The following is a 57671-nucleotide window of genomic DNA, read 5'->3' as shown; positions in this document are numbered from 1 at the left end:
TATGCTTAGTAGTATAGTCTTATTGATAATTAATAATACCATTTAGAATAAAATAATGTGAAAAAATAAATAGGGAGTAGCTTTGAACATGTTAAAAAGAAATGATAAGTGTTACTGTGGAAGTGGTAAGAAATACAAGAAATGCTGTATGGAGACAGATTCCATAAAAATGAAAAAAGAAAGAGTTTTTGAGCAGTTATTGGCAAAGAAGAATTTGATTGATAAAAAGTATTCAAATGCAGTATTAAAGCTAGGCGAATATCTAGAGAATTTAATAGATAGGGAGGATGCTTTTTCAAAGCTGGAAGAAGAAATCAGAGCCACTTTCTTTGACGATATGGTTATAAAAAATATAGCTGCAAACAGATTCTTTTCTTCATATTTTTCATATGATTGCTATATTAATACTAACAATATTACTCCAGCAGCTTACGTTATAAACACTGAAAAATTTTCAAAGCAAGAAAAGAATGTTATTGAAAATTGTATAAATTCATATCCGAGTCTTTTTGAAATTTCAAAAATCGATAGGACAGTAGTTGTAATAAAGGATGTATTTACTGAAAAAGAATATTATACACTGGATTCCAGAATTTTAGAAGGTTTCTCAATTGGAGATCATATCTTGGGAAGACCAGTGAGAATTGATGATGTATACGTGCTAATTGATTTAACAATTAGAATACAATCAGATATGGTTGATATGATAAAGACTACTTTTATTGATGCATATAACGAAAATAAGGATAAATTGCCTAGCATGGAATATTTTGTATCAATAAATACGTTGTTCTTCTACAAGTATATGCTACAATTATTGCAGATAAGTGACTATAAGGATTCAGAATTAGAGGATTCTTTAAATGAAATAGAGGAAGAAGATGATAAGGAAAGCATTGAAAATGAAATAAAGCCGCTGATAGAAGCTGCTGTGGAGGATCTTGCTGTGTTGGACAAATCGTTGGAAATACTGAGTGATGTTTCAGGAAAGATAAAAGTGAACGGATATGAAAGTGGATGGGCAGCAGGTATCGTTTACTATTCAAGCAAATCTTTGGGAGAAAATGTAACACAAAGCTCAGTGGCAAAGCTGTTTGGTGTTAGTGTTAGTACATTATCGAAGAGAAGCAAAGAAATTTCTGGAATGATTTCTGAAAGTTAACGAGGTGAAATATGAGTTTAAGAGCTGGAGAAAGTATACCTGTATCTACAAATTATATTAAATCTAATCCTGCTGTACCTGTTTACAGAGGTAATGAAATATTAGAAAATCTATTCGCGGTTATCTATCATATTGAAATTGGATACAATAAGGATGGTGCTCAAGAGGTTAAACAATATATAATAGTTGATTACAAAGAATATTCACTTTCTGAAAATGACAAGGAAGAAATAATGAATATTGCAAGAGGTTATTGCGTTCAAAAAGGTATAGATAACAGTGAAGATGTTGAAATTAAATTACTTGATAATGAAGTCGCAGAAGGCTTTATTGAGAGAATTTTTAATAATATGAAAGTTGTTAGAGGTTTGATTACAAACTAGTTTTGGTAAACCATAGTTTTGAATTAAGACAAGATAGCACCACGTTCTAAATCCATAAAATGAACGATGGTGTTTTTTATTATATAAATATGTGGAATGTGAGGCGTTATGTTAAGAGTTTCAAACATAAAGATTGATATTGATGAGGAGATATCTCTCGTTAGAAAAAAGGTATGTAAAAAGTTAAATATAAATGATGATGAAATAACGGAGTACAGTATTTACAAGGAATCAATTGATGCACGAAAAAAGGATAAAATTACTTTAGTGTACACAGTCGATATAAGCTTAAAAAATGAAAAAAAGTATATGAAATTAAAAAAGTCAGATGTTGCTTTCATTTCTACAAATAAGTATGATGATGTAAGTATGGGAAATGAGCTTTTGAAAAATAGACCATTAGTTATTGGAGCAGGTCCAGCAGGATTATTTGCAGCTTTGTTATTGGCACAAAGAGGCTATAAGCCTATATTGATCGAAAGAGGAGAAGATGTCGATACACGAGCAGATGATATAGAAAATTTTTGGAATAATGGTGTGTTAAAATCAAATTCTAATGTTCAATTTGGTGAGGGTGGTGCAGGAACTTTTTCTGATGGCAAATTGACGACAAGATTAAAAGACATTAGATCAGAAAAAGTACTGAGAGAATTCGTGAATTTTGGAGCACCAGAAGAGATAATATATTCTCACAAACCACATATTGGAACGGATATACTGAAGAATGTTATTAAAAAATTAAGAGAAGAGATAATAAGATGTGGAGGAGATGTAAGGTTTAGAGCTTGTATGACTGGAATAGAAATTGTAAATGGAAGGGCGATTTCTATTGAGGTCAACAATTCCGAAAGAATAGAAAGTGATAGTATAATACTTGCAATTGGGCACAGTGCCAGGGATACATATAGAATATTAAATCAAAATGGGGTTTTTATGGAGCAAAAGCCGTTTGCAATGGGAGCGAGAATAGAACATCCTCAAAAGATGATAAATGAGGTTCAATATGGAATTTTTTCAAATCATAAAAAGCTGGGTGCTGCGGATTACAAATTAATAGCACACACTACGAATGGAAGAAGTGTATATTCGTTTTGCATGTGTCCTGGGGGTACTGTAATTGCATCGGCTAGCTGTGAAGGAATGTTGGTTACAAATGGAATGAGTGAGCATGCGAGAGATAAAGAAAATGCTAACAGTGGATTACTGGTCAACATTGAAACATCAGATTTTGGCTCAGAGCATCCATTGGCTGGAGTTGAATTTCAAGAGAAATACGAGAAGCTGGCTTTTGAAGTTGGTGGAAGAAATTATAAAGCGCCCTGCCAATTGGTCGGTGATTTTTTAGCTGGTGTAAAATCTGAAAGAATCGGAACTGTGAAACCATCTTACAGGCCTGGTGTTACTATGACTGATTTATCTCTATGTCTGCCTTCCTTTGTGGTAGCTGCGATGAGAGAAGCGATTCAAATACTGGATAAAAAATTAATAGGCTTTGGAATGAGAGATGCAGTTTTAACAGGTGTGGAAACTAGGTCTTCGTCACCGGTTAGAATAAAGAGAAATCTTGACACTCTACAATCTATGAATGTAGAGAACTTATTTCCATGTGGAGAAGGAGCTGGCTATGCAGGTGGAATTGTGACAGCGGCGGTCGATGGAATAAAGTGTGCAGAGAAAATAATCCAAAAATATAGTAGCTTGGAGTAGGTCTTTACAGGAAGTCGAAAATAGGACCTTAATGCTGTAATATTTGAAAGCATAAATGAAAAAAATATGTCACTATAAAGTAAGTATGGGTTAGTGTAAAATAAGTATGGAGTTTTTGACATTCAGTGTTGAATATATGGTATAATAAAAAACTGAATAGAGAAGTGATTAATTTGTGAAATTATTTGGAAAAGGAGAAGAAATATGGGTAGTTTGAAACTAGATTTAACAAAGGCAGAGCTTTTTATAGAAAAGAGAGAAATTGAAGCAATGCAACCATTCGTAAGTGTTGCTCACGAATTGCTGCACGATAAAAAGGTGTTGGGAAATGATTATCTTGGTTGGATGGAGCTTCCAAGGAGCTATGACAAGGAAGAATTTGACAGAATCAAAAAGGCAGCTGATAGGATCAAATCAGATTCAGAGGTATTAATAATAATAGGCATTGGTGGTTCATATTTGGGTGCAAAGGCTGCAATAGAAATGTTTGGGAATACATTTAAAAATAGCTTATCTAAGGAAGATAGGAATGCACCGGAAGTCTATTTTGCAGGGAATAGTATTAGTTCCTCATATATATTGGATTTGCTTGATTTGGTTAAGGACAAAGATTATTCAGTAAATGTAATTTCAAAATCAGGTACTACTACGGAGCCAGCTTTGGCATTTAGAATATTCAAGGAGGATCTGGAAAATAGATACGGAAAAGAGGGAGCATCAAAGAGAATTTATGCGACAACTGATGCAAAAAGAGGGGCTTTAAGAGCTCTTGCAGAAGCTGAAGGCTATGAAACATTTGTAATTCCTGATGATGTCGGTGGTAGATTTTCCGTTTTGACAGCAGTCGGACTTCTTCCTATAGCTGCTGCTGGATTTGATGTGGATCAAATAATGAAGGGGGCTAAGGATGCGATGGATGAATTTTCAACTGATGATTTGAGCAAAAATATTGCCTATCAGTATGCTGTTGCAAGGACAGTTCTTCAAAGAAAGGGAAAAGAAGCTGAGTTGCTAGTAAGCTACGAGCCTCAGCTACAGTATTTCGCTGAATGGTGGAAGCAATTATTTGGTGAAAGTGAAGGTAAGGATAATAGAGGTATTTTCCCCGCTTCAGTTAGCTTTTCGACAGATCTTCACTCAATGGGGCAATATATACAGGATGGAAGAAGATTCTTGTTTGAAACAATAATCAATGTTGAAAAACCAAGGAGAGATGTTGAAATTAAATTAGATAGCGAGAATCTTGACGGATTGAATTATCTAGCAGGAAAAACTGTCGATTATGTGAATCATAAAGCATTTGAAGGAACTTTATTGGCACATACTGATGGTCAGGTGCCTAACTTGGTGTTAAATGTTGAAAGGCTTGATGAGTATAATTTTGGTCAGCTGGTATTTTTCTTTGAAAAAGCCTGTGGACTTAGTGGATGCCTGCTAGGAGTCAATCCATTTAACCAGCCAGGCGTTGAAGCATACAAGAAAAATATGTTTGCACTACTTGGAAAGCCAGGCTACGAAGAAGAAAAGAAGGCTCTTGAATTGAGACTGAAATAAAAAAATAATTTCCTTTAAGTATATTTTAAGATAAGTATTTTATACTCTACTCATATAAGAATTGAAAGGAAGTGTGATAATGAAGTTTAAGTCATTAATTATGGTAGTGCTTGTTGCATTTTTTTCATCGATTTGTGGTGGAGTGTTCGCTTTAAAATATTTGAATAATTATTCGGCTGATAACTCTAACAGCTCAACTAGTAGTATAAAGGTTGTTGAAACTGGAAGTACAAAAACTCAAAATGTATATCAAGCTGTTGCTGAAAAGGCATCGCCATCTGTTGTTGGGATTGTTTCTGAAACGGTAAATCAAGAGAGTATTTTTAGTAGCTCTCAAATAGTACAGGGAAGTGGTACTGGGTTTGTTGTTGATAAAAGAGGATATATTCTCACAAACTCGCATGTGGTGTCAGATGGGCAGGCTAAGAATGTAAAGGTCATTATCGATAAAAATAAAACAGTAAATGGTAATGTGATTTGGAACGACACTAGCTTGGATTTGGCTATTGTAAAGGTTAATACTTCTGGCTTGACAGTTGCCGAATTGGGAGATAGCGACAGCGTAAAAGTTGGCGATATTGCTATTGCGATAGGAAATCCGCTTGGAACAGAGCTGATGTCATCTGTTACACAAGGGATTGTCAGTGGATTAAACAGGGATGTTTCAACATCTAGCTCCAATATGTCTGGGTTGATTCAAACAGATGCAAGTATTAATCCTGGGAATAGTGGTGGTCCTCTTCTAAATCAACAGGGGCAAGTTATTGGTATCAATACTGTTAAGGTAAATGCAGAAAATCTAGGCTTTTCCATTCCGATTAATATTGCAAAAAATATACTACAGAGAGTAATTGAGGATAATAACTATGAAAAGCCTCTGCTTGGAGTAATAGCTATAGATATTGCAACATATAAGAGTTATACAGGCAAAGATTTGGGCGTTGATTATGGTGTTATAGTGAGAGAAACTGCCAGCGGCTCAATTGCTAGAAATGCTGGGATTGAGCCCGGAGACATAATTGTAAAAATTGGTGATCAAGAGATAAAAAATAAAGGGGATATCAGTAAAAAGCTTTACTCATATTCTAAGGGATCCAAGGATAAAGTCACGATAATAAGAAATGGAAAAGAAAAAATATTGGATATAAAGCTTTAAAACATGATTGGAGAAAAGTAGGATGATAAATTTTAACGATTTTCATCCTACTTTTCTATTATTTTTTTGATGCTTATGATATAATTATTATCAAATATAGTATATTTAACGATAATGATATCATATATGGGAAAAGGTTTTTTAAAAACTTGATTAAGTCTATAAAAATTTCAAGAGTTAATTGGTTTAATTATCTACATATTTTACAAAAATAATAATGTTAATTTAGAAAGGTAGGGGGATTCTTATGAAAAAAATTTTTAAGGCAGTATTATTCATTTTTGTTGTAGGTTCAATTATTTTGTTTAACTCGAAGTCACATGCATCAACATTAAACGAAAAAGAAAAAACATTTTTCAATGAGAATGAAATTGTAGAGGAATTAGAGGGAACAAATAAAGCTGATATTCTTAAAAAAGCCAAATCTTTATTGTTATTGTTAAATATAAAAAATACTGGTAATGAAGAGAAAGTATATAAAATAACTGATAAGGATAATCATAGTGGTGAGCGTGAATATTATAAAGTCATATATAATGGCGATTCTTATATTTCATTTTCAAAAGAGGGAGAATTAATTGAGGCGGATACATTTTTTTATAAGGTCCCAAAATCTGATGTAAGATTTAGGAGTTTGGATTCACAGAGTAGTATAGATATTCTTTCTGAAAATATCAAAAATAAAGGGTATATTTTGAAAGAAAAAGATGATAATTACTATAATGGCAATACACTATATAGATTTGAGAAAATTATCCATGGAGATTTGACAAACAGATTTGATAATTACACTATTGTATATGATACACAAAATGAAAATATTGTGAGTTTTATGAAGGTGTCTAATCCAGTAGAATATAAAGAGCCTACGATATCTTTAGAGGAGGCTAGAAAAACTGCAATTAATTACTCTAAAACAAATAATATAAAAAATTCTGAATTGGGTGTATACAAAGATGATAATGGTAATGCGAAACTAGGGTATATTATGAATTTTGAAAACGGAGTTACTATAGTTGTCAGCCCATATGAAAATAAAATAGTGTGTAAAGACATTTCTAAAGAAAGAATAGCTATCAATATTTTGAATGAATTTGACCAAACAAATAAATTTATATACGGAGATTTTTTTGGAGCAAAATATATACTAAACGATAAAGCTGTTCAGAAAAAAGTGGGAGAAAAAATCGATTCTTTGAAGGATAGCTATTATACTAGTAAGGATAGAATAAAAACCTATTCATTTATTATTGAAACTGATAATTATGAAATTGGAATTCTTGATAAGCCATATGTAGATGGATATTATTTGTTCTCAATTTCTAGCTTGAAAAATATGCATTCTTTTAATACCTATAGAACAAAAACGAATGTATACGCTGAAGTAATGAATATTTTGAACTCTTCTGAAAATGTTGATGTTCAGGTCTTTGATACTCTTTGCCCAGTGTTTCCGGAAAATAGCTCTGTTGTCAATTCCATAAAAACTTCTCAATATACTCATGCTAGGAGTGAGAATGCTATATTGGTAGGCAAAGATAGTGTACCTGATTCTTTATGCTCAGCTTCGTTGGCGGGCTATTTGAATGCACCTATACTTCTATCAAGTAAAGACAATATTGATGCGGAGGTTCTTTCTGAGCTAGATAGACTTCACGTTAAGAACGTATATATTACATCTGGTAAAAATATGATATCTAGTAAGGCTAGAGATGAATTGAAATCTAAAGGATATAAGCTATTTGATTATTCCGGTATAGACAGATACGATACATCGAATAAAATTGCCAAGTTGATAAATAAGGACAATAAATTTATTTTGGCAAGTGGTGAAAATTTCAATGATGTACCGCCGATTTCTCCATATGCTTGTGAAAATAAAATGCCAGTTATACTTACTGAAAAGAATAGAATACCTAATAGCAATTTTGAGCTATTTAATAAAGCCTCGAATATACTGTCAATTGGTGGATCTAAAACAATTGATAGTAAGGTGTACAATCAGCTGAAGCAAAAGGAAATAAAGGTTAAAAATATTGCCGGTGCTGATAGGTACGATACATCAAAGAAGATAGTAGAGTATCTTTACCCAAATTCTAAGCAATTTATATATAAGGCTGACAGTAGAATAATCGATGGTATTGTTTTGTCGAACCTAAGTGTTAAGTACAAAAAACCAATAATGATACTAAAAGATTCATCTAAAATTTGGCAGTCCGAAAATAATAAAGGCAATATCTTTGTGTATTAGATAAAAAATTAATGTAAACATTTTATTAAGCTAAAAAATATCCACTGAAAGCAGAAGAATAAAGCTTTCGGTGGATAATTTTTTCATATAATGGATTTTTATGTTATACTATATTTCTAGTAAATGAATTTTTAAACGATAATCAAGACTTTTGGTGGAGACTCCAAAAGTCTTCGTGACAACTGATGGTTTGGTTAAAATAAAAGATTGGAGGAGATGTAATGTCGAGCAGTTTTAGATATGCTAAAAAAGAAGATGTATCGCTTATTCTACATTTTATTAAGGAATTGGCAAAATATGAAGGTATGCTAGAAGAAGTAATTGCAGATGAAAAAACACTTTTGGAATGGATATTTGTGAAAGAAAAAGCCGAAGTTATTTTTGTTTTAGATAATGGCAAAGAAGTAGGTTTTGCGTTATTTTTCCATAATTTTTCAACATTCTTAGGAAGAGCAGGTATATATTTAGAAGATTTATATGTAATGCCAGAATATAGAGGTAAAGGATACGGAAAAGCTCTTCTCAAGGAATTGGCGAAAATAGCAGTTCATAGAGGGTGTGGAAGAATGGAGTGGTGGTGCTTGGATTGGAACAAGCCAAGTATAGATTTTTACTTATCGTTAGGTGCTGAGCCTATGGATGACTGGACGGTTTACAGAATAAGTGGAGACACACTAAAACAAATGGGAAAAGAATAAACGTAATAGTTTGGTGATAAGATAAAATGCAACACTCATATTATTATCAGACTTGTATTTGTATAACATAGAATAATATTTACGAAAAAATTATATAAACATAGAAATGTAGGGGCATATTTTGAATGCACCTACATTTTATATGTAATCATTATACATTGCTGATATTAAAACTAATATCCAATTTTTAAGATTTGTTTTTTTAAAAGTGGCTCTGAAAACTTAACTACAATACCGATAAAAACACCGGTTGCCAATGATGCTCCGAGCATCAATGGAAGATATCCCATTATAGAGATGCTTTCTATTATAAAGCTCGCCATAATCAACTGACCGATATTATGTAATATTGCTCCAACAATACTTATTCCAATTGTAGATAGTCCTTTGATTCTAATTGCAATTGCCATTCCTATAAAGCTTAAATAGCCTCCAGCCACACTGAATAAAAATGTGGAGGCAGGTCCTGCAAAAATTGAAGAAATAATTATTCTTACAGTTAATATCTTAAACGTATCTCTTTCGCCAAAGCTTAAAAGGCATAAAAGTGTAATAATATTGCTAAGTCCCAATTTTGCTCCTGGGAACCAAAATAACAATGGATTTGGTATTTGAGTTTCTATCAGGTAAAGAGCCAAGCTGTATGAAGTCATCAGCCCAAGCAGTATTAATTTTCTAGTGTTTGAATTATTTGAATTTGTTTTTTTCATATTAAATCCTCTCTTTTAACTGATAATAATTATTATATCATAAATTCCATAAACATAGTATGAGGAAATGCATATATATGAATAATCTTAAAACAATTATTAATAAAATAATCAAAACCTGGTTTACTATATTGCACATTAGGTATTATAATAATATATATGGTAAAAAATTAATTTTTTAAAGAGCAGATATAGCTCTAAGAGAAAAAATATTTGATTTAAATGGAGGAAGTTATGTTGAAAAATAGGGAAGATATACAGTTAGAATATAAGTGGAATTTAGATGATATGTACAAAGATAGTGAACAGATCAATAAGGATATAGAATTTATTGAAGGCTCTTTTGAGATATTTGAATCGTATAAGGGTAGACTTTCTGAATCAAAGGAAGCATTTTATGAGGTTTTGAAATTGATGGAGGATACATCAAGAGTATTGTCTCATTACTATGTATACACTCATATGAGACATCATGAAGATACAAGAATAAATGAAAATCAGGCAGTTTCAACAAAGAGTGAGATGATGTCGACGGAGCTTGGAAAGGCAACTGCCTATATTGTTCCAGAGATAATATCAATGGATGAAGAGTTGCTAAATGAGTTCCTGAAGGATGAAAAAATATCTCATTATAAAAAAATGATCGATGAGATTTTGAGAGATAAGCCTTATACGTTGAGCGAAAAAGAGGAACAGATTATGGCTGCTGTTTCTGAGCTGACTTCTACTCCGGAGAATACATATGAAATGCTGACATATGCAGATATGGAATTTCCAGAGATAATGGATGAAGAAAATGAAAAAGTGAGATTGACACATTTCAACTACTCTACATTCATCAAAAGTAAGGATAGAAGAGTTAGAAGGGATGCCTTTGAAGCGGAATTTAGCACATATAAAAAATACTCAAATACATTTGCTTCTACATTATTTGGTGGAATAAAGGCTGAGGTATTTAATTCAAGAGTTAGAAAATTTCCATCAGCAATTTTTGCGTCTCTTTATTCAGACAATATTAGTGTAGAGGTGTATAACAATTTGATTGCATCCATTCATGATAGTATACCGGTGCTTGATAGATACAACAATTTGAGAAAAGAATATTTTGGTTTGGAAGAAATGCATATGTATGACTTGTATTTACCAATGGCAAGAGATTTTAAGATAGAAATTTCTTATAAGGAAGCCCAAAGCATTATTTTGGAAGCGTTAAAGCCGATGGGTAAATATTATATTAGTCTGATAAAAAGAGCATTTTCTGAAAGATGGATAGACGTATATGAAAATGAAGGAAAAAGAGGGGGAGCGTACTCATGGGGAAGCTATGATTCACATCCATATATCTTGATGAGCTATAAGGATGATTTGAATTCGCTTTTCACTCTGATTCATGAGCTAGGCCATTCTATACATAGCTATTTATCAAGAGAAGCTCAACCATACATATATTCTGGATACAAGATTTTTGTAGCAGAGGTTGCGTCTACTGTCAATGAAACACTTTTGATAAAATATTTATTAGAAAAATCGAATGACATAGATGAAAAGGTATACTTATTAAATTATTATCTAGAGCAGTACAGAACAACTGTTTTTAGACAGACTCTATTTGCAGAGTTTGAAAAAATTGTCCATGAAAAGGTCGAGGAAGGAAATCCTATGACAGCTGATGATTTTACGAAGGTATATTATGAGCTAAATCAGCTATACTATGGAAATTCATGCGTAGTTGATGAATTAGTTGGAATTGAATGGGCTAGAATACCACATTTTTATTCTAATTTCTATGTATACAAATATGCGACAGGATTTTCCGCAGCGTCTGTACTAAGCAATAAGATTCTTCAAGGCGGAGAGTCAGTTGAAAGGTATATTGAGTTTTTGAAAAGTGGCGGTTCGGAATATCCGCTTGATCAGTTGAGAAAAGCTGGTGTGGATATGGAGAAGAAAGAGGCTGTAGATAGCTCTTTGGCTATTTTTTCAGAATTAGTTGATGAGTTAGAAAAATTAGTAAGAGATTAGTAAAGTATTAATCAATAAAAAATCAAAAAAATTATTAATACAGAAGTAATTAATTATATAAGTAATTAATAAAAAACTCTTAATAAGAGTAATTAAGCTGTGATTCATGAGATAGGTTGGTGATTTTATGGATTTGATTAATTTTAAATTGATAGCTGTTGTGATGCTATTTATTATTCTAATATCAATACACTTGACACTAAATAAAATTCTTTTGGTGTTGAAGGAAATAAGGGATAATATAAAAGCAAGCGGCTTCGATTCTAAATTTAATAGATTTTAGAAGAAAGAAATTTGTGGAGGTATTGTTGTGAGAGATTTGAGAAATGAGTTTGTACAAATGCTAAAGGATGAGGTAAAGCCAGCAGTTGGTTGTACCGAACCAGTGTCATTGGCGCTTGCGTGTGCAAAATGTAAGGAGCTGTTAGGTGAGGAAATCGAAAAAAACAGAATGTTGGTCAGTCCTAGTATTTACAAAAATGGAATGTGCGTTGGAATACCAGGAACTGAACGACTTGGATTGAAGATAGCCTCAGCAATAGGTATAGTAGCTGGAAGATCAGAAAATGGACTTAGCGTACTTGAAGGAACTTCATCAGAAGATATAAAGAAGTCAGAGGCTCTGATGGATCAAGGAGCATTGAGCATTGAACCGGCAGATACCAAGGAAAAAGTGTATATTTTGGTTGAATTTTGGGGGAAAAATAATTATGCCAAGGTAATAATTAGAACAAAGCATGATAATTTTGTATTCTTGCAAAAAAATGAAGATATACTTTTAAACAATATTGAAGATGGTGCACATTCAATAGCAGCTGCACCTAAAAAGACATCAGTTATGGACGATGCCACTTTGGAAGAAATAGTGAAAAATATTGAATCTTTAGATTACGAGGATATAAAATTCTTGTATGATGGAGTTAAAATGAATTTGGAGATGGCAGAAGCTGGATTGGACCACAAGATAGGTATTGGTGTTGGATATGGAATCAAGCAATCAATAGAAGATGGAATTCTTGGCGACGATATAATTAATAATTCAATGATGTTGACAGCTGGTGCATCTGATGCTAGAATGGCTGGACTAGATATGCCTGTAATGAGCTCAAACGGAAGTGGTAATCATGGTTTAACTGCTATTTTGCCGATTGTGGCATACAATCAAAAATTCCCTCAGAGCGATGAAAGGCTTTGTAGAGCGTTGGCTCTTTCACATTTGACTACAGCCTATATCAAAAATTTCACTGGTCGTCTTTCTGCTATGTGTGGCTGTGGCGTAGCTGCTGCAACTGGAGCAACAGCTGGTATTGCATGGCTGATGGACGAAAATATAGAGCAAATAGGTGGAGCGATAAAGAATGCTATTGCTGATTTAAGCGGTATGATTTGTGATGGTGCAAAGCCTGGGTGTGCATTGAAGCTATCTACGGCAGCCTCTGCAGCTGTTAGAAATGCTTTGTTGGCTAAACAAGGAAACTATGCTCAGTCAATAAATGGAATAGTCGGATTAAATGTTGATGAGACTATTAGAAATTTGGGAAGAGTAAGCGATCTTGGTATGAGTGCGACAGATGAGACAATTCTTGATGTTATGAACGAAATGAATAAGGTAAAATAACAAAATATATGGGTTGATTTAAAGGTAAGCTATATACAAAAAGTATCCTACGTTCTGAAAATGAAAATGAATGTTAGGATACTTTTTTTATTGAAAATATGCTTTATGTTTATTTTATGTACGTTCTATATATAATTTACTGTATAATTTTTTTATCTAAGCTCCTCAGTTACATTAAAGATATAAGGAACATTTCTATATCTGTCCTGGAAATCAAATCCATAGCCTACAACGAATTTGTCCTCTATTTCGAAGCCACAATAATCAGGAACGAATTCGACCTCTCTTCTGCTAGGCTTATCAAGTAATACACAAGTTTTTAAGCTTTTTGGATTTTTTTTGCTGATGTGATTTACAACATGTACCATTGTGTTTGCAGTATCAGCGATATCATCAACAATCAAAACATCATAATCTGATATATCAGATAATGTAATGTCTGCTTGAACCTTAACTTTTCCAGACGATTCTTTGGCATCACCATAGCTAGATGTAGTCATAAAATTGACTCTCAGAGTTTTTATATCAATACATCTTACCAAATCTGCACAGAAAATAAAGCTTCCCTTTAAAAGTGAGATAATTAGTAAATTTTTATCTATGTAATCAAATTTTATTTGCTCTCCCAATTCATTAATACGTTCGCCAAGCTTTGTTTCGTCGAACATAATTTCCCATTTTCTCTTCTCGATGTCCATTTATACCTCCAAATAATTTTTACTATTAATTATATATTATATCACATAGGAATTACATGAACAAACAAAAAAATATTTAATTTATTAGACAATGATTGTGTTAATTAAATCAATATACATAAAAGACTTAAAATTAATAAAACGTTATCAATATTTTTAAAAGAATAAAAATTTTCTAAAAATTGTTGACATTATATTTTAAAGTGTGTATAATCATTTCATACAAGAAGATAAGAAAAGCAATGACGAAGACAAAGCTATTTTTGTAGTCTGATACAGCAAGCCTAAATGATGAGAGATGGCACAGATGTAAATAGGTAATGATCACTTCGTAGCTGTTGTACCGAACAATTATTAGTAAGTATAGCCGTATTCCCACGTTATAGGGATAAGATTAAGATAATACTATTATCCGATCTGATGAGAGGTGAATTTATTTCACAAGTAAGGTGGTACCGCGAATATGCTTTCGTCCTTATATGTCCCTTGGATATATTATGGCGAAAGTTTTTTTATTACAAAAAATTGTCCTACACAAATATCCGATGAGAAATATTTCTATCTTCTTAAAAAATTTGAAGTATTTGGAGGTATTAAAATGGAAACAACATTGTATGCGAGATTGACACAAGGTATGGATTCTTTTATGAGAGTGTCGATGACACTTAGAAGAAGAGAGTTTAAGCTGAAAAACATCAGTTTATCCTTAGAAGATAACATGATGCAGATGACGGTAAATGAAGATGAGTCTAGCTCAAAATCAATTCTAAACCACCTGGAAAAAATGTATGATGTGTCAGACGTAACACTTGAAGTTAAACCAGTATTGTCGGCAGTTTATTAGCAAAACTAATGATAAATAAGAACAGAATAAAGTCAGAAAAAGAATTACAGAAATAATAGTGAGAATATTTATAAAAATAAGAAAATATTGATAAAAAATAAAGGAGAGAATAAAAATGGCAAAATTGTTTTATGATAAAGATGTAAGTATTGAAAGTATGTTAAATTTAAAGGTTTGTGTGGTAGGGTATGGAAGTCAGGGTCATGCGCACACACAGAATTTGAGAGATAGTGGAGTGAACGTATGTGTATCATTATATGAGGGAAGCAAATCAAAAGAAAGGGCAGAAAAAGATGGATTCAAAGTATACAGTGTTGCAGATGGGGTTAAAAATAGCGATGTTGTAGTAATGCTGTTACCTGATGAAAAACAAAAGGTGGTATATGACAAGGATGTTGAACCGAATTTGAGAGAAGGTCAGACGTTGGTATTTGCTCATGGATTTAATATCCATTTTGGTCAGATAGTTCCCCCTGATTTTGTAGATGTTGTGATGGTTGCTCCAAAAGGACCAGGACATTTGGTAAGAAGTGTATTTGAATCGGGAAGTGGAGTTCCGGCAGTGTTTGCAATTCATAACAACCATAGTAAAAATGCAGAAAAATTCGTATTGGAGTATGCAAAAGGAATTGGTGCAACAAGAGCTGGAGTACTTGAAACTACATTTAAAGAGGAAACTGAAACCGATTTGTTTGGAGAACAGGCTGTATTATGTGGTGGTGTAAATGCTTTGATGAAAGCTGGCTTTGAAACATTGGTTGCAGCTGGTTATCAGAAAGAAGTGGCATATTTTGAATGTCTTCATGAAATGAAGCTGGTAATAGATTTGTTGTATGCAGGTGGCTTTGAAGGAATGAGATATTCTATAAGTGATACTGCAGAATACGGAGATTATGTATCTGGAGCAAGAGTAATAGATGACCATGTCAAGGCTTCTATGAGAGCAGTACTTGATGATATACAAAGTGGGAAGTTTGCAAGAGAATGGATAGCAGAAAATGAAAATGGTAGGGTGAATTTCAACAGATTTAGAGAAGAAGCAAAGGACTCAGAGGTTACTCAGGTAGGTAAAGAATTACGTAGTATGATGAGTTTTTTAAATAAAAAGTAAGAGGTTTTGAGTATGAAAAGTTCATTGGCGAAGCAAGGATTGACAAAAGCTCCACACAGGTCTTTATTAAAGGCGAGTGGGCTGACAGATGAAGAAATAAATAAGCCCTTTGTGGGGATAGTAAATTCCTTCAATGAGATTGTGCCAGGACACGTAAATCTTAGGGAGATAACTGAGGCAGTAAAACGAGGTGTTCTGATTTCGGGAGGGACACCTCTGGAATTTCCTTCTATTGCAGTTTGCGATGGAATTTCCATGAATCATGAAGGAATGAAATACTCACTTGTCAGCAGGGAGATAATATGTGACAGTATTGAGGTGATGGCTAGAGCGCATAGCCTTGATGCATTAGTACTAATACCTAGTTGTGACAAGGTTGTTCCAGGTATGCTTATGGCAGCAGCGAGAGTCAATATTCCCACTATAGTGATAAGTGGTGGTCCTATGTTGGCGGGTAGATATCAAGACAAAAATGTGGATTTGACTACAGTTTTTGAGGCTGTTGGAAAGGTGACAAATGGACAGATGTGTGAAGAAGATTTACTTGGACTTGAAAATAATGCTTGTCCGACCTGCGGATCATGTTCTGGAATGTTTACTGCAAATTCAATGAATTGTATGACTGAAGCACTTGGAATGGCATTAAATGGCAATGCGAGTATTCCTGCTGTTTATTCAGCGAGAAAAAGACTGGCGAAATTGGCTGGTATGCAGGTAATGGAACTGTTGAAAAATGATATAAAGCCTAGAGATATTATGACAGAGGAAGCTTTTAGAAATTCACTAGCTGTAGATATGGCTTTGGGATGCTCTACCAATACTGTTTTACATTTGCCAGCAATAGCACACGAAGCGAAAGTAGAATTAAACTTAGATATAATAAATGAAGTAAGCAAAAAAACTCCGAATTTGTGTAAGCTAAGTCCAGCTGGAGGTCACTATATGCAGGATCTTGAAGAAGAGGGTGGCGTAAAGGCAGTGATGAATGAATTGAGTAAGCTTGGAGTAATTAATAGAGAGGTTATGACGGTTTATGGGAAATCACTAGGCGAAACATTAGTTGACAAGAAGTCAGATAGAGTAATTAGAGATTATGATAACCCATATTCAAAAGATGGAGGTATAAAGGTATTAAGAGGAAATCTGGCGCCGAATGGTGCAGTAATAAAGAAATCAGCAGTCGATTCTAGTATAAAGAGGTTTGAAGGCCTTGCAAAGGTATTTGACTCTGAGGAAGAGGCAGTAAGTGCTATTTTATCAAAAGAGATAGTAAAAGGTGATGTGGTCGTTATTAGATACGAAGGTCCTAAGGGTGGTCCCGGGATGAGAGAGATGTTGACTCCTACTTCGGTTCTATCTGGAATGGATTTGGATAAAGATGTATGTCTATTGACGGATGGAAGATTCTCTGGTGGAAGTAGGGGATTTTGTATAGGTCATATATCACCTGAAGCCTATGAAGGCGGTATGATTGGCTTGATTGAAAATGGAGATAAGATAAGCATTGATTTAGAAAGCTCTGAGATAAATGTAGAGATTGACGAAGCTGAATATATCAATAGAAAAAATAATTTTTCGCCGAAGAAAAAGGAAGTAGATGGATATCTGAGTAAGTATGTTAAATTAGTTTCATCTGCAGCAGAGGGGGCGATTTGTAGATAGGAGAATTGAGTATGAATGGAGCACAATTAGTATTGGAATGTTTAAAAAAAGAAGGAGTTGATACTCTATTTGGGTATCCTGGAGGCGCAGTAATACCACTGTACGATGCTTTATATGACTATAGAGAAGAATTTTTTCACATAAGAACTTCTCATGAACAAGGGCTGGTGCACGCAGCAGATGCCTATGCCAGAAGCACAGGGAAAACAGGAGTGTGTATTACAACATCGGGACCTGGTGCAACTAATGCTATCACTGGATTGGCTACAGCATATCTTGATTCCACTCCGATAGTTATGATAAGTGGACAGGTTGGTACTACAATGCTAGGTAGAGACTCATTTCAGGAAATTGATATTACAGGTATAGCACTATCAGTGACAAAGCATAACTATTTACTGAGAAATGTACGAGATATTGCTCCTACGATAAAGGAAGCCTTTAGAGTTGCTCAAAGTGGTCGTAAAGGACCGGTGCTTATTGATATTCCAAAAGACCTATTTACAAGCGAAATTGATTTTGATCCATTTGATGACGAAAGATTAGACGAAATTGACAATAGAAATTTTGAATTTAAAAAGGATGATAATTTAAAGGGGAATATTGCCAGTGCAATAAAATTGATAGAGAAAAGCGAAAAGCCAATTATATATTCTGGTGGGGGTGTGAAGAGTAGTAATGCCGAAAGTGAGCTTTTTGAGTTTGCAAAAAAATGTGATATTCCAGTTGTAAATACGTTGATGGGGCTTGGAACCTTTGACAGAAAAGATGAGTTATCTCTTGGTCTGATGGGAATGCATGGCTTTAAAGAATGTAATCTGGCAGCAGCAAATGCTGACTTGATAATAGGTGTTGGTGTCAGATTTAGCGATAGAGGAACTGGATTATGCTCTGCCTTTGGGGCAAATGCAAAAATTATTCATATAGAACTGGATAGAAGCGAGGTTGGAAAAAATATCAGATGCGACCTATCCTTGGTCGGAAACTGTAGAGAAATCTTGTCGGAATTGACAAGGGTATGTCCAAATTTAGACCATTCTGAATGGAAGCATACTATTTCAACCTTTGAAGATAAAAATAGGATAGACACAAATGATTTTCATCCACAAAATATTTTGAAGGTGGTAAATGAGTCTGTCGATTTAAAAGGAAGCAATGTTTTGGTAACAGATGTGGGACAGCACCAGATGTGGGCTGCACAACATTGGCAATTTAAACCAACTAGAAGCTTTATTACATCTGGTGGACTAGGTACTATGGGATTTGGACTTGGTGCAGCGATAGGGACTGCCGTTGGTAATAAAGATAAAAAAACTGTGTTGGTAACTGGTGATGGAAGCTTTAGAATGAACTTAAATGAGCTTGCCACTGTTAGAGAATACAATATACCTATCCTGATTATACTATTTAATAATCATACTCTTGGAATGGTTAGACAGTGGCAAAAATTATTTTCAGATAAGAGATATTCTGAGACTGATATTAATAGAACAATTGATTACACAAATTTGGCAAGCTCGTTTGGGATTGATTCAGTCAGGGTAGATAATTTAGTAGCGTTGAAAAAAGTGATTGATGAATATAATTTTGAAGGATCTTTATTTGTGGAATGTGAAGTGAATACAGACTATGATGTATTCCCTATTGTGCCACCAAATGATTTTCTTGAAAATTTGATTTGTGGTTAATAAGCCTTCCTTAGGTTAATGATATTTTTCGTAAAATATTATTACCTTGTAAAAAATAAATAAAATTAGTCTAAAAAAGCTATTGATGAAATTCGTCAATAGCTTTTTTATTTATAAATAACTGTTTTAAATTATTTTATGATATAAGCTTATAGAAGCTTTTTCGAGATGGTATTCTCGGGAACAACTAGTTATTTGTAGCATTTTCAAAAAATATAAGCATAAAAAATATTTATTTAACAATTTATTATATCATATTATTTACTTAGAAAAACTTATTATTTTACAATTTTATAAATTGAGGTTTCTATAAAATATAGTAATATAAAATAGTTAGAAATTATTATGGAAATTTATAATAATATTTAAATAAAAAATATAAAAAATAATAAATATTTTTATGTATTTTTGATAAAAAAATAAATATTTTTTAAATATATACACGATAATAACCAAAAAAATATTCATTATTTACTTTTTTGCTTTAATATGATAAAGTGGGAAATGAATAATTTATTTAATTTAATAAATATATTTTCTGAAGCTTATGATTATATATTCTTATTTGATTAAAAAATAAAAGACAAATGAATTATTTTTTGTTATATTAAGTTAAGTTAGGGTTTGGCAAAATTATCTAATGATAAATTGTTAAAAATAAAGTCTTAGAGAGTGCTGGTGATTATGAGCACGAAAATGAGGATTTGTTTGAAAAAATATAGATTATTGCAATGTTGTCGTTTGTATATTTTTGCTTAATCATTTTTTATGTATTCAAATATTTTTATCGATATCACTGAAAAAGAAATAAAAGATTGGCAGAATCGCAGTCATAAAGAATTTAAAGCTTGGAAGGGAGATGATATTAGGTGAATTTTTGTTGATTTCTTACTTTATAGAGAATTGTTATACGAATTATGGAAGATTATAGAATATTAAATTATGGAAAATTATAGAGTATTAATAGAAGATAAATTAATAAAGCAAGTGTATTGAATATATGCGAGGAGAGAAATATGAAATTAATAAAAAGAATTGTAACATTATTTTTGGCAATTATTCTTTTATTTACAAGTGTTCCAATAAATTCATTGTTAGCCAATGATATTATACGTACGAGAATTGAGAAGAAGCATGAAGGAAATCAGGATATAGAAGGTAATGATGAAGCTGTAATTGCCAATAATAATGATACAATTACAAAATATAGTGATGAGGAAAATCCAACTAAACCGGTTGCGGAAATAAATGAAGGTCGAAGCTTAAATAAAAGGATGACATATTCTAATCAATTAGATTTTTCTGAATTTGGTGGTGATCCACTATATAAGTCAGTAGACTTTACTATAAAAAAAGTAAACGAAAATGGTGAAAGCTTAACGGGTGCAAAATTTAAAGTGACAAGTGATACTGGGAAGACTTGGGAAATAGATGGAGCAAACCTATCTAGCTTTGAATTTAAGCAATTGCCAAAGGGAAATTATACTATAGAAGAAACTAGAACACCAGATGGATACAAGCCACCATCAACATATTGGCAATTTACGATAAATATTGATGAACAGAATCAGGCATTTATAACAAGTCCAGATTTTCCGATGGAAATAAAGACAGATGAAAATACCAGGATTTCTGGTGAATTTCCAGAGCCTTATGAGTCTCTATATTCTGATTTGGTAAGAAATCCAAGAGACTATGAGGTTGAATTTAAAGATAATGGATATTTTTCTACAAGGAAGGGAACGGTTAGCAAGAGAATTATTGATAGGTTGTCTGCAAATACTTATAAGGTAGAAGTTATGTTGAAGGTGGATCCAAATCAAACCATAGACAGTGGAAAAATTGAAGCTCAAATGGGAAGTGTCTTCAATGTTGATTTGGGAGTTGATGGCGGATTTGCTCGTGAGGACTATTCTTTGACAGCCTCTGATGGTTCCTTCCTTTATATCGAGAATCCGGATAGCGAAAGCTTTGTAGCTGGAGGTGAACCATTTGCCAAGGACAAAATATTAACTGGCTCAAAAATTAGTTATGATAAGAATACAGATAAAATAAACGTTGAAAATTTAAATTTTAAAACCAAAAACAAAGGTGCTTGGATAAAATTGACATATAATATTAAGTTTGATTTTGAAAAGGCTGATGAATTAGATAAAAGTACTTTTTATAAAATAGGAAATACCTCTTTTTCTTGGTTGAATAGTAACAGCTATAGAGAACAGAAGGAGCTATCTTCAACATCTGCAAGACCTATAATTCATGGAAAGCAAACCGAAATGGCAGTTACCGTTATTAATTTCAAGGAAGATGCCAACTTGGAAATGAGGAAGGTTGGAGAAAAAAGAACCTATGGAAGTAATGGGAAGTTTACTACAGCAACTGTAGGTCTGCAAGGTGCACAGTTTGAGCTTTATAAGGCGTCGGAAAATGATGTAACTAAGGCAAAAACGACAAATAAAAAATTTATAACCAATGCAGATGGTCAAATTCTTTTTAAAAACCTTCAAAGAGACTTCGATGATAAGAAAGGGAATTCCAGAAAAACATATTACTGGTTAAAAGAATTGTCATCACCTAATGGATATGAAAAAGCTAGAGAATTAATCGGACCTTTCAGAATAAACTACGATGGAAGTGTTGATTATTTAGGCAATGATAACAATACGGTAAAAAAAGATAATGAAAATAATAAATGGCAGATTGAAAATAATAGAATCAATCACAAGGGTGAGCTTGATATATTTAAAAGAGCAGGAGATGAAAAGCTAGATGGTGGAGTTAATAAACCTCTGAAGGGCTCTACATTTACTCTATATTGGATTGGTGGAGTGAACGATAAAGTTGATCCTTTGTCAAATTGGGATGATTTTTGGTCATCAAAGAATGTTTATCAAACTGTAACCTCAGAAGATGATGGGCGTGTGTTTTTCAAGGCTTTAAAAGAGGGGTATTATAGACTTGAAGAAACAAAGCCTTCTCCTGGCTATGTAAAAGCAGATACTATTTGGCAGGTCTATGTAGACGGAGAAGGGATTACGAAAATAACGGATGTTACAAATAAGAAAAATAATGAAAATAATATATTGAAGCCGGCGGCTCTAACAGGTAATGCTAGCAGCTCGTTAAATAGAAGTCTCAGTTCAAGCTTTATAATAGATAGCTTTAACAAACCCTTGAGATTATTAGGGATATCGCCAGCATCAAATTTGGAAGCTGCAGGGATTGCAAGTGTGGAAAGCTTTGGTGCGGGAGCGTCTACGGGTGGACAGGCTTCGGGATCTGGAGAATATGTAAATATACAAAAGATAGATTCTAAATATCATAGAGAGCTATATTCTGCAGACGATAAAACATATGAATATACTGCTGAGCAAGATAATTTTACAGGATTCAAGGAAAAGTATATAAATCCAACAGATACAAGAGGCCTTTATACCTTTGATGGATCCTATAAAAACCTGGAACTTAGAGAAGTGGCTGGTGTAAATAAATATATTGTTCCAACTGGAAGACCAGGAGAGTATACAGTTCACGTGAGAGTTAAGGGAAATAGAACGAAGTCTAATTTGGGAGTTGTCATTGTATATGATAATTCAAATTCAATGAGAAATAATTCCAATAATGCAGATAGATTGTCTCAGGCGAATCAAGCTATTTCCAATTTTACTAGGCAGTTGGTTTCAACAGGGAATGAAGAAACAAAAGTAGCCTTGGTAACTTATGGCTCAGAATTATTTCCTGAATATAGCACATATAATGAGAGTAGTCCGTTTACCAACAATCCTGATACAATAATTAATAGACTTCCACAAATAATTCCGGCGGAAAGAAATGCTAGTGGTCTTGGAGGTACGTATACACAAGGTGCAATAGAAAAGGCAAAAGAGTTGCTGAAAAATGAAAGCTTTGATAACAAGGTTATTCTTACAGTAACAGATGGGGTGCCTACATACTCAAATCCTATAAAATATATTGATGAGAACGGTAAATATGTATTTGATACAACTAAGACTGGTACGGGGAATAGATTTATTCAGCCATATACTTACAACATAAATGGTGCTACTAATTACCAACAGCCAAATCAGGCTTACTATTCCGAATACTGGGTTGAAGACAGGACTAAGCCATATGATAATAATGCTGATTACGCAAAAACATCATTTGGAGAAAAGTATTACTATAATACGACTCAAAATAGAATAGTAAATGGAGATGTATATTCATTTATATATAATGGATATAGTGGAAGCTATTCGGTAACTTATTACAATTATTATCCAGGTGCATTATATTATAATGGATACTACTATTACAAAGACACTCAAGGCTTGTATAATCTATACACAAAGCCATTGCCAAACAATGGATACGGCTATAAGCTTATAAAAAATCATGGATATGCAACGATTGAATCTGGTGGACAAATACAAAAAGAAGGCTATCAAATGTATACATTAGGTATACAAATTGGAAGCTCAAATATAGTCGGGACTCAAAGTCTAAATGCTACACGCTTGGATGCTCTTGAGGTTATGTTTGGGATATCCTCATCAAAGGAACACTACTTTGATGCTCAGAATCTAGATTATCTGGATGTCTATTTGAAGCAAATTTTAACTGAATTGGAAGAGCAGAATCCACCGACAGTAAACAACGGAAAGCTAATTGACCCAATGGGAGAAATGGTAGCATTGGCAGAAAATGAACCAATTGTTACTTCTATAAAAGATGTGGGTAGCAAAAAAATTCCGATAGAAATTATGAATATGATTTCTACAAGCATTAAAGAAATGAGCTATGAAAAAAATGGAAATACCATAAAAACGAAGGGTATTGAGTTAGATAATCTAAATATAGGTAAGGATCAAGAGATTGAGCTTACATACAAGGTACATTTAAATACGGAAAATCCAAAGTATATTCAAGGAACAATGTATGAAACTAATGGACCTACAACGCTACAACCAAATGGTGATTACGATAAAAAATGGCAGCTTCCTATACCAAAAATTTCAGGGCCAATGGTTCCCATGGAGCTATCCAAGCAGTGGCAAAAGGCAGATGGAACTATGCCAGAAAATACTAAGCCTGTACAAGTACAGCTACAAAGAAAGCTAGTTGGACAGGACGATAGTGAGTATAAAAATGTACCAGAATATGACTCTTCTGGAGAGCTAATCGAAAATCCAGCTCCAAAGGAAGTAAATGCTCCAGATTGGAAGATTGAATACAAGAATCTTATTCCTTTTGATAAAGACGGGAATGTATATGAATACAGAATACTAGAAGTCAATCCAGATGGAGCATATACAATTCTCTATGAAGGGAATGGATATTCTTCCACAATTATCAACAGAGAAAGAGTAAAGCAAGATGTTATAAATAATATTAACGAAATAACCTTTGTAAAGAAGGACTCAAAAAACGGAAAAACCCTGTCTAATGTAAAGTTCCAATTGTTAAAGGATGATGAAAGCTTTATTAACGAAATACACACTGATGATGAGGGTAGGCTAGAATTTAAAAAGCTTCATCCAGGTTCATATAAATTGATAGAGCTTCATCCTCCAGTTGGATACAAAAAGCCAGAAAATCCTGTAAGAGAATTTAGGGTAGGTGAAGATGGAGTTATAACGAAAAAAGATGGTGGAGAAATAACAGAAGACTTTAAAACAATTTTAAATGAGCCGATAATTGTAGAGGTAATATTAAAAAAGATTGATGGAGACAGTAGCTTGGCATTGCCAGGAGCAAAATTCAGACTGTATAAGGATGATGAAAATACAGAGGTTGAACAAAATAAAGAGTATACTTCTGGACAAGATGGAAGACTGGAGCTGGGATCATTAAGAGCAGGAACATACTATTTGGAAGAAATATCGGCACCAGCAGGCTATCTACCATATAAAGATAAGAAAAGAATAATAGTTCAAGAGGATGGCAACGTACTACTTAGTGGAAGTGAAAATCTAGATATAGCCAACTACAAAGAAAAAACAGCCGAAATTGGAATAAAGAAAGTAGAGAAAAATTCCAATGGTGGATTGGATGCATTGTCAGGTGCTACTTTTAAGATATATAAAAAAGATAATGACTCATATAAGGAGCCAAATCCATATCCAGAGATACATTATCAATCCGGTTCTCATGGAGTATTCAAGCAGTTAAAGGAAGGGGAATACAAAATTGTAGAAGAGCATGCTCCATTAGGTTACATTAGATTCGGTGGTCACTACACCTTTAAAGTAGAATCTATTCAGGATGTAAACGGTAAAAAAACATCATTTATCTCATGGATTAGAAAATATGAAAGCGATGAAGATACAACTGGAACAGAAATTTATAACAAAGGTAATTCAACTAAAACCGATGAGATTATAGATGTTGAGGATGGTGATGAAGCGACAAGCAAGACTATTGGAATACAAGTGGTCAATAATCCAAATAAACTTGTTTTTAAGAAAGTAGATAATTCCGATAATAAAAAAATATTGGCTGGTGTTAAATTTGGACTTTATTATGAGGTTGATGAAACTATTAAAGAAATAGATGGAAAGCTGAAAAATGGTAAAACCATTTATTTGAGAGCTGCAAAGGAAGGTAAGCTGGTTGGAGCTGAGAATCCTGAAGACTTAACGCCTGTCACAAGGTTTACGAATTCTGAGGGTAAAATTGTGTTTGATAAGATGCGACAGACATATGAGACGCTTCCTGAAATCAAATATTACATTAAAGAAATTGAACCTAAAGAAGGCTATCAAAAACCAGATTACTTTATGGGACCGTATACTGTAAATGAAGATGGAATTCATGGACCAGACGGCAAGATAATTGCTAATGATCAAGAGATAGAGCTTGAAAACTTCAAAAAGCCAGATTTACAAATCACTAAGATAGATGCTGACGAAAAAGAAAAGAAACTTATTGGTGCGGAATTTGCACTTTATAAAGCCGTAAAAAATGAGGATGGAACTTATGTACCAGTAGAAGAAAAGGACAAGGTAGGAAAAATATTGACAACTGATAATCAAGGAATTGCCAAGTTCGAACAACTGGAAGAAGGTCTATATTGGATACGAGAAGTCAGTGCACCATTGGAGTATGTGAGAATTCCTGAAGATATTGGACCATTCTTGGTAGAGAATGACAAGATATACAAAGTGGAATTGGATGATCAAGGTAGAATTAAAACTGAAAATCCAATAATATCAGGTGTTGACATTGGTACGAGTCAAATAAAAAAAGAGCTTCTTAAAGCTGCTGAAAATGACTTAACTCCTACATATGAGCTGGATATAGAAAATTCCAAGGCTACATACCCACAAACCTCGGGAATGGGAAGTGTTCCATTTATTGGAGTAGGTGTCGGAATCATGCTTTTTGCGGTGTATGGATTCGGAAAGAAGAAGTTTGATTATTAGCTAAGAGGTAACACATTCATAAGTATTTTTGTAAAGGTATTGATATTAGATTATCTAGCAAAGCTTAGGCACCCCAATGATTTTGGGGTGCGAAGCCTTTAAAAAATGAAAAAGTCTAAATATATTTTCAATAAGATAAGGTATATAAAAATAGGAGCTTTACGATATATTATTAATTTATGTGCCTTTGATTTGAAATAAATATGCAACTGAGCATAAAATGAATAGCGATGTTTTAAAAGTGAAAAGGAGAAAGAAATGAAAAAAATTAAAAGGATGTTGTCATTGATTCTGTCATTGGTAATGGTTGTTGGAGTTTTGGCTCCGAGCCTATATGCCGCAGAAGAAAAAGCAACGAAAACAGAAACTGTAACGCTTCATAAGCTGTTATTAGATGATAACACGATGAAGAGCTGGAATGTAAAAGGCCCAGAGGGATATGATGGAACTCAGAATTTAGAGGCATTTAAAAAGCTAAATGGTGCCAGTAATGCCAAGGAGATAGCTAATGTTTATTTTGCATGGCAATATAAAGACGGCGAGACTTGGAAGTATATTAAGGGTAAAGATACACCTGAATTAGAAAACGGCAAGCTTAAATCAACAGATGATGTAAAGGAAGCCTTTGGTAAATTGACTACAGAAAGTGGAGCAGAATTTAATGTGTCAAATTTACCACAGGATAAGCCGACAGAATATAGAATAGTGGAAGTAAGAGAGCTTTCTACATATGTTGGAAATGACGGAGCAACTCTTTCTGCAATGAAGGCAGTTCCTGTAGAAATAACCTTACCATTAGTCAATCAAAATGGAATTCAAAAAAATGTTCATGTTTACCCAAAGAATACAGAGACTGGTAAACCAGATAATAAAAAGGAATTAGATAAAAATGCAAATAGTGGTGAAGCTGCTATTGACAATTTGGAAAACAAATCTGTTAAGATAGGGGATAAGATACCATACGTAGTAACATCTACTATTAAAGCTGGATCTACTTATAACAAGCTAGCATGGTCTGATAAATTGTCAAAAGGTTTGACATTGAACGATGATATTACATTGTCTTCAGAACCGAATATACAATTAGAAAAAGACAATGATTATACCATAACTAAAGAAAATGATAGCTTTGTTCTTGTATTAACTAATTCAGGTTTGACGAAGTTGGCTAAAAAAACAGCACCAAATAGTTCAAAATTTAGAGTAAATGGGCAAGGTGAAGAAATAGATGGTGAAAATACTAGTGTTATTTTCACATTAAAATATTCAGCAAAAGTGAATTCTGAAGCGGTTATAAATAATCCGTTGCAAAATACAAATACGCTACATTATGGTAACAACCCAGGTTATACACCAGAGCCAGGAGACAATAATCCGCCGCCTGTAACACCGAAAGATGGTAAGATTACTGTAAATAAATCATTTACAAATGGACCTTTAGCATCAAGTGGAGATGTTAGTTGGCCAAATGGACTTGAAATTACATTAAGTTTACAAGTATACGATCCGCAAGGAAATAAGTGGAGTGATGTGAATAGTCAAAATAAGACTTTAAATAGTACTACTACTTCGGGAGAATGGACTGGACTTGACAATAATAAACAGTATAGAGTTATAGAAAAAGATGTAAAGGGATGGGTTCCAAACTATGCTGTACAAGAAGATGGAATATTAAAAATTGTCAACAAGAAAAACGACAATCCTGAGCCAATAACTCCAGAGCCTGTGATAGTAAGAACAGGTGGAAAGAAGTTTGTAAAGACTAACGAAGATGGAAAAGAAAGATTAAATGGTGCCGAGTTTATTATTTCTAATGCAGATGGTAGTAAATATTTAGCAAAGCTTGCCAATAACGAGATTGATGCTAATCAACAAGCCCTAGTATTAGCAGAAACTGAATATCAAAATGCAGTAAAAAAACCAGAGGCTGCTGATAAAATTGCAGAATTAAAAACAAAAAGAGATGAAGCTGCAAAAACTGCTGCTATTCAATGGAAATGGGTTAATTCAGAAGACGAAGCACACAAATTTATCACAAACGAGCAAGGTCAATGGGGAGTGTATGGTTTGGCATACGGTAATTACAAGTATAAAGAAGTTAATCCACCAAAAGATTATGCAAAGCAGGAGGAACCTGTTGAATTTATGGTTTCTGCAACCTCATTCAATACAGATGGAAATATTGACTACGTAGCAGGTGAACCATTATCAGGAGACAAAATTAATACAGGTGATGCAACTCAAATAAAGAATAAAAAAATAACTATTCCGCAGACTGGTGGTATAGGTACTATAATATTCGCCGTTGCAGGTATTGCCCTTATGGGATTCGCTGCATATGCAATAAAAAGAAACTCTAAGGAAGATTAATTAGAAGAAAAAGCCGGAGAAAATATTATGAAAAAGCATTTTAAAAAATTTATAAAGATAGCTTTCGTATTTGTTCTAGGCTTTGTATTGACTTTATCATCAGCTTTGGCTGATACAAGACTCTATGGGCCAGCTAGTGGTGACAGTGATCAAATAATTGTTAACATATATCTGGCCAAAGAGTTGCTGGATAGTACAGCTAAAGCAGATGGAGATACTATTATTACCGATGCTGCGACAAATGGAAGATACAAAAGACTCGAAAATAGAAGTCTTCTTATTTGGAGAATTGACAAGCATATAGAAGGTACGAAAGAGGAAATAGATAGGCAAAAAATCTCTCTTACTAATAAGCTGGAGAAGATGAAAAATAATGAGCTAATAGAAAAATATGGACAGCCCTATAAATCGAATAATTCTGATAAGAATGGACATATTAAGCAAGCCTTAAAAAAAGGTTCGACTTATTATGTAAGGGAATATATTTCTGATGAGCGAACTAAATCTATTGTATCAAATTTTGTGATAGTCACAGATAGAAATTCTATAAGTGAATTAGATATTTACAGTAAGTCTGTATACAAGCCGAGAATCACTGGAAATAGGTTTGTAAAGGTTGATTTCGAAAATACAAACAAGCGTCTTAGAGGTGCAGTATTTAGAGTTGAAGAGAAATCAGGAGATTCTTACAAAGCTGTTATAAAAAATGGAGTGCAGTATGTAGTTTCCTCTGATGAAAATGGTGAATTCATTGTCGATGGACTACCACAAGGTACGTACTATTTATTTGAGGTAAAGGCTCCGACGGGCTATCTTCAACTATCATCTCCGATAGAATTTAAGGTAGGCAGTGGTCATAGTCAAGATGATGTATTAATGATAAAAAATAAAATAGATATGGCATATGGTGGAGGAAAACACCATGATTCGAGAAATGCTGGAAATAGTCGCGGTAACAGTGATGGGAAAATATCCATACCAAAGACAGGAGATATAATGCTACTATTGCTTACCATTGGAGGTGTACTGGTGGCAGCTTTGGGCCATTTGCTTCTGAAAGATAAAAAAGAAGGCTATTAAAATATCTTATTGAGAAATACTGGTTTTGATATGCTGTTTCGAGTAAAAAGTGAAAAAATGAATGAAAATACAAAACATACAATTAAAAAAACAAGAAAAGGTAAGAAAAGTCAATGGCCATTTATATTGATCTTTATATTGGGATTGTTGATTTTATCTTATCCGTTGGTGTCACGCTTTTATTATAGAGTGGAGTCTACGCAGCAGGTGAAGGCTTTTGATAATAAAAAGAAGGAGCTGACAGCAGATGAAATAAAAAGTAGAATTGATTTAGCCCGTGCATATAACAGATCGTTAATAAATGTTATTTCAACCGATCCATATGTAAAAAAACAGCTGGAGGCTGGTAGAAAAGAGTACGGTCGTATGCTGGAAATCAACGAGCAAATGGGGCATATAGAAATACCTAGGCTTGATGTTGATATTCCTATTTATGCAGGAACTAATGAGGAAGTGCTTCAAAAGGGAGCTGGGCATTTGGAAGGTACATCCCTTCCAGTTGGAGGTGCTAGTACCCATACAGTTATAACAGCTCATTCAGGGCTTCCAACTGCCAAGCTTTTTACAGATTTATCAAAAATGAAGGTAGGAGATAAATTCTTCATACATAACTTATCTCAGGTGCTTGCTTACGAGGTAGATCAGATAAAGACAATTGAGCCTTCAAGCTTTAATGATTTGCTAATAGATTCAAATAGAGATCAAGCAACACTTCTTACTTGTACTCCAATAATGATAAATACTCACAGGTTATTGGTGAGAGGTCATAGGGTACCATATAATCCAAATGAGTTTGTTTCTATGAACAAGAATAACAAGCTAGTTTTTTGGTTAAAGGTTGCGGGATTTATTTTATTGCTAATTTTAATAGCATGGTGGCTATATAGAAAAATAAAAAAGAAGGCAAAGTAACAGAGTGAATTAATACAAACAATAAATCAATACAGATAGTAAATTTAAAGTAAACAATAAATCAATATAAACAACAAAGTAAATGGAAATCAATAAAAAACACATGATATGGGGCTGGAACTTACCGGCCCTATATAGGTTTATATAATTGTAATAATGTATTATTGTAATTATATAAGCCTATATGTAGGAATAGTTTGAGTATATGGAAGATGATAAAGCTACAAATTATAGGTTGAAAACTTATTGTAATAAGAGGAACGTATCTTATCGTATAATGGAAGTGGGATGAAAATATGAATATTCTAAATAGAAAAATAAGTGATAAAAGGAATGTTAATCAAGAAAATAGAAAAGCAAAAAATAGCTCTAAAAGGAAAATGATGAAAATATGGAAGTACGAAGTTGATCAAAAAATTGTGTATGGGTTGATTTTTATCTTTGGATTTTTGATAGCTGTATATCCCATTATATCTCAGCTGTACTATAGTGTTGAGTCCACTCAAGAGATAGAAGATTTTGACGCTACTAGAAAAAAATTGGCTGAAATTGAGATCAACAAAAAGATTGAATTGGCAAAAGCATACAATTCATCACTTAAACCTACAAGCTTCGCTGATCCATATAGAAAGAAACAAAAGGAGGGTATAGCAGAATATGCCAGAATGCTTGAGGTTCATGAAAAAATAGGTTATATTCATATTCCAAAGATAAATCAAAAATTGCCAATTTATGCAGGAACTAATGAGGAGGTGCTTCAAAAAGGAGCTGGACATATGGAGGGCACATCATTGCCTGTTGGTGGATCTAGCACGCATACAGTAATAACAGCACATAGAGGTCTTCCTAGTGCAATAATGTTTAGATATGTAGATAGGTTAACTAAGGGTGATATTTTCTACATTCATAATGTTAGAGATATACTTGCATATAAGGTAGATAGAGTTATTACAGTTAAACCATCTAATTTTGAGCCTATTTTAGTTTCTTCGGGAAGTGACAATGCTACACTGCTTACTTGCACACCTTACATGATAAATTCACATAGACTACTGGTTACGGGTCATAGAGTTCCATATGTAGCACCTAAAAAAACTATAGACGAAGTTCCGCCATTTGTATGGTTGAAGAACCTATATGTGTTTATTGTGGTTATGATTTTTTTAGCACTTTTGATACTTTATTTGTTTAATAGATGGCTGAAATCCAATAAAATCAAAGTCACAGCCAAACGTGTAGTCAAAAATGAAAGTACAAATAAAAGAGAGGAATGAGTAAAAAATAAAAAATTACCCTCATAGCAAAGCTGTTAGTGGCTTTATATAACCGATGGATTAGATTGGAGAGGTTTGGTGAAAATGAAGATAAAAAAAATGATAGGACATTTACTTATAATGATAGGTATATGTATTCCGCTACAGGCATTTACTCAGATAACTATAAGAGATATGACATCATCACTGGAATACAAAAAATATCAGAGACAGTATTATAAGGAAAGTGATGAAAAAAACAGTATTTCAAAAGCTTTTGCAAAATATGACGAGTCGGTCATAGATGGATCTGGTTTAGTAGATCCTTTTGTAGTAGATGATTACAAAAGTGATTATCAAATAAAAGACTGGCAAAAAGATCAAATTTTCGGATATTTGCTGATACCATCTATTGATGTCAAGCAGCCTATTAGATTGGATGCGACCTATGAGCACTTAGACAACGGTGTGGCTCATATTTATGGAACATCATTACCAATTGGCGGAAAAGATAGAAGAAGTGTGATTGCAGGTCATAGAGGATGGTACAAGGGAATAATGCTGTTGAATTTGGGTAAGGTACAACCTGGCGACAAAGTGTTTATAGATAGGAATGGAGATATATTGACGTATAAGGTCAACGATATCGAAATAATAAGTCCATCACAATGGGAAAAGCTAAAGCCGATAAAGGGTAAGGATATGCTGACAATATTATCCTGTCATCCAATCAGACCACCAAGTCCATATAGGATGCTAGTAAACTGTGAAAGAGTAGATGATAAGAATAAGAAGCAAGTGACTACAAAAGAAATCGAGAACAAAATTGACAAGGAAAAGCAAAGACCAATTTGGTCTAAATATGTTTTCTATTCAGTTACAATAGTAGGGTGGATTTTGATAATTTATAGGGCTTGGATGATTGTAGTCGAGATAAGAAAAAAATAAATTTATCGAAAATGTAGTGAACGAAATTAATACTCATCTGTAATACAATGAAAACAAAGTATTATAGGTGGGTATTTTGTTTTGTGGAAAATAGTTCATATTTTGAAAGCTTTTAAAAATAATATTAAAAAAGAGTTGACAAAAATATCTATATATCGTAATATATAGATATACAGATGATAAAGCTTTTTACGATTATATAAATTAAAATATAGAATACAAGTTTTAGTAAAAATTAAAATTGTTATTTTTAATATTTTATAACGTAGATAGAAAAACCAGTAGTCAACTGAAAAATATGGTGCTTAAATATAAAACAATATGGAGGATATTAATGTTAAATAGTATTTTAATGGAAGAGTATGAGAGATATGCAGAGGTGTTGAAAGCTATTTCTCACCCGGTTAGGCTGTGTATAGTAAAAGGTTTGATTGAAAATGGACCGAAAAATGTTACGAATATGTATTCGTGCTTGGGAGTACCTCAGTCAACTATTTCTCAACATATATCAAAGATGAAATCGGCAGGCATTATTAAAGGGGAAAGAAATGGAACTGAAATCACATATTCAGTAGATAACGAAAAAATAGAAAAACTGATAAGATGTCTATTTGATTTAAAGTAATAGTCTAGTTTATAAAATTATTATTAGCTTTAAATCGACATATAAGATTTAAAGTAGTATAAAAGATTCAAAGCAATATAAAAACATTTGGAAAATTAAAGAACTATTTGAGGAGGTAAGATTTTATGAAAAAAATACTTATTGTCGGCGGTGTGGCTGGTGGAGCTACTGCTGCAGCACGCTTGAGGAGACTTGATGAAAAGGCTCAGATAATAATGTTCGAAAGAGGAGAGTATATATCCTTTGCAAACTGTGGTTTGCCATACTATATTGGGAATGTAATTGAAAACAGAGATGCACTTTTGGTGCAGACTGTTGAAGGAATGAAGAAAAGATTTAATCTGGACATTAGAAGCTTTAGTGAGGTTGTGTCCATAGATGCTGAAAAAATGGAAGTAACAGTGAACAATTTGAGCACTGGAGAAACATATGTAGAAAAATATGATGAATTGATTTTATCTCCGGGTGCGAGTCCAATCAAGCCTCCGATAACAGGTATTGCTGATGCCGATAATATTTTTACTTTGAGAAATATACCAGATACTGATGCTATAAAGAGCTTTGTTGACACAAAAAGTCCAAAGGAAGCTGTAGTTGTAGGTGGTGGATTTATAGGAATTGAAATGGCAGAAAACCTTGCTGAAAGAGGCGTTAAGGTTCATTTAGTTGAAATGCTTAATCAAGTCATGGCTCCAATTGACTTTGAAATGGCTCAAATTGTACATAAGCATATGGTAGAAAAGGGTGTAGACTTGATTTTGGGAGATGGAGTAGACTCGTTTGAAGAAAATGGCAAAGTAGTTAAATTAAAGAGTGGCAGGAAAATAAATTCCGATATTACAATTTTGTCTATAGGCATAAGACCAGAAAATGAACTGGCAAAATCAGCTGGGCTTGAGCTAGGTAACAGAGGTCACATAAAAGTGAACGAAAATTTTGAAACTTCCAAGCCTCATATTTATGCAGTTGGAGATGCGATAGAAACTCAAGGCTTGATTTATGGCGAAGCATCATGTATAGCTCTCGCATCTCCAGCAAATAGACAGGCGAGAATTGTTGCAGATAGAATTAATGGAATAGATAGTAAATATAAGGGAGTTTTAGGAACCTCAGTTGCAAAGGTATTTGATTTGACGGTTTCATCCACTGGATATAATGAAAAGAGATTGAGAAATATGGGTAAAAATGATTTTAAATCAATTCATATACATCCGTTGTCAAATGCAGGCTATTATCCAACTGCCAGACCACTTGATTTGAAATTGATTTTTGAAATTCCTTCTGGACGAGTTTTGGGTGCACAGGCAATCGGTGAAGTAGGTGTTGAAAAAAGAATAGATGTAATTGCGACTGCAATAGCTGCAAAATTGACAGTAAGAGATCTTCAGGAGCTGGAATTGTCCTATGCTCCACCATTTTCCTCAGCAAAAGACCCTGTTAATATGGCTGGTTATGTGGCATCAAATATTTTGGATGGAATTGAAACAATATCAGTTATGGAAATAGAAGATATAGTTGAAAAAGGTGGATATTTGCTAGATGTTAGAACTGTAGGTGAATTTATGGCAGGTTCAATGCCTGGTGCTGTAAACATTCCTCTTGACGAGCTGAGAGACAGATTGGATGAAATACCAAAAGATAAAGAAATTTACATTAATTGTCAGGTTGGCTTGAGAGGATATCTGGCTGTTAGAATATTGAAAAATAATGGTATTAATGCAGTAAATGTGGACGGTGGATACAAATCATATAGACAATTGAAATTTGGTGTTGAAGAATATAAAGCTGAGAATACATCGAATTTATCAGGGATAGCTTGCACTGACAATTCAGATGTATTAAAAAAAAAGAAAAATTAAGAGATAAAATAGATGCTTTGGAGTTGAATGGTTGTAAGGTTTCAAGAGCAGATATCAATAGAGATAAGGAAGGTATAAAGAGAGCTAATGAAAATACAAAGAGAATACTCGTTGATGCTAGAGGGCTGCAGTGTCCAGGACCTATTGCAAGAGTTTTTGAAGAATTGGATAAGGCAAATTATGGTGATATAGTAGAGGTAATGGCAACTGATGTAGGATTTTCGAAGGATATTTCATCATGGTGTGCAAGGATGGGATACAATCTTATAGGATTGACAGGTGATTCTGGAATCATAAATGCTCAAATTGAAAAAAATGAGAAAACTGATATCAAAAAAGACTGCTTGATAAATTCGACAAATTCCATGTTTTCTAATTCCTTAGATAAGAAAAAAGCAACAATGGTGGTGTTTAGCGGAGATTTAGATAGAGCGATTGCGTCGTTTATTATTGCAACTGGAGCTGCATCAATGGGCAAAGAGGTAACAATGTTTTTCACATTCTGGGGGCTTAATATCTTGAGAAAAAGCAGTTCTAGAGTCGAAAAAAAAGGGATTGAAAGGGTGTTTGGAATGATGATGCCAAAAGGTGTAAATAAGCTGAAAATTTCAAAAATGAATATGGGTGGCATAGGAACTAAGCTAATTAAGCTAGTAATGAAAAATAAAAACGTTGATGATTTAGAGCTTATGATGTCGAGAGCACAAAAAATGGGCGTGAAATTTGTCGCTTGCTCAATGAGTATGGATATCATGGGGATAAAGGCTGAAGAATTAGTTGATGATGTTGAAATTGCAGGTGTAGCAAGCTATCTATCTGAAGCAGAGGAAGGCAATCTAAATCTATTTATATAGTTAATAAATGAATTAAAACATATAAGATTCACCTATTCTGATCATTATGAAAATGAATAGTGTGGGTCTTTTTTGTACTCTAAATAAATAAAAAAATCTTAATTTTATAGATGGTTATTAAATGGATAATAGAATATACAAATTCATTTTAAATGCTTTAGCGAGAAATAGAAATAAGAATGTAGAGCTGAATTAAGATAATATGATTAAATTATGAACATAGTGCTAGATTTCCGAGAGAATTGTCTGATGGTAGAGACAGAGAATAGGTATTGAGAGAATTGGATATTTGTTGTATATCATCTTTTGAAAATGGGATAAAAAAGGGATGTATTCGAAAAAACATAAACTTAAATTAGATTATTATCGAAAATTATAGATTTTTTAAATTTTTTTAAAAATTTCATTTAAAAAACACAAAAAAACATTTTCACTATTGATAAAAAAATATTTTACTGGTATACTAGTGTTAAAGGATGATAAATGGAGTTGATTATATGGAAAAGCTTGCGTCGTCGGAAATGATATATAATGAACTATTAGATAGAATAATAAGCTTGGAGCTTCAGCCTGGTTGTAAGATCAGTGAGAACATAATAGCGGAGGAGTTTGGTGTTTCAAGATCTGTAGTGCGAAATTCTATTGCTAGATTGGTTCAAAATGGATTTTTGGATGTATATCCTCAGAGAGGTACATATGTGACATTGATAGATTTGAACTACATAAAAACTGCTTTGCTAATTAGGATATCCATAGAAAAGGAAGTTCTTTATAGATTCATGAAAAAGGATGATAAGTATGAAATAATAAAAAAAATGGAGGCAAATATAGACAGCCAAAAGAAGTTTTATGGGTATGATGAATATATTACTGAATTCAAGGTTCTTGATGAGCAGTTTCACGAATATATTATGTTGAGTGTTCAGAATGATGATATTTTAGATTTATTAAAGGAGCATCTACTTCATATAAATAGATGGAGGAATGTTTATGTAAAATCTGGGCATAATTTATCAAAGCTTATTGACGAACACAGTAGGATTTTAGATTGTATAAAAAAATCTGACATAAAGAGTGCTTTGGCATGTATGTCTGAGCATATAGATACAGTTACAGATGTAGTAACTGCAAGTGCGACATATAGTCATTTCTTTAAAAAAAATTAGCGATTACGATTTGCAAAAGATGATAAGCTCTTTTGCGAATACGTTTAACAAACTTTGTTATTTTTTATTTAACAAAAATAGTCGTATTATCAAGCGGGCATTTGTTGAAATTAAAAATTTGTTTGTGAGGTACTTGTGTTAAACAGTCAATAAATTGTGGGATAATTCTTGTATACAAGTAGTCTAGAAAGCCAAATTTAAAATCAAAAGAAAAATTGGTTAGTATGCAAATTAAAGAGCTATAATTCGAGGGTGAGTATTTATATTGAAGCATTGTTTAAAACATTCTGTTTTAAGAGTAGTAGAGGTATCATTTTCTGTGGGTGAAAATGAAGCTTACGGAAATATGGTTTGAAAACATTAGTGAGCTTGTAGGCTTAATGTTTTGGAGGAAGATTTATGAAATTAGTGGAAAAAACAATTAAAGAATGTTTTGCCGAAAGGGCAGAGAAAACTCCGGAAAAGGTGTTTATCAAGACAAAAAATGACGTATACTCATGGAAAAATGTTGATGCTATTACTGAAAAATTGTCGTATGCTTTGTTTGAGCAGGGCATAAGAAAAAATGATAAAGTAGGCATTTATGGATATAATACACCGAGTTGGATTATTTCCTTTATAGCCATACAGAAACTGGGAGCAACGGCAGTTTTGATAAATTCTTGCTATAAAGAGAAGGAATTGATGAAGTGTATAAAAATAGCCGACGTAAAATTTATTTTGTACACAGGTATTGGTGGAGATGAAGATAATATTTCATCAGTTGTAAACAAGCTGAGAAGAAATATAGACACAAGATATATTAAAACCTTTAATATTGAAAGAACGTTTGGAGAATGGATTTCTTTTGTTGAGCGAAATATATCCTTGAACAATGATATCATGATGAATAGGATTACTGCATTGGAAAATGATTGCCATGACCTTGCTTGTATATTGTTCACTTCTGGAACTACTAATGATTCTAAGGGAGTAATGCTATCACACTACTCACTGGTAAATAATGCAAGAGAAATAGTCGACCAAATGAAGTGGGGAGAAGCTGATATTATGTGTCTTTCTGTTCCATTGTTCCATTGCTTTGGTGTTAATGTAAGTCTTTTATGCAGTATTCTAGGAGGTATAACGATATCTCTTTTGAAAAAATATAAGACGACGAATGTATGCAGAGTTATACAGAATGATAAATGTACAATTTTGAATGGGGTTCCAAGCATGTACCTTGCTTTAATTAACAATCCAATGATGAACGAATTTGATTTGAGTAGTCTAAAAAGTGGTATAATAGCAGGCTCTCCAATTTATGAAAAAGATTATTATGATATTTGTGAAAAATTAAATGGAATAAATCTACAAACGTCTTACGGATTGACTGAGGCATCACCTTGTGTGTCGATTACAGGCTATAATGATTCACTTGAGCTGAAGGCAACATCTTCTGGAAAGGTAATCGATAATGTGGAAATAAGAATAGTAGATTTAAAGTCTAATAAAGAATGTGCAAGGGGTGAAGTTGGAGAAATATTCGTCAAAGGTTACAATATAACGAAGGGATACCTCACGACTGAGCCGATTGTTTGTGATGCAGTGCAAAAGGATGGTTGGTTGAAAACTGGAGATTTGGGCTATATCGACGAAAATGATTATTTGTACATAGTTGGAAGAAGAAAGAATTTGATAATAAGAGGTGGAGAGAATATTTCTCCTACCGAAATAGAAAAAGTGATAAAAGAAGTAAAAAATGGAATAAATGTAAAAATAGTTGGTAAAAAATCAGAGGTTCTTCAGGAAGAAATAGTTGCTTGCATCGAGGGGAAAAAAGATGATGCATTGGTGGAAAAGATAAAGAAATATCTCTGTGAAAATTTAAGTAAATACAAAATACCAAGATACTATTTGTTTATAGATAGTTTCCCAAAGAATCAAACTGAAAAAATTGATGAGCGAGAGTTAAAAAAATTGGTCGAAGAGTCCGAATTAATATGATTGTCTTGACAAGAAGCAGATAAACAGCTTTGAGTCATTTTGATAATAAATAATAAATTGTAATATTTTAATGAAAATGTAATATTTTTAGGAGGTATTGTAATGAGCACAAGAAAAAGACCATTAGAGGGTGTAAAAGTAATTGAGTTAGCTAATTTTATTGCGGCGGCAACTACGGGAAGATTCCTAGCAGATTTAGGAGCTGATGTAATAAAGGTTGAAAGTTCAAAGGGAGATCCATTGAGATATACTGCACCTACAGAAGGTAGACCTCTGGATATGTATGAAAATACAACATGGGAATTGGAAAATGCAAATAAGAGATGTATTTCAATTAACATGAAAGATCCTGCTGGTAAGGAGGCATTTTTCAAACTTTTAGAAGGTGCTGATGTAATGATAACTAACTGGAGAGTTCAGGCTTTACAGAGAGCCGGTTTGGATTATGAAACATTAAAAGAAAGATTTCCAAGCCTAGTTTATGGTATTTGTACAGGATATGGTGAATATGGACCTGATAAGGACCTTCCAGGCTTTGACTTTACTGCATTCTTTGCAAGAGCAGGCTATCTTGAATCACTAAGACAAAAAACTGATGTGCCTATGAATATGGTTCCTGGTATAGGAGATCATAATGTTGGTATTAACTTGGCAGCTGGTATTCTTGCTGCATTATATCATGCAAAATTGACTGGTGAAGGTGAAAAGGTTGAAACTAGTTTGTTTGAAAGTGCTATATTCAATATGGGTATGATGGTTCAGGCAGCTCAATATCCTGATTACGGCGTTAAGTATCCAATAAATATTAGAGAAGCTAACAACCCACTAAATGCGGCATGGAAGACAAAAGACGAAAGATTTGTTCAGACTTGTATGCCAGACTACAATACTTATTTCAAGAGATTTACTACAGCTTTGGGATTAGATGAAATGGCTGCTGATGAAAACCTGTATCCTGTTCAGAAGTTAGCTGAAAATGGATTAGGTGTTACAATTTACGATAGAATAATGGCTAGATTTGGTGAAAGAAACTATGATGAATGGGCAAAAGTATTAGTAGATGCTGATATTCCGTTTTCAAAGGCTCAATCCTGGGAAGAAATTCTTGAAGATAAACAAGCTTGGGCAAATGATTGCTTCTACAAGATGAAGTATCCAAATGGTGAAAGAGTGTTGGTTAAACAGCCTGTTAAGTACCATGAAATGGGACCTACTCCATACAATAGAGGACCATTCATAGGTGAACATGGTGCAGAGGTTCTTAAGGAAATTGGATACTCAGATGACGAAATAAAGGCAATGATAGAATCAGGTACATTGTATATCTGGGAAGATAAAGAAAAATAAGAAAGCTAAGTCTATCATTGTATAGGGCTTGAATATTGAATTATAGTAATATTTAGTTAAAAAATATAGATAGTTGAGTATTGCTATCTGACTATTTATTATGTTTGTGAATTGATATAAATATGAGGATAAAAAGATGAGTGATATATATACAATGGGTATTGACATAGGATCAACGTCATCTAAATGTGTGATACTCAAAAATGGAAAAGAAGTAGTTAGCAAGGGTGTAGTAAACCTTGGTGCTGGTACAAGGGGTGCCGAAAGAGTAATAGAAGAAGTTACAAACAACATAAATTTAGCATTTGAAGATATTGACGTGATTGTTTCTACCGGATATGGTAGAAACAGTTACGAAGGTGCCAAGAAAACAATGAGTGAGTTGAGCTGTCATGCAAGAGGTGGAGTTTTTATTTTCGGCGATGTTAGAACAATAATTGACATCGGTGGACAGGATATAAAGGTGCTAAAGCTAAATGAAAGAGGTCAGCTTACGAATTTCTTGATGAATGACAAGTGTGCAGCGGGCACTGGAAGATTTTTAGAGGTTATGGCTGGAGTTCTAGACGTTAAGCTAACTGATTTGGGAGAACTTGACACTCAGGCTACAGAAAAGACTCCGATAAGTTCAACTTGTACAGTTTTCGCTGAATCAGAGGTTATTTCATGTATGGCTAAAAAAATTCCGATTCCAAATATAGTAAATGGAATTCACGCATCTGTCGCTACGAGAGTTGCAGGGCTTGCCAAAAGAGGAGGTCTTTCAGAGCCAGTGGCAATGACAGGTGGAGTTACTAAAAATGCTGGTATAGTGAGAGCGTTGAGTGAGGAATTGGAAGCTGAAATTAAAATATCTGACGACTCTCAGATGGCTGGTGCCATTGGGGCGGCGTTATATGCTTATGACGAATATCTAAAAGGTTAGAAAGGAGCTTATCATGAGTAATACAGTAGTTGTGGAAGAAAAACCGGCAAAAGTATTGTTAGGTGAAATAGTTGCAAAGCATTATAAAGATGCTTGGGAAGCTAAAAATAATGGTGAGATAGTAGGATGGTGTGCATCCAATTTCCCACAGGAAATATTTGAAACGATGGATATCAAGGTTGTTTATCCAGAAAATCAGGCGGCGGCAATCTCTGCAAAGGGTGGAGGTCAAAGAATGTGTGAAGCTGCCGAAAATGAAGGGTATTCAAATGATATATGTGCCTATGCGAGAATAAGCTTGGCATATCTAGACGTTCAGGATGCTCCAGAGTTGAATATGCCTCAGCCGGATTTTGTGGCATGCTGTAACAATATTTGTAACTGTATGATTAAATGGTACGAAAATATTGCGAAGGAACGTAATATTCCGTTGATATTAATAGATGTTCCTTACAACAACGACTACGAGGCAGGAGAAGATAGAGTTGAATATCTAAAGGGACAGTTCGACCACGCTATAAAACAATTGGAAGAGTTATCAGGCAAGAAATGGGATGAAAATAAATTTGAAAGGGTTATGGAAACATCTCAGAGAACTGGTAGAGCATGGCTAGCAGCGACTGGTTATGCAAAGTATACTCCGTCTCCATTCAGTGGATTTGACGTATTTAATCACATGGCAGTGGCAGTTTGCGCAAGAGGTAAGGAAGAGTCAGCGATAGCATTTGAAAAGCTAATTGAAGAGTTTGAGGAAAATGTTAAAACTGGTAAATCGACTTTTAAGGGAGAAGAAAAATACAGAATCTTATTTGAAGGTATAGCTTGCTGGCCTCACCTAAGACATACATATAAAGAGCTTCAAGGTAGTGGAGTAAACGTTTGCGGAACAGTTTACGCAGATGCATTTGGATATATTTACAATAATACTAATGAATTGATGCAAGCATATTGTGGAACTCCAAATGCCATTTCATACGAAAGAGCTTTGGATATGAGACTTAAGGTTATAAAAGAAAACAACATTGATGGTATGTTGATTCATATTAACAGAAGCTGCAAGCAGTGGAGTGGTATAATGTACGAAATGGAAAGGGAGATAAGAGAGAGAACTGGTATTCCTACAGCGACATTTGATGGTGACCAAGCGGACCCTAGAAACTTCTCTGAAGCACAGTATGACACAAGAGTTCAAGGTCTAATAGAAGTAATGGAAGCTAATAAAGCAGCTAAAATGAAGGAGGCAGACTAATGAGTAATATAGAATTATTGTTGGAAAAACTTGATGTATGTCCATTTGAGCAAATAGATAAATATGTTGAAAGTGGAAAAAAGGTGGTAGGCTGTGCACCTGTTTATACACCAGAAGAATTGGTATATGCTTTGGGAATGATACCAATGGGAATTTGGGGCGCAGAGGGCGAAGTAACTCTATCAAAGGAATATTTTCCTGCTTTTTATGCCGCACCAATTCTAAGGCTTTTGGACTTGGGGCTTGAGGGTAAGCTTGATAAATTATCTGGTATGATAATCCCCGGTTTAAGTGATGGCTTGAAGGGGTTAAGTCAAAACTGGAAAAAGGCTATAAAGAATGTTCCTGCACTATATATTGGATATGGACAGAACAGAAAAATAAAAGCTGGTCTAGACTATAATGAAAAGCAATATATAAAATTGATAGCACAGCTAGAAGAAATAGCAGGAGTAAAAATTGAAAATTCGAAGGTAGAAGAGGCTATAGCTCTGTATAATAACCACAGAAAAGCATTGAAGGAGTTCAATGAGCTTGCTTCAAAGCATCTAAATACTATAACTCCATCTCTAAGATCGAGAGTTATGTCTAGTGCATTCTTTATGGACAAAGCCGAACATTTGGAAATAGTAGGCGCATTAAATGAAGAACTAAAGAATATGCCTGAAGAAAGCTTTGATGGAAAGAAAGTTGTTACAACAGGCCTATTGGCAAACAGCCCAGAGATTTTAAAGATATTTGAAGCTCATAAGCTAGCGATAGTTGATGACAATATTAATCAAGAATCTGGACAGTTTGATTATTTAGTTGATGAAGGTACTGATAATCCAGTAAGAGCTTTGGCTAAATGGATTTCAGATATAGAAGGTAGTACATTATTGTATGATCCAGAAAAGCTAAGAGGAAAAATAATAATTGATAAGGTAAGAAAACATGGTGCAGACGGAGTTGTATACTTGTTGACAAAATTCAGTGATTCAGATGAATTTGATTATCCAATTATTAGAAAAGAGCTTAATCGAGAGGGTATAATGCACATTTTAGTTGAGGTGGATCAACAAATGACTAACTTTGAACAAGCAAATACTGCATTGCAGACATTTGCAGATATGATTTAATTAAAGATAATTTTAAGGAGGCAATCTATGATTTTCAAGAAAGAACATGAGTTAGTTCGTCAGCTAGCAAGAGAATTCGCTGAAAAAGAAATTAAGCCAACTGCTGAAGAGGTTGACGAAACAAGTGAATTCCCGATGGAAATTTACAAAAAAATGGCTGACGCTGGGTTTTTAGGAATTAAAATACCACAGGAATACGGTGGATCTGGTGGAGATCACGTATCATATGCGATAGTAATGGAAGAATTATCAAAAGCATCTGGTGTATCTACTATTTGGATTTCATCACCGAACTCACTACAATCAACTCCAATATTGAGAGATGGTACAGAAGAACAAAAAGAAAAATATCTTAGACCAATGGTAACTGGTGAAAAATTATTCTGTTTCGGTCTTACTGAACCAGGCGCTGGTTCTGATGCAGCTTCTATCTTAACTACAGCAGTTAAGGATGGAGATGACTATATCTTAAACGGAAGAAAAACATTCATTACAGGAGCTCCGGTATCTGATTATATAATCGTATTTGCTAAGACAAGTGACGAAGGTGCCAAAGGAATATCTACATTTGTTGTAGATTCTAAGGCAGAAGGTGTGTCTTTTGGTAAAGCTGAGCATAAGATGGGTATGATAGGTTGCCCAACAAGTGACGTCGTACTTGAAAATGTTAGAGTTCCAGCATCTGATATGCTAGGAAAAGAAGGAAAAGGTTTCATAAATGCAATGAAAACTCTAAGCGTTGGTAGACTTGGTATAGCTAGTCAGGCTCTAGGCTTGGCACAGGGTGCAATGGATGAAGCTGTTAAATATGCAAAGGCAAGAAATCAATTTGGTAAGCCACTTTCTAAGTTCCAGAACACTCAGTTTGTATTGGCTGAAATGGAGACTAAACTATCAGCAATGCGTCATTTAGTGTACGATGCTGCATATAAAATGGATCAAGGATTACCTGCAGACAAAGAAGCTTCAATGGCAAAATTATTTGCTACAGAAGAGGCTAAGTGGATAATAGACAAGGCTTTACAGATACATGGTGGATATGGATACATAAGAGAATATCCAGTTGAAAGAATGTATAGAGATATAAGAGTAACTTCATTGTATGAAGGAACTTCAGAAGTTCAGAAGATGGTTATAGCATCAAGCGTATTGAAATAAGGGGAGGTAAAAATAGATGAAAATTGTAGTTTGCATTAAGCAAGTACCAGATACAACAGAGGTAAAACTTGACCCTGTTAAAAATACACTTATTCGTGATGGTGTGCCAAGTATCATAAACCCTGATGACAAAGCTGGTATTGAATTGGCACTTCAGATAAAGGAATCAGTTCCAGGAAGTACATTGACAGTTGTGTCAATGGGACCACCTCAGGCGGAAGTTGCATTGAGAGAAGCTTTGGCAATGGGTTGTGACGATGGAATATTAATTTCTGATAGAGCGTTCGGTGGAGCTGATACATGGGCTACTTCTTCAACAATAGCTGGGGCTTTGAGAAAACTTGAGTATGATATAATTATAGCGGGAAGACAGGCTATAGATGGTGATACTGCACAGGTTGGACCACAGATAGCTGAACATCTTCAGATACCTCAGATTTCTTACTGCGAAGAATTACGTGTAGAAGATGGTAAGTTTATAGTTAAGAGACAGTTTGAAGATAGATATCATATAATCGAAATCAAGCCTCCTTGCCTAATTACAACATTAAGTGAAGAAATAACTCCTAGATATATGTCTATAGGTGGAATATTTAATGCTTACAAGAAAGATATCAAGGTTTGGGGATTAAAGGATATAGAAGACAAGCTGGATATATCTAACATAGGTTTAAAGGGTTCTCCTACAAACGTTAAGAGATCATTCACTAAGCAAGCTAAAGGCCAGGGTATAAAAATGGAAGGACTGACTCCAGAAGAAGCTGCTGATGCAATAGTTGCAAAGCTTCAAGAAAAGTTCTTTATATAAATTACTGTGAATTTTAGAAATTAATATAGAATAATTGAAAGGAAGATTACCTAATGAACAGAGATATATATGTAGTAGTTGAACAGGTAGACGGTGTCGTACAAAAAGTAGGCATCGAGCTAATTGGTATTGCAACAAAGCTAGCTGCAGATTTAGATCAGAAAGTAGTTGCAGTATTACTAGGAGATAAAGTTAAGGGGTTAGCAGATACATTAATTCAACATGGAGCAGAAAAAGTTATTTATGTTGAGGATCCAATGCTAGGAGTATATGCAACTGAACCATATACAAAGGCATTAAATGCAATAATAGAAGCCAAAAATCCTGAAATAGTTCTTTACGGAGCTACTTCAATTGGTAGAGATTTGGCTCCAAGAGTTTCTGCAAGAGTGCACACTGGTCTTACTGCTGACTGTACAAAGCTGGAAATAGATCCAGAAACTAAATTGTTATTGATGACTAGACCAGCATTTGGTGGAAACATAATGGCTACTATCATTTGTAAAGAGCATAAGCCACAGATGGCAACAGTTAGACCTGGGGTTATGCAGGCTTTACCAAAGGATTCTTCAAGAACTGGTGAAGTTGAAGAATTCAAAGTTGATTTCGTGCCAGAGGATATGAATATTACGATAAGAGAGGTTGTAAAATCTACTCATGCAAAGGTTGATATAACTGAATCAAAGGTATTGGTATCAGGTGGTAGAGGTATTGGTAGTGCAGAATATTTCGATGTATTAAAAGTGCTTGCTGATGAATTGGGTGGATTAGTTACTTCTTCAAGAGCAAACGTTGATGCAGGTTGGATAGGAAGAGAAAGACAGGTAGGACAGACTGGTAAGACAGTTAGACCGGACTTGTATATGGCTTGTGGTATATCAGGAGCTATTCAGCACTTAGCTGGTATGGAAGATTCTGAATTTATCATTGCGATAAACAAAGATACTCATGCTCCAATATTTGGTGTGGCAGATCTTGGAATCGTAGGTGATGTTCATAAGATAATACCGCTTGTTATTGAAAAGGTTAAAGCAATAAACGAGTCAAAGAAAGATATATAAGATGAATTAATTACCGTTTGTTGACTTATTAATGGAGAAATATCTCAACAAAAAGTGTAGTTTGTATTAATTTATTATTAAATTGTTTAAATTAATAAAAACATTCATTTTATTTTAATAATTCATAGAAAAGACTGAAATAATGTAGTATAATATATCTAGGATGACTGTTGAAATTCCTAGATATATAACTACATTTTAAGGAATTATAGTATTTTATTAGTTATTTATGAGACTCTATTTGCAAATTAATTAACTGATAATTTAAAAAATTATTTTCTGCTATTTTTTTAAAAAAAAGAGTTAATTAAATAACAAATATATCTAAGGAGGAAGGAAAATGGTAAAGGTTAGAGTTACATGCAATAAGAACATTATTGAAAGATTTGGTGTTGAAAAACCAGCAGGCTGGGATTTCAAATACATCAACTATCCTTGTTCTGATGAAGAATTAGTTGAGCAGTGTAAAGATGCTGATATAGTTTTCTGTGGACCAGTTGACTATTTCAGAAGAGGAGTTATCGAGCAGCTTGACAACTGTAAATTAATTCATTCATTAGGAGTTGGCTTTGATAAGATCGATTTGGAGGCTGCCAAAGAAAAAGGTATCTATGTTTGTAATAACAGAGCTGTAAATGCTGCTCCAGTTGCAGAGCTTGCTGTAGGGCATATGATCAGCTGTTTGAGAAGAATACCTGAGGCAGATGCTAAAATCAAGGCTAGAGGTGTTGATGGATTTAATGAAAGCTTCAGAGAATATCAGGTAAAAGGTCAAAACGAATTGGGTTCAAGAGTTATTGGACTTGTTGGTTTGGGTGCAATTGGTAAGGCTGCAGTAAGGATGCTAAAGGCTTTTGGATGCAAAATAATGTACTATGATGTTTTCAGAGCTACAGAAGAATATGAGCTGGAAAACGATTTGACATTCTGCACATATGAAGAAATTCTTAAAAATTGTGACATCATTTCATACCATGTTCCTGTTCTTGATTCCACAAGAGATATGGTACGTAAAGAAACTATAGAAATGATGAAGAAGGATGCGATTATTATTAATGTAGCAAGAGGTGAAATCGTAAATAACGAAGATTTGGCTGAAGCACTAAACAACGGTAGAATTTTTGCAGGACTTGACGTTATCGCTCCTGAACCACCAACAGCAGATCATCCATTATTCAACCTAACTGAGGCTGGTAAGGCTAGACTTTCTATAACTCCTCATATAGCTGGAACAACTGATGATGCGTTTATTAGAATGTCTGAATGGTCTTATTCTGATATGGTTAAGGTAATGAATGGCGAAAGACCAAACAATGTAGTTAATGGTCTGTAAAATCACACAGCTTAAAGCTGAATATTTTAAAGAAAAAGGTGAATTAGTATGGAAATTAAGAGAAAAGACGTAATCATTTGTGGTTTTGCATTATTTGCAATTTTCTTTGGTGCAGGTAACCTAATATTCCCTCCATATCTTGGTATAGTAGCTGGGGATAGATGGTATATTGCTATGTTTGCTTTCTTGCTTTCAGATCCTGTTCTTCCAATACTTGGTGTTATTGTAACTGCTAAGTTGGGTGGTAGAGCTGATGATCTAGGAAAAAGAGTTAGTCCAAAGTTTTCTAAGTTTATTGGTACGGTAGCAATTTTGACAATCGGACCTTTCTTTGCGGTTCCTAGAACTGGAGCAACAACACATGAAATATTTGTAGCTCCATTGTTCCCAAGTGTTCCTAACTGGGTAACTTGTATAATATTCTTTGCAATCACATTATACATAACCCTGAATCCTGGTAAGGTTATAGATGTTATAGGTAAATACCTTACTCCTGCATTGATTGTAATACTTACTTTAATCGTAATTATAGCAATTGTCAATCCTCCAGATGCAAAGGTAACTACAGAAGCAACTGGATTATTTACAAGAGGTTTCTCTGAAGGATATCAGACTATGGATGCGTTGGGATCTCCATTGATGGCAGGTATAGTTATAACAGATTTGATTAGACGTGGATATACAGATAAAGAAGTACAATTTAAAGCGAGTGTTCAAATTGGTATAGTTTCTTTCATACTATTGGCTCTTGTTTATGGTGGATTGACTTATGCAGGTGCTACTGTAGGTGGTCACTTTAACGCCGACAGTGAAAGAACTGCAATTCTAATCGGTATGGTTGAATTGATGCTTGGTAATGTAGGTAAGGTATTTATGGGTGTTGCTGTTGCATTGGCATGCTTGACTACATCATCAGGTCTTTCTTCTACATGTGGTAACTATTTTGAAACAGTTTCAAATGGTAAACTAAAGTATAAGAATGTAGTGTATGTTTGTATTGCTATAGCATTAGCATTGTCATTGATAGGTGTTAGTGGATTGATAGCAATTGCTGTTCCAATATTATCAGCAATATATCCTGTTTACATAGTTCTTATCATCATGTCTATATTTGATGACAAGATTAAGTACAACTGGACTTACACAGGTGCTGTTATAGGTGCATTTGCTGTTGCATTAGTTGAAAGTATCAACCTTGCTTCAGTGATGAGAGGTGGCACATTGTTACAGGGTGCAGCAGATTCTTTAAGAGCACTTCCACTAGGACAGTTTGGATTTGAATGGTTATTACCAGCTGTAGTATGCTCAATCGCTCTAACATTGATAAGTATGGTTGGAAAAGTTGGAAAGACAATAAACGATCCACTAGAATAATATTACAAGGTAATTCGATAAATATTAAACATAAGTAAATTGAATAATATTTGTAATGAACAAGTCGTGTTTTTAGAAAATTTCAGACTACGATTTGAGATTACAAAGGAAATAAAGATATATAAATTGAAATGATTACCCTTTAGGTAGTAAATAAATGATACGACTTAACGTCCCCATCCTTAAAATGGGGATTGTTAGGGCGTCATAAAAAATGTTTTATGGTATGGGAGGTAGTAAAAATGGTTTCACAGGACATGATTAAATTAGGTACAGCTAAGTCTGTTATCAGAGAATTAGCTGCTTTTGGTGCAGCTAGAGCTGCAGTAGTTGGTGCTGAAAATGTATTAGATTTCAGTTTGGGTAATCCAAGTGTCCCAGCTCCAAAGGAAGTTCAGGATGCAATAGCAGATATAATTAAAAATAATGAACCAAAAGTTTATCACAGCTATAGCTCAGGTGCTGGACATGACGCTTGTAGAACTGCAATTGCAAATAATTTAAATAAGAGATTTGGAACAGACTACACAAAGGATAATCTGTTGATGACTTGTGGTGCAGCTGCTTCACTAAATATCGTTTTCAAGGCTTTAATAGCTTCTAATGATGATGAAATAATGGTATTGGCACCTTTCTTCCCTGAATATACAGTATGGATCGAAGGGCACGGAGCAAAGCAAGTTTTAGTTCCTTGCAAAGATGATATGCAGTTGAATGTTGAAGGAATTAGAGAAGCATTAACTCCGAACACAAAGGCTATTATAGTTAACTCACCTAATAACCCATCAGGTGTTATATACACTAAGGAAGAGGTTGAACAGCTTTGTGCATTGCTAGTTGAAAAATCTAAGGAATACGGACATCCTATCTACCTAATTACTGATGAACCATACAGAGAATTAGTATTGATAGATGGTCTAGAAGTTCCATTTATCCCAAATATGTACGAGAACACAGTAGTTTGTTATTCTTGGTCAAAATCCTTGTCACTTCCAGGTGAACGTATAGGATATGTTCTTGTTCCAAACAAAGTGGAAGATAAAATGGTTATGGCGGCTGTCGCTGGTGCTGCGAGAGTGTTGGGATACGTTTGTGCTCCAACGCTATTCCAGATGGTAATTGAAAGATGTGTGGATGTTGATCCTGACCTGACAGTTTATAAAAAGAACAGAGATTTATTGTATGATGGTCTTACTAAGTTAGGATACAAGGTTGCCAAGCCAGCAGGTGCATTCTATCTATTCATAGAGGCTCCAGATGGTGATTCAGAAAAATTCTCTGAAAAGGCAAAAGCTTATGATATGCTAGTTGTTCCGGGAACAGGATTTGGATCAAAAGCACATATGAGATTATCATATTGCGTTGAAACTGAAAAGTGTGAAAAATCACTTGCAGTATTTGAAAAGTTGATGGCAGAATACAAGTAATTTATATTTTAATAAGAAGAATTACATGCGATTAGTCTCAGATTTTTACTAGTATATTGTTTGGAATGTGCATAGTAAATGATAAAAAGCTATCAAAATGCAATCAAGTAAGGAATAAAAATAGTATATGGTGGATAATTTAGAGATTAATTATATAAAATATAGAAAAAAATAGTATTAAAAACACAAAATATTGTAATGCAAAAATGTAAAATTTATTTTACAACAACAAAAACAAAATCAATTTGAAAATCAAAAAAATTAATTTATAACCCAAGGAGCTGTTTTGTAGCTCACGAACAAACACCATAGGCAAGTGAGGTATCCTATGGTGTTTGTTTTTTTAGCAGGTGTGAAGATATTTATGTTTTCAACAGTATTTATGTAGCTTATTTATTTACATAATTTTTTAAAATTTTATATGCAGTGGCTGCTAAAGGTAGACCAAACAGTATTCCGTTTATTCCTAAAAGTCCACCTCCGACGACAATAGCGACCATTACCCAAAGTCCGGGTAATCCGACTGAATTTCCAACGACTTTAGGATAAATCACATTTCCTTCAATTTGTTGAAGTACTATTAAGAACAATATAAAGAAGGCGGCTCTTACAGGATTTACTGTTAGCATCATAACGAATCCAAAAGCACCTCCAATATATGCACCAACGATTGGAAGTAACGAAGTTAATCCTACAACCGAACCAATCATTGTGGGATACGGGAATCCAAGAATTACCAGTCCTATAGTACAAAGGGTACCAAGTATTATTGCCTCTGTAAATTGACCGATAATGAAGGCTTTGAATGTATCATTTGCTATGTCAAGAACATAGTAAGTTTTGTCTATTACAGATGCTGATAAAACCTTCTTAAATAGCTTATCAAATTGACTTTTTAATTTTTCCTTGCTGGAAACTATGTATAGAGCAATAATTGTTCCCATTACGAGATTGGTAGCAATGTTAAATATAGAGCCCAAAAACCATACCAAGCTACCAGTCCATGAGGTGATTATTTTTAGCAGTTTTTGAACTATATCTTTTGCATCAAGATTTAATTTGGATAATTCCTTGCTTACTGATGTGAATTCGCTGAAATTATTTGCCAAGCTTTTCTCAATTGCATTTATAAAATCAGGGAATGATTTCGAAAATATTACAATGGAGTTTTTTAGCTGAGGTATTATCAATCTTGAAACCAAAATTGCAAATAGAATAATCAACAAAAGTGCTAGTAATATACTTAGTCCTCTTTTAATTTGTGGTTTAATTTTTATTTTTCTATCGGTAAATATTCTTTTTTCTAAAAAGTCGACAAGTATGCTTATAATAAAGGCGAGTATTATACCTAATATTACAGGACTAAATACGGATAATACCTTCGACAGTAGCTTTGTGACATTATCTAGCTTCACCACAAGCGCTAGTATGATTCCTATGAATATCACTAATTTGTAAATGTTTTTATCAATTTTTTTAATCATTATTTCTTCCTTTACAAAATACAAAACTCAAATATTTATAGAGTGTGTTCTCGTTTGCTTTCAGTGTTTTTTTTACACTGATTATTATATATTTTACCCTAGATAAAAATTAAATACAATATTTAAAATATATGATAGAATATTAGTAAGCTATTATAATGAGTTGTGCAGTAGTAATTCTAAAAGCTTCAAAGGAGGATTTTATATGTTAGAGTTTTATAATGATGAAAAAGTTATCGCCAATTTAGAAACAAAAAGAAAGCTGGATTTAAAGAGCCAAGGAACAAATATGGTCGCAAATTGTCTGTTGGGACAAAATAAGACATCAGGTATGATACCAGATTTATATACCTTAATTCTTACTGAAAAAACTTTTTATGCTGAATATAGCAAGAGCAGCTTGCACGGTGTTAAGCCAAAAAAAATAACAAAGCTAAACATACCTAACGAAGATATAAAAGAAATTGATTTGGTTGACAAGGAAATGGATAAATATTTATATGTAAAATCTGATTGGGGTAAGGAATACTATTTCGTAATAGATTCTGTAGAGAAAATTGGAGTAGTGTCAAAGTTTATCGATTATTTTAAAAAGGATTAGTATATGTCGAATATATTTGGAGAGTTTAAAAAAGATTAACATTTATCGAATTTATTTGGCGAAGTTAAAAAAATAATATATCAAACGCATTTGGAGAAATGATATATTTTATGTGGATAGGAGGAAAAATGGAGTTTAATCTTGTTTCTGATTTCAAGCCGACTGGCGACCAACCTGAAGCTATTGGAAAAATTTCAGAGTCTATTAAAAACGGCAAGAAATTTCAGACCTTGATTGGTGTTACTGGTTCGGGCAAAACCTTTACAATGGCAAATATAATTCAAAACATTAATAAACCAACATTAGTGCTGGCTCACAACAAAACTCTTGCAGCACAGCTGTATAGCGAATTTAAGGAGTTTTTTCCAAACAATGCGGTAGAATATTTCGTTTCATATTACGACTATTATCAGCCGGAGGCTTATGTAGCTCACAGTGATACATATATAGAAAAAGATGCAAGCATAAACGATGAAATAGATAAGCTGAGGCATTCAGCCACTGCATCAATATTGGAGAGAAGAGACACAATAATTATTTCATCTGTTTCGTGTATTTATGGTTTGGGAGATCCAAAGGACTATAAAGAACTGATGCTATCACTCAGACCGGGTATGATAAAGGACAGAGACGATGTAATCAAACGACTGGTTGAAATACAGTATGAGAGAAATGATGTAAATTTTGTCAGAGGTACTTTTAGGGTAAGAGGAGATGTGTTGGAGATTTTTCCAGCTGGAAATGACGAGAGAGCAATTAGAATTGAATTTTTTGGAGATGAGATTGATAGAATTACGGAAATTGACTATTTGACAAATAAGGTATCTGGAGAAAGAAAGCATGCTGTTATTTTCCCTGCATCTCATTACGTAACGACTCCTGAGAGAGTTGAAATGGCTATAAAGTCGATAGAAATCGAATTGGAAGAAAGGATTAAATTCTTCAAAGACAATGATAAGCTACTTGAGGCTCAGAGGATTGAACAGAGAACAAACTACGACATTGAGATGCTTAGAGAAATTGGATTTTGTCAAGGGATAGAGAACTATTCTAGACATATTACTGGAAGAGCGGTAGGTGAGAGGCCATATACCTTGATGGATTTCTTTCCTGATGATTTTTTAATCATAGTAGATGAATCTCATGTTACGATTCCACAGGTAAGAGGGATGTATGCAGGCGATAGATCGAGGAAAACTTCGTTGATAGACAATGGATTCAGACTTCCATCTGCATATGATAATAGACCGTTGAGCTTTGAAGAATTTGAGGAAAATATAAACCAAATATTATTTACAACAGCTACACCAGGACCTTACGAAATGCAGAATTCCGAAGTTTTTGCTGAACAGATTATACGACCTACTGGACTATTGGATCCGTTAATTAGCGTTAGACCTGTTGAAAATCAGATTGACGATTTAGTGGTTGAGATAAACAAAAATATTGAAAGAGGAGAAAGGGTACTGATAACAACACTTACTAAGAAGATGAGTGAAGACTTGACGAACTATCTTTTGGAGCTAGGGATTAAGGTAAAATACCTTCATTCAGATATCGTTACTTTGGAGAGAACAGAGATAATAAGAGATTTGAGGTTGGGAAAATTCGATGTATTAGTTGGAATAAATTTGCTTAGAGAGGGTCTTGATATTCCTGAGGTATCATTAGTCGCGATACTCGATGCCGATAAGGAAGGATTTTTAAGATCTGAAACTTCGATGATCCAGACCATCGGTAGAGCTGCAAGAAATTCGAATGGTAGGGTAATAATGTATGCTGACAAGATAACAGATTCTATGAAGAGAGCAATTGATGAAACTGAAAGACGTAGAAGTATTCAGATGACATACAATGAAAAATATGGCATTGTTCCGATGACAATCAAAAAAGATGTCAGGGATAGTATAGAGGCGACAAAGGTTGCTGAAGAGGTTGAAATATACAGCAATATGGATATCTCAATGGTTAAAAATCAAGCCGATATTTCAGATTTAATAATAGTATTGAAGTCAGAGATGATGCTGGCAGCCGAAAATTTGGAATTTGAAAAAGCAGCTCAGCTTAGAGATAAGATAATAGATTTGGAAAAGAATTTAAAGTGATTTTTTAATGCAATATAAAATAATATAAAAAAAATGGAGGTTGCTATGAATTTTAAAGAATTGGTAATATCAAATAGAACCTGTAGAAGATATGATGCTTCAAAAGAGATAAGTAGAGAATGCTTGATTAATTTAGTGGAGCTTGCCAGATACACTCCAAGTGGAATTAATAAGCAAGGCTTGAGATTTGCAGTGGTTTGTGACTATGAAACAAATGCAAAGGTGTATGATAATTTGGGTTGGGCTGGATATTTGAAGGAATGGCCGGGACCAATAGAATCTGAAAGACCTACAGGATATATTGTATTCTTGACAGATGAAGAATATGGAAAACCAATGGATGAGGATGTTGGAATATGTTCACAGACAATAGCATTGGGTGCAAGAGCTGAAGGAATGGCGGCTTGTATTTTTAAGAGCTTTAAGGGAGAGCCAATTATCGACATATTGGGCTTGGATAAAGAAAGATACAAGGTTATTTTGGTTATGTCGATTGGATATCCGGTCGAGGAAGCTGTTGTTGATGATATCAAGCCAGGTGAGGATATCAAATATTATAGAGATGAAAAGCAAGTACATCATGTTCCAAAGATAGTCCTTGAAGACTTGATTGTAAAATAGGAACGTAGTTAATGAAAGAGAGAATTGATGAAAGATTTTATTACGATAAAAGGAGCTAGAGAAAACAACTTAAAAAATGTAGATTTAGTTATTCCGAGAAATAAGTTTATAGTGTTTACGGGACTTTCGGGTTCGGGAAAGTCTTCTTTGGCATTTGATACGATATACGCAGAGGGACAGAGAAGGTATGTTGAGAGCTTATCCTCCTATGCCAGACAGTTTTTAGGGCAAATGGATAAGCCGAGTGTGGACTATATTGAAGGTCTTTCTCCTGCAATTTCTATCGATCAGAAGACGACTTCGAAAAATCCTAGATCCACAGTAGGTACTGTTACTGAGATATATGACTATCTTAGATTGTTGTTTGCAAGAGTTGGAGAAGTTCACTGTCCAGTATGTGGAAATGTCATAAGTCAAATGACAATACAGGAAATTGTGGACAAGGTTATGGAATACGATGAGAGATCGAGACTTCAAATTTTGTCTCCAGTAGTTAGAGGTCAAAAAGGAACTCATAAAAAGACATTGGATTTTATTCAAAAAGAAGGCTATGTAAGGGTCAGAGTAGATGGCGAGAACTATGAGATTACTGACGATATAGATCTTGAAAAGAATAAGAAACACTCCATTGAAGTGGTTATCGATAGAATAGTGGTAAAGAGTAGCATTGAAGCTAGATTGGCTGATTCTATCGAAGCGGCAGTGAAATTGTCTGATGGATTAGTTGTAATTCAAGATTTAAATGGAAACGAAACACTTTTTTCCACAAAATTTGCCTGCCCTGATCACGGTGTGGGAATTGAAGAGCTGTCTCCAAGAATGTTTTCCTTTAATGCACCGTTTGGTGCGTGCGAAGCTTGTAATGGTCTTGGGGAAAGTAAAGAAGTTGATGTAGATTTAGTTGTTCCGAATAAAGAACTGAGTTTAAAACAAGGAGCAATTGCAGCTTGGTCGAGTAATGGACTTAACGACAATACCTATTATACGAAGATGATTTTGGCACTGTGCGACAAGTTCAATGTTTCTATTGATACGCCATTTAAAGATTTGCCAGAAGATTTTGTACAAGAATTGCTATATGGCGATGAAAATGTGATTGTGTCATTTGAATTTGAGTCGAAATTCGGTGGCTATAAGGAGTACAAAAATTACTATGAGGGTGTTATCGTCAACCTTGAGAGAAGATATAAAGAGACGTATTCGGATGCAATGAGAGATAGAATTGAAGAATTTATGTCGGAAAAACCATGTCCGAGGTGTAAGGGAAAAAGGCTAAAGCCAGAAGTGCTGGCAGTGACAGTCGGAGGCAAGGATATTAT

42 protein-coding genes and 1 other annotated feature (1 of these 43 running past the window's edge) are annotated in these 57671 nt (G+C 33.9%); of the genes, 39 read left to right on the top strand and 3 right to left on the bottom strand.

Features of this window, described 5'->3' with window-relative positions; genetic code table 11:
• Positions 1-88: 88 nt before the first annotated feature.
• From BM120_RS02295 to BM120_RS02265, 7 genes are all read left to right on the top strand, one after another.
• A complete protein-coding gene (locus BM120_RS02295; RefSeq protein ID WP_091992878.1) occupies positions 89-1162 on the top strand; it encodes an SEC-C metal-binding domain-containing protein in 1074 nt (357 codons plus the stop codon).
• Between the two features lie 11 nt (positions 1163-1173).
• Positions 1174-1545: a hypothetical protein gene (locus BM120_RS02290; protein WP_091992877.1), complete on the top strand. Its 372-nt coding sequence runs from the start codon at positions 1174-1176 to the stop codon at positions 1543-1545.
• Between the two features lie 108 nt (positions 1546-1653).
• A complete protein-coding gene (locus BM120_RS02285; protein WP_091992875.1) occupies positions 1654-3252 on the top strand; it encodes an NAD(P)/FAD-dependent oxidoreductase in 1599 nt (532 codons plus the stop codon).
• A gap of 204 nt (positions 3253-3456) precedes the next feature.
• Complete coding sequence (locus tag BM120_RS02280; RefSeq protein ID WP_091992874.1) at positions 3457-4806, top strand: glucose-6-phosphate isomerase; 1350 nt, start codon at positions 3457-3459, stop codon at positions 4804-4806.
• A gap of 79 nt (positions 4807-4885) precedes the next feature.
• Positions 4886-5962: a S1C family serine protease gene (locus BM120_RS02275; protein WP_091992872.1), complete on the top strand. Its 1077-nt coding sequence runs from the start codon at positions 4886-4888 to the stop codon at positions 5960-5962.
• Between the two features lie 247 nt (positions 5963-6209).
• Positions 6210-8213 (top strand): cell wall-binding repeat-containing protein, encoded by a 2004-nt coding sequence (locus BM120_RS02270; RefSeq protein ID WP_091992870.1) that lies wholly within the window; start codon positions 6210-6212, stop codon positions 8211-8213.
• Between the two features lie 221 nt (positions 8214-8434).
• Positions 8435-8911, top strand: a complete 477-nt coding sequence (locus BM120_RS02265) for a GNAT family N-acetyltransferase (RefSeq protein WP_091992868.1) — start codon at positions 8435-8437, stop codon at positions 8909-8911.
• Positions 8912-9084: 173 nt separating this feature from the next.
• Here BM120_RS02265 and BM120_RS02260 read toward each other — a convergent pair whose 3' ends face one another.
• Entirely contained in the window at positions 9085-9621 is a 537-nt protein-coding gene (locus tag BM120_RS02260; protein ID WP_091992866.1) for a Gx transporter family protein, read from the bottom strand.
• 234 nt (positions 9622-9855) lie between these two features.
• Between BM120_RS02260 and pepF the strand changes: the two genes are divergently transcribed.
• The 3 genes from pepF (at position 9856) to BM120_RS02250 (ending at position 13261) form a co-directional block, all read left to right on the top strand.
• Positions 9856-11643 carry an oligoendopeptidase F gene (gene pepF / locus BM120_RS02255; RefSeq protein ID WP_091992864.1) on the top strand — a complete coding sequence of 596 codons (1788 nt, stop codon included), beginning with the start codon at positions 9856-9858 and terminating at the stop codon, positions 11641-11643.
• A 127-nt stretch (positions 11644-11770) separates the two neighbouring features.
• Positions 11771-11926 carry a hypothetical protein gene (locus BM120_RS10815; RefSeq protein WP_177187350.1) on the top strand — a complete coding sequence of 52 codons (156 nt, stop codon included), beginning with the start codon at positions 11771-11773 and terminating at the stop codon, positions 11924-11926.
• Between the two features lie 27 nt (positions 11927-11953).
• Positions 11954-13261, top strand: a complete 1308-nt coding sequence (locus BM120_RS02250) for an L-cysteine desulfidase family protein (protein ID WP_091992862.1) — start codon at positions 11954-11956, stop codon at positions 13259-13261.
• 152 nt (positions 13262-13413) lie between these two features.
• Here the strand turns inward: BM120_RS02250 and hpt are convergent, their stop codons facing one another.
• A complete protein-coding gene (gene hpt, locus BM120_RS02245) occupies positions 13414-13959 on the bottom strand; it encodes a hypoxanthine phosphoribosyltransferase (RefSeq protein ID WP_091992860.1) in 546 nt (181 codons plus the stop codon).
• A gap of 233 nt (positions 13960-14192) precedes the next feature.
• Positions 14193-14439, top strand: a binding site (T-box leader).
• Between the two features lie 118 nt (positions 14440-14557).
• On the opposite strand from hpt, the gene BM120_RS02240 reads away from it, so the two are divergent.
• The 25 genes from BM120_RS02240 to BM120_RS02120 all read left to right on the top strand — a co-directional run bounded on the left by BM120_RS02240 (position 14558) and on the right by BM120_RS02120 (position 51541).
• On the top strand, positions 14558-14803 hold the full coding sequence (locus BM120_RS02240; RefSeq protein ID WP_091993029.1) for an ACT domain-containing protein: 246 nt from the start codon (positions 14558-14560) through the stop codon (positions 14801-14803).
• 115 nt (positions 14804-14918) lie between these two features.
• Entirely contained in the window at positions 14919-15914 is a 996-nt protein-coding gene (ilvC, locus tag BM120_RS02235; protein WP_091992859.1) for a ketol-acid reductoisomerase, read from the top strand.
• Between the two features lie 12 nt (positions 15915-15926).
• Positions 15927-17576, top strand: coding sequence for a dihydroxy-acid dehydratase (ilvD, locus tag BM120_RS02230; RefSeq protein WP_091992857.1), 1650 nt, complete (start codon positions 15927-15929; stop codon positions 17574-17576).
• An 11-nt stretch (positions 17577-17587) separates the two neighbouring features.
• Positions 17588-19264 (top strand): biosynthetic-type acetolactate synthase large subunit, encoded by a 1677-nt coding sequence (gene ilvB / locus BM120_RS02225; RefSeq protein WP_091992855.1) that lies wholly within the window; start codon positions 17588-17590, stop codon positions 19262-19264.
• 1016 nt (positions 19265-20280) lie between these two features.
• The gene (locus tag BM120_RS02220; protein ID WP_091992854.1) at positions 20281-26688 is read left to right on the top strand and encodes a SpaA isopeptide-forming pilin-related protein; all 6408 of its coding nucleotides are present in this window, start codon (positions 20281-20283) and stop codon (positions 26686-26688) included.
• 258 nt (positions 26689-26946) lie between these two features.
• Complete coding sequence (locus BM120_RS02215) at positions 26947-29058, top strand: pilin N-terminal domain-containing protein (protein WP_091992853.1); 2112 nt, start codon at positions 26947-26949, stop codon at positions 29056-29058.
• Positions 29059-29085: 27 nt separating this feature from the next.
• Positions 29086-30138 (top strand): MSCRAMM family protein, encoded by a 1053-nt coding sequence (locus tag BM120_RS02210; RefSeq protein WP_091992851.1) that lies wholly within the window; start codon positions 29086-29088, stop codon positions 30136-30138.
• A 9-nt stretch (positions 30139-30147) separates the two neighbouring features.
• Entirely contained in the window at positions 30148-31050 is a 903-nt protein-coding gene (locus BM120_RS02205) for a class C sortase (RefSeq protein ID WP_242941529.1), read from the top strand.
• 296 nt (positions 31051-31346) lie between these two features.
• Complete coding sequence (locus BM120_RS02200) at positions 31347-32324, top strand: class C sortase (RefSeq protein ID WP_207645684.1); 978 nt, start codon at positions 31347-31349, stop codon at positions 32322-32324.
• Between the two features lie 84 nt (positions 32325-32408).
• Entirely contained in the window at positions 32409-33251 is an 843-nt protein-coding gene (locus BM120_RS02195) for a class C sortase (protein ID WP_091992849.1), read from the top strand.
• Positions 33252-33585: 334 nt separating this feature from the next.
• Complete coding sequence (locus BM120_RS02190) at positions 33586-33876, top strand: ArsR/SmtB family transcription factor (RefSeq protein ID WP_091992847.1); 291 nt, start codon at positions 33586-33588, stop codon at positions 33874-33876.
• A gap of 125 nt (positions 33877-34001) precedes the next feature.
• The gene (locus BM120_RS02185; protein ID WP_091992845.1) at positions 34002-35735 is read left to right on the top strand and encodes a CoA-disulfide reductase; all 1734 of its coding nucleotides are present in this window, start codon (positions 34002-34004) and stop codon (positions 35733-35735) included.
• Between the two features lie 17 nt (positions 35736-35752).
• Positions 35753-36589, top strand: coding sequence for a DsrE/DsrF/DrsH-like family protein (locus BM120_RS02180; protein WP_242941528.1), 837 nt, complete (start codon positions 35753-35755; stop codon positions 36587-36589).
• A 497-nt stretch (positions 36590-37086) separates the two neighbouring features.
• The gene (locus tag BM120_RS02175) at positions 37087-37755 is read left to right on the top strand and encodes a GntR family transcriptional regulator (protein ID WP_091992842.1); all 669 of its coding nucleotides are present in this window, start codon (positions 37087-37089) and stop codon (positions 37753-37755) included.
• A 399-nt stretch (positions 37756-38154) separates the two neighbouring features.
• Positions 38155-39741, top strand: a complete 1587-nt coding sequence (locus tag BM120_RS02170) for a class I adenylate-forming enzyme family protein (protein WP_091992840.1) — start codon at positions 38155-38157, stop codon at positions 39739-39741.
• Between the two features lie 102 nt (positions 39742-39843).
• Positions 39844-41088, top strand: coding sequence for a CaiB/BaiF CoA transferase family protein (locus BM120_RS02165; protein WP_091992839.1), 1245 nt, complete (start codon positions 39844-39846; stop codon positions 41086-41088).
• 136 nt (positions 41089-41224) lie between these two features.
• On the top strand, positions 41225-42013 hold the full coding sequence (locus BM120_RS02160; protein WP_091992837.1) for an acyl-CoA dehydratase activase: 789 nt from the start codon (positions 41225-41227) through the stop codon (positions 42011-42013).
• A 13-nt stretch (positions 42014-42026) separates the two neighbouring features.
• Positions 42027-43262 carry a 2-hydroxyacyl-CoA dehydratase subunit D gene (locus BM120_RS02155; protein ID WP_091992836.1) on the top strand — a complete coding sequence of 412 codons (1236 nt, stop codon included), beginning with the start codon at positions 42027-42029 and terminating at the stop codon, positions 43260-43262.
• Positions 43262-44380 carry a 2-hydroxyacyl-CoA dehydratase subunit D gene (locus BM120_RS02150; RefSeq protein WP_091992835.1) on the top strand — a complete coding sequence of 373 codons (1119 nt, stop codon included), beginning with the start codon at positions 43262-43264 and terminating at the stop codon, positions 44378-44380. Before BM120_RS02155 ends, BM120_RS02150 begins: the two co-directional genes overlap by 1 nt.
• Positions 44381-44407: 27 nt before the next feature.
• On the top strand, positions 44408-45538 hold the full coding sequence (locus BM120_RS02145) for an acyl-CoA dehydrogenase family protein (protein WP_091992834.1): 1131 nt from the start codon (positions 44408-44410) through the stop codon (positions 45536-45538).
• Between the two features lie 16 nt (positions 45539-45554).
• On the top strand, positions 45555-46346 hold the full coding sequence (locus tag BM120_RS02140; RefSeq protein WP_091992833.1) for an electron transfer flavoprotein subunit beta/FixA family protein: 792 nt from the start codon (positions 45555-45557) through the stop codon (positions 46344-46346).
• A 53-nt stretch (positions 46347-46399) separates the two neighbouring features.
• Positions 46400-47407 (top strand): electron transfer flavoprotein subunit alpha/FixB family protein, encoded by a 1008-nt coding sequence (locus BM120_RS02135; RefSeq protein ID WP_091992832.1) that lies wholly within the window; start codon positions 46400-46402, stop codon positions 47405-47407.
• 340 nt (positions 47408-47747) lie between these two features.
• Positions 47748-48740 (top strand): 2-hydroxyacid dehydrogenase, encoded by a 993-nt coding sequence (locus BM120_RS02130; protein WP_091992831.1) that lies wholly within the window; start codon positions 47748-47750, stop codon positions 48738-48740.
• Between the two features lie 48 nt (positions 48741-48788).
• Positions 48789-50114 (top strand): branched-chain amino acid transport system II carrier protein, encoded by a 1326-nt coding sequence (brnQ, locus tag BM120_RS02125; RefSeq protein ID WP_091992830.1) that lies wholly within the window; start codon positions 48789-48791, stop codon positions 50112-50114.
• Positions 50115-50356: 242 nt separating this feature from the next.
• Positions 50357-51541 carry a pyridoxal phosphate-dependent aminotransferase gene (locus BM120_RS02120; protein ID WP_091992829.1) on the top strand — a complete coding sequence of 395 codons (1185 nt, stop codon included), beginning with the start codon at positions 50357-50359 and terminating at the stop codon, positions 51539-51541.
• A 389-nt stretch (positions 51542-51930) separates the two neighbouring features.
• On the opposite strand, the gene BM120_RS02115 is transcribed toward BM120_RS02120, so the two are convergent.
• Complete coding sequence (locus tag BM120_RS02115) at positions 51931-53025, bottom strand: AI-2E family transporter (protein WP_091992828.1); 1095 nt, start codon at positions 53023-53025, stop codon at positions 51931-51933.
• A gap of 205 nt (positions 53026-53230) precedes the next feature.
• Here BM120_RS02115 and BM120_RS02110 point away from each other — a divergent pair, with 205 nt between their 5' ends.
• From BM120_RS02110 to uvrA, 4 genes are all read left to right on the top strand, one after another.
• Positions 53231-53626: a hypothetical protein gene (locus BM120_RS02110; RefSeq protein ID WP_091992827.1), complete on the top strand. Its 396-nt coding sequence runs from the start codon at positions 53231-53233 to the stop codon at positions 53624-53626.
• 128 nt (positions 53627-53754) lie between these two features.
• The gene (gene uvrB / locus BM120_RS02105) at positions 53755-55731 is read left to right on the top strand and encodes an excinuclease ABC subunit UvrB (RefSeq protein ID WP_091992826.1); all 1977 of its coding nucleotides are present in this window, start codon (positions 53755-53757) and stop codon (positions 55729-55731) included.
• A gap of 45 nt (positions 55732-55776) precedes the next feature.
• A complete protein-coding gene (locus tag BM120_RS02100; protein WP_177187349.1) occupies positions 55777-56352 on the top strand; it encodes a nitroreductase family protein in 576 nt (191 codons plus the stop codon).
• Between the two features lie 27 nt (positions 56353-56379).
• On the top strand, positions 56380-57671 hold the 5' portion of the coding sequence (gene uvrA, locus BM120_RS02095) for an excinuclease ABC subunit UvrA (RefSeq protein WP_091992824.1). 1534 nt of this gene lie beyond the right edge of the window; only the first 1292 of its 2826 coding nucleotides appear in the window; it begins with the start codon at positions 56380-56382; its stop codon lies off the right edge, out of view.

It is taken from the genome of Peptostreptococcus sp. D1 (assembly GCF_900112955.1).
Classification (GTDB): domain Bacteria; phylum Bacillota; class Clostridia; order Peptostreptococcales; family Peptostreptococcaceae; genus Peptostreptococcus.
Note: the sequence above shows the minus strand (reverse complement) of the source record. Positions and strands in the feature narration are given on the sequence as shown.

Bases quoted from the DNA above. Each gene is read 5' to 3' on its own strand.
- BM120_RS02155 (WP_091992836.1), top strand. From the start codon at position 42,027: ATGAGTAATACAGTAGTTGTGGAAGAAAAACCGGCAAAAGTATTGTTA.
- BM120_RS02285 (WP_091992875.1), top strand. From the start codon at position 1,654: ATGTTAAGAGTTTCAAACATAAAGATTGATATTGATGAGGAGATATCT.
- BM120_RS02240 (WP_091993029.1), top strand. From the start codon at position 14,558: ATGGAAACAACATTGTATGCGAGATTGACACAAGGTATGGATTCTTTT.
- BM120_RS02190 (WP_091992847.1), top strand. From the start codon at position 33,586: ATGTTAAATAGTATTTTAATGGAAGAGTATGAGAGATATGCAGAGGTG.
- brnQ (WP_091992830.1), top strand. From the start codon at position 48,789: ATGGAAATTAAGAGAAAAGACGTAATCATTTGTGGTTTTGCATTATTT.
- BM120_RS02295 (WP_091992878.1), top strand. From the start codon at position 89: ATGTTAAAAAGAAATGATAAGTGTTACTGTGGAAGTGGTAAGAAATAC.
- BM120_RS02210 (WP_091992851.1), top strand. From the start codon at position 29,086: ATGAAAAAGCATTTTAAAAAATTTATAAAGATAGCTTTCGTATTTGTT.
- BM120_RS02145 (WP_091992834.1), top strand. From the start codon at position 44,408: ATGATTTTCAAGAAAGAACATGAGTTAGTTCGTCAGCTAGCAAGAGAA.
- uvrB (WP_091992826.1), top strand. From the start codon at position 53,755: ATGGAGTTTAATCTTGTTTCTGATTTCAAGCCGACTGGCGACCAACCT.
- BM120_RS02175 (WP_091992842.1), top strand. From the start codon at position 37,087: ATGGAAAAGCTTGCGTCGTCGGAAATGATATATAATGAACTATTAGAT.
- BM120_RS02130 (WP_091992831.1), top strand. From the start codon at position 47,748: ATGGTAAAGGTTAGAGTTACATGCAATAAGAACATTATTGAAAGATTT.
- BM120_RS02150 (WP_091992835.1), top strand. From the start codon at position 43,262: ATGAGTAATATAGAATTATTGTTGGAAAAACTTGATGTATGTCCATTT.
- BM120_RS02110 (WP_091992827.1), top strand. From the start codon at position 53,231: ATGTTAGAGTTTTATAATGATGAAAAAGTTATCGCCAATTTAGAAACA.
- BM120_RS02215 (WP_091992853.1), top strand. From the start codon at position 26,947: ATGAAAAAAATTAAAAGGATGTTGTCATTGATTCTGTCATTGGTAATG.
- ilvC (WP_091992859.1), top strand. From the start codon at position 14,919: ATGGCAAAATTGTTTTATGATAAAGATGTAAGTATTGAAAGTATGTTA.
- BM120_RS02170 (WP_091992840.1), top strand. From the start codon at position 38,155: ATGAAATTAGTGGAAAAAACAATTAAAGAATGTTTTGCCGAAAGGGCA.
- BM120_RS02220 (WP_091992854.1), top strand. From the start codon at position 20,281: ATGAAATTAATAAAAAGAATTGTAACATTATTTTTGGCAATTATTCTT.
- BM120_RS02100 (WP_177187349.1), top strand. From the start codon at position 55,777: ATGAATTTTAAAGAATTGGTAATATCAAATAGAACCTGTAGAAGATAT.
- hpt (WP_091992860.1), bottom strand. From the start codon at position 13,959: ATGGACATCGAGAAGAGAAAATGGGAAATTATGTTCGACGAAACAAAG.
- BM120_RS02280 (WP_091992874.1), top strand. From the start codon at position 3,457: ATGGGTAGTTTGAAACTAGATTTAACAAAGGCAGAGCTTTTTATAGAA.
- BM120_RS02265 (WP_091992868.1), top strand. From the start codon at position 8,435: ATGTCGAGCAGTTTTAGATATGCTAAAAAAGAAGATGTATCGCTTATT.
- BM120_RS02120 (WP_091992829.1), top strand. From the start codon at position 50,357: ATGGTTTCACAGGACATGATTAAATTAGGTACAGCTAAGTCTGTTATC.
- ilvB (WP_091992855.1), top strand. From the start codon at position 17,588: ATGAATGGAGCACAATTAGTATTGGAATGTTTAAAAAAAGAAGGAGTT.
- BM120_RS02275 (WP_091992872.1), top strand. From the start codon at position 4,886: ATGAAGTTTAAGTCATTAATTATGGTAGTGCTTGTTGCATTTTTTTCA.
- BM120_RS02165 (WP_091992839.1), top strand. From the start codon at position 39,844: ATGAGCACAAGAAAAAGACCATTAGAGGGTGTAAAAGTAATTGAGTTA.
- BM120_RS02260 (WP_091992866.1), bottom strand. From the start codon at position 9,621: ATGAAAAAAACAAATTCAAATAATTCAAACACTAGAAAATTAATACTG.
- BM120_RS02290 (WP_091992877.1), top strand. From the start codon at position 1,174: ATGAGTTTAAGAGCTGGAGAAAGTATACCTGTATCTACAAATTATATT.
- BM120_RS02160 (WP_091992837.1), top strand. From the start codon at position 41,225: ATGAGTGATATATATACAATGGGTATTGACATAGGATCAACGTCATCT.
- BM120_RS02135 (WP_091992832.1), top strand. From the start codon at position 46,400: ATGAACAGAGATATATATGTAGTAGTTGAACAGGTAGACGGTGTCGTA.
- BM120_RS02140 (WP_091992833.1), top strand. From the start codon at position 45,555: ATGAAAATTGTAGTTTGCATTAAGCAAGTACCAGATACAACAGAGGTA.
- BM120_RS02195 (WP_091992849.1), top strand. From the start codon at position 32,409: ATGAAGATAAAAAAAATGATAGGACATTTACTTATAATGATAGGTATA.
- BM120_RS02115 (WP_091992828.1), bottom strand. From the start codon at position 53,025: ATGATTAAAAAAATTGATAAAAACATTTACAAATTAGTGATATTCATA.
- BM120_RS02200 (WP_207645684.1), top strand. From the start codon at position 31,347: ATGAATATTCTAAATAGAAAAATAAGTGATAAAAGGAATGTTAATCAA.
- ilvD (WP_091992857.1), top strand. From the start codon at position 15,927: ATGAAAAGTTCATTGGCGAAGCAAGGATTGACAAAAGCTCCACACAGG.
- BM120_RS02270 (WP_091992870.1), top strand. From the start codon at position 6,210: ATGAAAAAAATTTTTAAGGCAGTATTATTCATTTTTGTTGTAGGTTCA.
- BM120_RS02185 (WP_091992845.1), top strand. From the start codon at position 34,002: ATGAAAAAAATACTTATTGTCGGCGGTGTGGCTGGTGGAGCTACTGCT.
- pepF (WP_091992864.1), top strand. From the start codon at position 9,856: ATGTTGAAAAATAGGGAAGATATACAGTTAGAATATAAGTGGAATTTA.
- BM120_RS10815 (WP_177187350.1), top strand. From the start codon at position 11,771: ATGGATTTGATTAATTTTAAATTGATAGCTGTTGTGATGCTATTTATT.